General features: G+C 73.5%; 49 protein-coding genes, 2 pseudogenes and 3 riboswitches (1 of these 54 only partly in view). Of the genes and pseudogenes, 24 read left to right on the forward strand and 27 right to left on the reverse strand.

The features are described from left to right. The 4 genes from FB457_RS31165 to FB457_RS31180 all read left to right on the forward strand — a co-directional run. On the forward strand, positions 1-387 hold a 387-nt coding region (locus FB457_RS31165; RefSeq protein WP_486589206.1), incomplete at its 5' end, for a Rossmann-fold NAD(P)-binding domain-containing protein. Positions 388-441: 54 nt separating this feature from the next. Next, positions 442-1,875, forward strand: coding sequence for a polysaccharide pyruvyl transferase family protein (locus FB457_RS31170; RefSeq protein WP_047018210.1), 1,434 nt, complete (start codon positions 442-444; stop codon positions 1,873-1,875). Then, entirely contained in the window at positions 1,875-2,945 is a 1,071-nt protein-coding gene (locus FB457_RS31175; RefSeq protein WP_145784047.1) for a hypothetical protein, read from the forward strand. The genes FB457_RS31170 and FB457_RS31175 overlap by 1 nt, the downstream gene beginning before the upstream one ends. A 253-nt stretch (positions 2,946-3,198) precedes the next feature. Continuing rightward, positions 3,199-3,930, forward strand: a complete 732-nt coding sequence (locus FB457_RS31180; protein ID WP_047018213.1) for an MBL fold metallo-hydrolase — start codon at positions 3,199-3,201, stop codon at positions 3,928-3,930. A 10-nt stretch (positions 3,931-3,940) separates the two neighbouring features. On the opposite strand, the gene FB457_RS31185 is transcribed toward FB457_RS31180, so the two are convergent. The 8 genes and pseudogenes from FB457_RS31185 to FB457_RS31220 all read right to left on the reverse strand — a co-directional run. Next, positions 3,941-4,525 carry a TetR family transcriptional regulator gene (locus tag FB457_RS31185; protein WP_145784069.1) on the reverse strand — a complete coding sequence of 195 codons (585 nt, stop codon included), beginning with the start codon at positions 4,523-4,525 and terminating at the stop codon, positions 3,941-3,943. A gap of 41 nt (positions 4,526-4,566) precedes the next feature. Next, positions 4,567-5,850, reverse strand: a complete 1,284-nt coding sequence (locus FB457_RS31190) for a hypothetical protein (protein ID WP_047018214.1) — start codon at positions 5,848-5,850, stop codon at positions 4,567-4,569. After that, the gene (locus tag FB457_RS31195) at positions 5,850-6,323 is read right to left on the reverse strand and encodes a cupredoxin domain-containing protein (protein ID WP_047018215.1); all 474 of its coding nucleotides are present in this window, start codon (positions 6,321-6,323) and stop codon (positions 5,850-5,852) included. Before FB457_RS31195 ends, FB457_RS31190 begins: the two co-directional genes overlap by 1 nt. Next, positions 6,320-8,512: a right-handed parallel beta-helix repeat-containing protein gene (locus FB457_RS31200; protein WP_145784049.1), complete on the reverse strand. Its 2,193-nt coding sequence runs from the start codon at positions 8,510-8,512 to the stop codon at positions 6,320-6,322. The genes FB457_RS31195 and FB457_RS31200 overlap by 4 nt, the downstream gene beginning before the upstream one ends. A 110-nt stretch (positions 8,513-8,622) precedes the next feature. Further along, positions 8,623-9,525: a lysozyme gene (locus FB457_RS31205; protein WP_047018217.1), complete on the reverse strand. Its 903-nt coding sequence runs from the start codon at positions 9,523-9,525 to the stop codon at positions 8,623-8,625. A 514-nt stretch (positions 9,526-10,039) separates the two neighbouring features. After that, positions 10,040-11,896: an ABC transporter ATP-binding protein gene (locus FB457_RS31210; protein ID WP_047018218.1), complete on the reverse strand. Its 1,857-nt coding sequence runs from the start codon at positions 11,894-11,896 to the stop codon at positions 10,040-10,042. After that, a complete protein-coding gene (locus FB457_RS31215) occupies positions 11,893-13,878 on the reverse strand; it encodes an ABC transporter ATP-binding protein (RefSeq protein ID WP_145784051.1) in 1,986 nt (661 codons plus the stop codon). Before FB457_RS31215 ends, FB457_RS31210 begins: the two co-directional genes overlap by 4 nt. Before the next feature lie 167 nt (positions 13,879-14,045). Beyond that, positions 14,046-14,341 (reverse strand): annotated as a pseudogene (locus FB457_RS31220) (MFS transporter); the annotation flags it as partial. 343 nt (positions 14,342-14,684) lie between these two features. Between FB457_RS31220 and FB457_RS31225 the strand changes: the two are divergent. The 4 genes from FB457_RS31225 (at position 14,685) to FB457_RS31240 (ending at position 18,183) form a co-directional block, all read left to right on the forward strand. Beyond that, entirely contained in the window at positions 14,685-15,923 is a 1,239-nt protein-coding gene (locus FB457_RS31225; RefSeq protein ID WP_047018220.1) for a L,D-transpeptidase, read from the forward strand. 126 nt (positions 15,924-16,049) lie between these two features. Then, the gene (locus tag FB457_RS31230) at positions 16,050-16,817 is read left to right on the forward strand and encodes an enoyl-CoA hydratase/isomerase family protein (RefSeq protein ID WP_047018221.1); all 768 of its coding nucleotides are present in this window, start codon (positions 16,050-16,052) and stop codon (positions 16,815-16,817) included. Between the two features lie 294 nt (positions 16,818-17,111). After that, positions 17,112-17,687, forward strand: coding sequence for an ATP-binding protein (locus tag FB457_RS31235; RefSeq protein ID WP_047018222.1), 576 nt, complete (start codon positions 17,112-17,114; stop codon positions 17,685-17,687). A gap of 34 nt (positions 17,688-17,721) precedes the next feature. After that, on the forward strand, positions 17,722-18,183 hold the full coding sequence (locus tag FB457_RS31240) for a PaaI family thioesterase (RefSeq protein ID WP_047018223.1): 462 nt from the start codon (positions 17,722-17,724) through the stop codon (positions 18,181-18,183). 18 nt (positions 18,184-18,201) lie between these two features. Here the strand turns inward: FB457_RS31240 and FB457_RS31245 are convergent, their stop codons facing one another. Beyond that, complete coding sequence (locus FB457_RS31245) at positions 18,202-18,774, reverse strand: TIGR03086 family metal-binding protein (protein ID WP_145784052.1); 573 nt, start codon at positions 18,772-18,774, stop codon at positions 18,202-18,204. A 230-nt stretch (positions 18,775-19,004) separates the two neighbouring features. On the opposite strand from FB457_RS31245, the gene FB457_RS31250 reads away from it, so the two are divergent. After that, positions 19,005-20,816 (forward strand): sensor histidine kinase, encoded by a 1,812-nt coding sequence (locus tag FB457_RS31250; RefSeq protein ID WP_253911434.1) that lies wholly within the window; start codon positions 19,005-19,007, stop codon positions 20,814-20,816. Positions 20,817-20,858: 42 nt separating this feature from the next. Here the strand turns inward: FB457_RS31250 and FB457_RS31255 are convergent, their stop codons facing one another. Further along, positions 20,859-21,554, reverse strand: a complete 696-nt coding sequence (locus FB457_RS31255) for a response regulator (RefSeq protein WP_047018225.1) — start codon at positions 21,552-21,554, stop codon at positions 20,859-20,861. 211 nt (positions 21,555-21,765) lie between these two features. On the opposite strand from FB457_RS31255, the gene FB457_RS31260 reads away from it, so the two are divergent. The 3 genes from FB457_RS31260 to FB457_RS31270 all read left to right on the forward strand — a co-directional run bounded on the left by FB457_RS31260 (position 21,766) and on the right by FB457_RS31270 (position 23,907). Next, positions 21,766-22,389 (forward strand): Rv1733c family protein, encoded by a 624-nt coding sequence (locus FB457_RS31260; protein ID WP_047018226.1) that lies wholly within the window; start codon positions 21,766-21,768, stop codon positions 22,387-22,389. Positions 22,390-22,625: 236 nt separating this feature from the next. Beyond that, positions 22,626-23,333, forward strand: coding sequence for a chymotrypsin family serine protease (locus tag FB457_RS31265; RefSeq protein WP_145784054.1), 708 nt, complete (start codon positions 22,626-22,628; stop codon positions 23,331-23,333). An 88-nt stretch (positions 23,334-23,421) separates the two neighbouring features. After that, positions 23,422-23,907: a hypothetical protein gene (locus FB457_RS31270; protein ID WP_253911436.1), complete on the forward strand. Its 486-nt coding sequence runs from the start codon at positions 23,422-23,424 to the stop codon at positions 23,905-23,907. 99 nt (positions 23,908-24,006) lie between these two features. On the opposite strand, the gene FB457_RS31275 is transcribed toward FB457_RS31270, so the two are convergent. Then, positions 24,007-24,741: a GAF and ANTAR domain-containing protein gene (locus FB457_RS31275; protein ID WP_047018229.1), complete on the reverse strand. Its 735-nt coding sequence runs from the start codon at positions 24,739-24,741 to the stop codon at positions 24,007-24,009. A 445-nt stretch (positions 24,742-25,186) separates the two neighbouring features. Here FB457_RS31275 and FB457_RS31280 point away from each other — a divergent pair, with 445 nt between their 5' ends. Then, entirely contained in the window at positions 25,187-25,831 is a 645-nt protein-coding gene (locus tag FB457_RS31280) for a LysE family translocator (RefSeq protein ID WP_047018230.1), read from the forward strand. 33 nt (positions 25,832-25,864) lie between these two features. Here FB457_RS31280 and FB457_RS31285 read toward each other — a convergent pair whose 3' ends face one another. The 4 genes from FB457_RS31285 to FB457_RS31300 form a co-directional block, all read right to left on the reverse strand. Next, positions 25,865-26,935, reverse strand: coding sequence for a hypothetical protein (locus FB457_RS31285; RefSeq protein WP_047018231.1), 1,071 nt, complete (start codon positions 26,933-26,935; stop codon positions 25,865-25,867). A gap of 139 nt (positions 26,936-27,074) precedes the next feature. Continuing rightward, the gene (locus tag FB457_RS31290; RefSeq protein WP_047018232.1) at positions 27,075-28,097 is read right to left on the reverse strand and encodes a hemolysin family protein; all 1,023 of its coding nucleotides are present in this window, start codon (positions 28,095-28,097) and stop codon (positions 27,075-27,077) included. After that, positions 28,094-29,473, reverse strand: a complete 1,380-nt coding sequence (locus tag FB457_RS31295; protein WP_047018233.1) for a hemolysin family protein — start codon at positions 29,471-29,473, stop codon at positions 28,094-28,096. Before FB457_RS31295 ends, FB457_RS31290 begins: the two co-directional genes overlap by 4 nt. Before the next feature lie 222 nt (positions 29,474-29,695). Further along, a complete protein-coding gene (locus tag FB457_RS31300; protein WP_047018234.1) occupies positions 29,696-30,643 on the reverse strand; it encodes a LysR family transcriptional regulator in 948 nt (315 codons plus the stop codon). Between the two features lie 201 nt (positions 30,644-30,844). Here FB457_RS31300 and FB457_RS31305 point away from each other — a divergent pair, with 201 nt between their 5' ends. After that, on the forward strand, positions 30,845-31,474 hold the full coding sequence (locus tag FB457_RS31305) for a snapalysin family zinc-dependent metalloprotease (protein ID WP_047018235.1): 630 nt from the start codon (positions 30,845-30,847) through the stop codon (positions 31,472-31,474). Between the two features lie 196 nt (positions 31,475-31,670). Here the strand turns inward: FB457_RS31305 and FB457_RS31310 are convergent. The 10 genes and pseudogenes from FB457_RS31310 to gcvT all read right to left on the reverse strand — a co-directional run. Next, positions 31,671-32,226 (reverse strand): annotated as a pseudogene (locus tag FB457_RS31310) (chitinase); the annotation flags it as partial. Between the two features lie 17 nt (positions 32,227-32,243). Further along, positions 32,244-33,572, reverse strand: coding sequence for a DUF2252 domain-containing protein (locus tag FB457_RS31315; protein WP_047018237.1), 1,329 nt, complete (start codon positions 33,570-33,572; stop codon positions 32,244-32,246). Positions 33,573-33,754: 182 nt separating this feature from the next. Next, a complete protein-coding gene (locus FB457_RS31320; RefSeq protein ID WP_047018238.1) occupies positions 33,755-35,635 on the reverse strand; it encodes a sugar-binding protein in 1,881 nt (626 codons plus the stop codon). Between the two features lie 348 nt (positions 35,636-35,983). Then, positions 35,984-36,670 carry a hypothetical protein gene (locus FB457_RS31325; protein WP_486589207.1) on the reverse strand — a complete coding sequence of 229 codons (687 nt, stop codon included), beginning with the start codon at positions 36,668-36,670 and terminating at the stop codon, positions 35,984-35,986. A 298-nt stretch (positions 36,671-36,968) separates the two neighbouring features. Continuing rightward, positions 36,969-38,255 (reverse strand): alkaline phosphatase family protein, encoded by a 1,287-nt coding sequence (locus tag FB457_RS31330; RefSeq protein WP_047018239.1) that lies wholly within the window; start codon positions 38,253-38,255, stop codon positions 36,969-36,971. A gap of 147 nt (positions 38,256-38,402) precedes the next feature. After that, positions 38,403-39,155, reverse strand: a complete 753-nt coding sequence (locus tag FB457_RS31335; protein ID WP_047018240.1) for a transglycosylase SLT domain-containing protein — start codon at positions 39,153-39,155, stop codon at positions 38,403-38,405. Positions 39,156-39,158: 3 nt separating this feature from the next. After that, positions 39,159-39,319: riboswitch (cyclic di-AMP (ydaO/yuaA leader) on the reverse strand. Between the two features lie 514 nt (positions 39,320-39,833). Beyond that, entirely contained in the window at positions 39,834-41,231 is a 1,398-nt protein-coding gene (locus FB457_RS31340) for an L-serine ammonia-lyase (protein ID WP_047018241.1), read from the reverse strand. A 124-nt stretch (positions 41,232-41,355) separates the two neighbouring features. Beyond that, positions 41,356-42,639 (reverse strand): serine hydroxymethyltransferase, encoded by a 1,284-nt coding sequence (locus FB457_RS31345; RefSeq protein ID WP_145784056.1) that lies wholly within the window; start codon positions 42,637-42,639, stop codon positions 41,356-41,358. 56 nt (positions 42,640-42,695) lie between these two features. Continuing rightward, on the reverse strand, positions 42,696-43,070 hold the full coding sequence (gene gcvH / locus FB457_RS31350; protein ID WP_047018243.1) for a glycine cleavage system protein GcvH: 375 nt from the start codon (positions 43,068-43,070) through the stop codon (positions 42,696-42,698). A gap of 102 nt (positions 43,071-43,172) precedes the next feature. Next, positions 43,173-44,306: a glycine cleavage system aminomethyltransferase GcvT gene (gcvT, locus tag FB457_RS31355; RefSeq protein ID WP_047018244.1), complete on the reverse strand. Its 1,134-nt coding sequence runs from the start codon at positions 44,304-44,306 to the stop codon at positions 43,173-43,175. 30 nt (positions 44,307-44,336) lie between these two features. Continuing rightward, positions 44,337-44,454, reverse strand: a riboswitch (glycine riboswitch). Continuing rightward, a riboswitch (glycine riboswitch) is annotated at positions 44,455-44,553 on the reverse strand. A 164-nt stretch (positions 44,554-44,717) separates the two neighbouring features. Here gcvT and FB457_RS31360 point away from each other — a divergent pair. After that, positions 44,718-45,281 (forward strand): AAA family ATPase, encoded by a 564-nt coding sequence (locus tag FB457_RS31360; protein WP_253911437.1) that lies wholly within the window; start codon positions 44,718-44,720, stop codon positions 45,279-45,281. A gap of 47 nt (positions 45,282-45,328) precedes the next feature. Here the strand turns inward: FB457_RS31360 and FB457_RS31365 are convergent, their stop codons facing one another. Next, on the reverse strand, positions 45,329-45,928 hold the full coding sequence (locus FB457_RS31365) for a hypothetical protein (RefSeq protein ID WP_253911438.1): 600 nt from the start codon (positions 45,926-45,928) through the stop codon (positions 45,329-45,331). A gap of 131 nt (positions 45,929-46,059) precedes the next feature. On the opposite strand from FB457_RS31365, the gene FB457_RS31370 reads away from it, so the two are divergent. The 9 genes from FB457_RS31370 (at position 46,060) to FB457_RS31410 (ending at position 56,404) form a co-directional block, all read left to right on the forward strand. After that, positions 46,060-46,833 carry an enhanced serine sensitivity protein SseB gene (locus tag FB457_RS31370; RefSeq protein ID WP_047018247.1) on the forward strand — a complete coding sequence of 258 codons (774 nt, stop codon included), beginning with the start codon at positions 46,060-46,062 and terminating at the stop codon, positions 46,831-46,833. Positions 46,834-46,965: 132 nt separating this feature from the next. Beyond that, positions 46,966-47,766 carry an enhanced serine sensitivity protein SseB C-terminal domain-containing protein gene (locus FB457_RS31375; protein WP_145784058.1) on the forward strand — a complete coding sequence of 267 codons (801 nt, stop codon included), beginning with the start codon at positions 46,966-46,968 and terminating at the stop codon, positions 47,764-47,766. 370 nt (positions 47,767-48,136) lie between these two features. Continuing rightward, on the forward strand, positions 48,137-49,135 hold the full coding sequence (locus tag FB457_RS31380) for an ABC transporter permease (RefSeq protein WP_047018249.1): 999 nt from the start codon (positions 48,137-48,139) through the stop codon (positions 49,133-49,135). Positions 49,136-49,251: 116 nt separating this feature from the next. Beyond that, on the forward strand, positions 49,252-50,982 hold the full coding sequence (locus tag FB457_RS31385) for an ABC transporter substrate-binding protein (protein ID WP_047018250.1): 1,731 nt from the start codon (positions 49,252-49,254) through the stop codon (positions 50,980-50,982). A 75-nt stretch (positions 50,983-51,057) separates the two neighbouring features. Further along, on the forward strand, positions 51,058-52,065 hold the full coding sequence (locus FB457_RS31390; protein ID WP_047018251.1) for an ABC transporter permease: 1,008 nt from the start codon (positions 51,058-51,060) through the stop codon (positions 52,063-52,065). Beyond that, entirely contained in the window at positions 52,062-53,159 is a 1,098-nt protein-coding gene (locus tag FB457_RS31395; RefSeq protein WP_047018252.1) for an ABC transporter ATP-binding protein, read from the forward strand. The genes FB457_RS31390 and FB457_RS31395 overlap by 4 nt, the downstream gene beginning before the upstream one ends. Further along, positions 53,156-54,400, forward strand: a complete 1,245-nt coding sequence (locus FB457_RS31400; RefSeq protein WP_486589208.1) for an ABC transporter ATP-binding protein — start codon at positions 53,156-53,158, stop codon at positions 54,398-54,400. Before FB457_RS31395 ends, FB457_RS31400 begins: the two co-directional genes overlap by 4 nt. A gap of 27 nt (positions 54,401-54,427) precedes the next feature. Further along, positions 54,428-55,087, forward strand: coding sequence for a trimeric intracellular cation channel family protein (locus FB457_RS31405; RefSeq protein ID WP_173534888.1), 660 nt, complete (start codon positions 54,428-54,430; stop codon positions 55,085-55,087). Between the two features lie 126 nt (positions 55,088-55,213). Then, positions 55,214-56,404, forward strand: a complete 1,191-nt coding sequence (locus FB457_RS31410) for a cysteine desulfurase family protein (protein WP_047018254.1) — start codon at positions 55,214-55,216, stop codon at positions 56,402-56,404. Positions 56,405-56,504: 100 nt separating this feature from the next. On the opposite strand, the gene FB457_RS31415 is transcribed toward FB457_RS31410, so the two are convergent. Next, on the reverse strand, positions 56,505-56,622 hold the 3' end of the coding sequence (locus FB457_RS31415; protein ID WP_145784060.1) for an N-acetylmuramoyl-L-alanine amidase. It continues 644 nt past the right edge of the window; 118 of the gene's 762 nt are visible here — the last part of the coding sequence; its start codon lies beyond the right edge, outside the window; its stop codon occupies positions 56,505-56,507.

Raw genomic sequence — 56,622 nt, forward strand, 5'->3', positions numbered from 1 at the left:
GGCACCTTCCTCGGCCGCCGCATCGCCGTCCTGGGCGCCGCGTTCAAGCCCGACTCCGACGACGTGCGCGATTCCCCCGCGCTCAACGTCGCCGGGCAGATCCACCTCCAGGGCGGCCAGGTCACCGTCTACGACCCGAAGGGCATGGACAACGCCCGCCGGGAGTTCCCCACGCTGCGCTACGCGGACTCCGCCGAGGACGCGGCCGGCAGCGCCGATGTCGTGCTGCACCTCACCGAATGGAGCGAGTTCCGCAACCTCGACCCGCGCCGGCTCGCCCGCGCCGTAGCCACCGCGCACCTCATCGACGGCCGCAACACCCTGGACCCGGCGCCCTGGCGCGCCGCGGGCTGGACCTTCCGCGCCATCGGCCGTCCCGCGCTCTGAACCCCGTCCCGTACCACTCCGCAGCACCCCCACACGAACGGAACCGCCCCCACCATGAAGCACCTTCTCATCCGCTCAGGTAAGAGCCCCTTCCACGTCCCGACGACGACGGAGGTCATCCAGCAGGACCTCATCGGCACCAACTCCGGGAACCTGCTCTTCAGCGACGCCGTCCACAAACTGCTCCTCACCCCGGACACCGATGTCACGTCCAACGGCATCAAGACGGACTACTCCAAGGAGCGCGCCGCCCAGATCAACGAGGAGTACGACGCCTTCGTCGTCCCGCTCGCCAACGCCTTCCGGCCGTCGTTCGAGGCCTCCCTCAACCGGCTCACCAGGCTCATCGAGCAACTGACCATCCCCGTCGTCGTCATCGGCGTCGGTGCCCAGGTCGCCGCCGACTACGACACCGAGCGGCTCAAGGCCATCGAGCCGTCGGTGAAGAAGTTCATGAAGGCGGTCCTCAAGCGGTCCGCGTCGGTGGGCGTACGCGGCGAGCTGACCGCCGGCTACCTGAACGACCTCGGCTTCAAGGACGTCGACATCATCGGCTGCCCGTCGATGTTCCTCCACGGCGACACCTTCCCCGCGATCCGCCCGATCGACGCCGGCATCACCGACGCCTCCCGGATCGCGATCAACGTCTCGCCGGACGCCGCCCGCGTCGGCCCCATCGCGGAGATCGCGCAGCGCGCGTACGAGCGCTTCGACGACCTCGTGTACTACGCCCAGAACCTCACCGACGCGGAACTGCTGTTCTGGGGCGACACGTCGGTGGAGAAGGGGCTGAACCCCGAGCTGCCGACCGCCGGCGCGCACGGCCTGCTGCGCGACGACAAGACGCGGGTGCCCACCGACCCGTACGGCTGGATGGCCGAACTGCGCGAGCGCGACTTCGCCTTCGGCACCCGCATCCACGGCAACATCGCCGCGCTGCTCGCCGGCACCCCCGCCGTCGTGCTCGTGCACGACTCGCGCACCCTGGAACTCTGCCGCTACTTCGGCATTCCGCACGAGATGCTGGCCGACCAAGCCGCCGACATGGACCCGGCCAAGGTGTACGAGAACGCCGACTTCTCCGGGCTGCACACCGGCCACCAGGAGCGCTGGGACCGCTTCGTCGGCTTCCTCGACCGCAACGACCTGAAGAACACCTACACCCACGGCGACGGCGGCGCCGCCTTCGAGAAGCGCATGGCCGATCTCGACCTGCCGCCCTCGATCCGGATGTGGGACGGCTCCGACGACGGCGCGTACGCCTACCGCTTCGCGTGGCTGCACGAGCGGGCGGACATCGCCCGCAAGCGGCTGGACGGCGCGGTGCGCCGCGCCACGGAGCTGAAGGAGCGCAACGAGGAGCTGGCCGGCGAGGTCGAGCGGCTGGAGAAGCGGCTCTCCGGTCTCGAGCGGCGCGTCGCGGCCATGGACAAGCGGCCGATGGCGCGGCTCGGCGGGGTCTTCAAGGGCCGGGGCGGGCGAGGCTGATGGCTCAGCGGCAGGGCGCGCTCCCGCCGGGTACCCGGCTGGTGCACATCGGGCCGCACAAGACCGGCACCACGACGCTGCAGGGGGCGTTCCACCGCAGCCGGCGCGCGCTGGCCGCGCACGGCGTCCGGTACGCCGGCACCTCCCGGCAGCCCGCGCACGCCGCCGCCGCGATCGCCGGCGGTACCCCCGTGCACAGCCTGGAGGCGCCGAGCATGGCGCACTGGGAGAAGCTGTGCGCGGAGGTCGCGGGCGCGGGGCGGCGGCGCCGGGTCGTCGTCAGCAGCGAGCGCTTCGCCAACGCGGACGCCGCTGCGGTGCGCGCGGTGGTCGACGGGCTCGGCGGGGAGCGGGTGCACGTCGTCGTCACGCTGCGGCCGCTGGTGAAGATCCTGCCGTCGCAGTGGCAGGAGTACATCAAGTCCGGCCACCAGCACACGTACGACAAGTGGCTCGACGGCATGCTGCGCAGGCCGCCGTACCGGAAGCCGACGCCGTCGTTCTGGCGGCGGCACCGGCACGACGAACTGGTGGCGCGCTGGGCGGACGCCGTCGGCGCCGACCGGCTCACGGTGGTCGTCGTCGACCAGGCGGAACCGCTGGCGCACCTGCGCGCGTTCGAAGGGCTGCTGGGACTGCCGGACGGGCTGCTGGAGCCGGAGCAGGACGGGTTCACCAACCGCTCGCTCACCGCCGGGGAGGTGGAGGTGCTGCGCCTGGTGAACAGGGAGCTGGCCAGGGCCGAACGCCCGGCGCCGGAACGCAAGCTGGTACGCGAGGCCCTGGTGCGCTGCCTGCGCGGGGCGCACGTGCCGAAGGACCCCGCGGAGCGGATCGCCACGCCCGCGTGGGCGCGGCGGGCGGCGGCGGAGGTCAGCGCGGAGATGGTCGCGGGGATCAGGAAGTCGGGGGTCCGGGTGGTGGGGGACCTGGACACGCTGGTGCCGGAGCCGGCTGCCGGGGACTCCGCGGGGCCCGTGGAGTCCGCCGCCGCGGAGCCGTCGCTTCCGGTGGGTGCGGCGTACGCGGCGGTGACGGGGGCGCTGCTGGCGGCGGCGGAGGCTCCCTAAGGGCTGTCCCGTAACCCACGGCGGGCTCACGACGCCTGGCACGGCACCTCGCCGCGTTGTCGGGATCGACCGAATACGGCCCGGTATGCGGTCGACCCTCCGCCTTGCGATGCACCGCGCCAGACGCCGCTCGCTGATCCACCGCGGGTTACGGGACAGCCCTTAGCGCCGGGGCCCCGGGGGCGCGGCGGCCCGGCATATAGTCCGGGTCCCGGGCCTGTCGGCGCCGGAGCGGCGAGAGGGAGGCGGGCACATGGCGGGAGCGGTGCCGGGGCTGGTGCGGATCACGGACCGGGTGTGGTGGTGGCCGCACCACCCGGACCCGGACCGGGTGCAGGCGGGCGTCGGGGTGATCGCGGGCGACGACGGCTGCCTGCTCGTCGACGCCGGCCACAGCCCCGCGCTGGCACGCCGGATCCGCAACGCCCTCGGCGGCGCGGGCCTGCCGAAGGCGCGGGCCCTCGTCTACACCCACCACCACTGGGACCACGTCTGGGGCGCGCAGGAGTGGGCCGTGCCGGTGACCGCGCACGAGCTGACGGCTGAAGCGCTGCGCGCGGAGGCGGAGAAGCCGTGGTCGGAGGCGTACGTACGGGCCGGGATGGCCCGTGACCCGCGGCTGGTCCCGAGCTATACGGCGCGGCTGCGCGCCATGGCGGAGGACGGCTGGGACTCGTTGCGCATCGTGCCGCCCGCCGAGACGTTCACCGGCCGGCACGAGATCCGGCTCGGGGGCGTGACGGCCGAGCTGCGGCACGTCGGCGGGGGACACGCCGCGGACTCGACGGTGGTCGGGGTGCCGTCGGAGGGCGTGCTGTTCGTCGGCGACTGCTACTACCCGCCCCCGTACCACCTGCGGGCGGAAGGGGCGGGCCCGGACCTGGCGCTGGCGCGGGAGCTGGTGGGCGGGGAGTACCAGTGGTACGTGGAGAGCCACGAGGCACCGCGCCGCCGGAAGGAGGCGGAGGCGGCCCTGGGAGGCTGACCCCCGCTCCTCAGTCCAGGGTGCGCGACAGGTACGCGTGCAGCAGCGTCCGGGTCTCCGCCAGCAGCGCCGCGTCGCCCTCCGGGTCGGCGCGGAAGGCGAGTTGGAGCAGCGCGTCGGCCGCCTCGACCGCCACCAGGCACGACCGCTGGAGCGACGGCGTCACCGGCAGGGAGAGCCGCTCCGCGAGGATGTCGCAGAGCCGGGCCGCGACCGGGTCGTTGGCCTCGAAGTCCACCTGCGCGAAGCCCGGGACCGTCCGCATCATCGCGACGTACTCCGCCAGCATCGAGTCCAGGATGCGCCGCCAGCCGGCCTGCGCGGGCTCGGCGGCGAGCCGGCGGGTGACGCGGCCGGTGAAGTCGTCGAGGTTGCGGGCGGCGAGCGCGTCGGCGAGGGCGCGCTTGTTGGGGAAGAAGCGGTAGACGGAGCCGATGGGCACGCCCGCGCGGTCGGCGACGGCACTGGTCGTCAGCTCTTCGTAGCCGGTCTCGTCGAGGAGTTCCGCGCAGGCGTCGAGGATCCGGGCCAGCCGCTCGGCGCTGCGCTGCTGGACGGGGGTGCGGCGGAGGGAAGGGGGGCTCACGCCGTCCATGGTGCCGGACCGCTCCGCCGCCGCGCCGCCGGGCCGCACGGTCACGCGGCCAGCAGCAGGGTCAGGCCGCCGGCCGTGTAGCAGACCATCAGTGCGAGCAGCGGCAGTTGGCCCGCGACCGCGCGGGCCGGCGGGAAGAGGCGGACGGCGCGGTCGTGGGCGGCGACGACGCCCAGGACGTGGCCGGTGACGACGGCGGTGACCTGGAGCGCGGCGAGGCCGCCGGGGGAGAGCGGGGGGTCGTTCGGGGCCGGGTTGTCAGTGCCGGATGCGATCGTGACGGTACGTGGGCCTTCGGTGACGAAGAGCGTGAAGTAGTGGGCGACGAGGTAGCCGAGGGCGATCGGCAGGAGGGAGTGGGCGAAGGCGGACAGCGGGTGGGCGAGACGGCCGGAGACCAGGCGGACGGCCGCCGCGCAGCCGGCGTACAGGACGGCGACGAGGGCGACGGCGGTGAGCAGGCCGAGCGTGGCGGTGGCGGTGCGGCCGAGGGAGGAGGTCTGCAGGGTGTCGATCCAGGAGGGTGCGGCGGAGAAGCCGTCATAGGCGGTGGAGCCGAGGAGCACGCACAGGACCGCGGTCAGCCCCGGGAGCGCGGGGGTGGCGTCGAGCCCGGCGAGGGGGGAGCGCAGGACGAGCACGCCGTCGGCGGGGCGGCGGCCGACGGGGGCGAGCCGGGCGAGCAGCGCGCTGTACGCCTCGAAGGGGTCGCACTGCGCGAACCAGCGGTCACCGTAGACCGCCGCGCCGGTGAGCTGGACGGCGGCGTGGGCGGCGAGGAACGCCGACAGGGCGGTGGTGGCGGCCGGTTCGGGGGCGGCCAGCTCCAGCCAGGTGAACGCCAGCAGCCCGGCCGCGGCGGGCCGGTGGCCGAGCCGGGCGGGCAGCGGGCGGCCGGCGGCGGGGTCGCGGCCCAGGGCGCGGCAGGCCAGGGCGTGGAGCGTACGGAGCGGGTTGAGCAGGCGCCAGACGGGGCCGAGGAGGAGGGAGGCGGGGACGAGGCCGACCCAGAGGAGCACGTAGACCGCGCCGGGCGCGGGGTTGCGGGCGGGATCGTCGGGGCCGAGGAGCAGGTGGCCGGCGACGAACGCGGCGGCGGCGAGTCCGGCGCCCGCGGCGGTGCGGCGCAGCGCGGGCGCGGCGGCGAGGCGCCGCACGGCGCGGGGCAGTGGGCGGCCCGCGGTGGCGCCGGCGTAGCGGGGTTCCGGCCAGAGGAGGCCGAGCGCGAGGAAGGAGACGAGCAGCGCGGCGAAGCCGCCGGCGTAGGCGTAGAAGGCGGGGATCGGCAGGTCCTGGGTGCCGCCGACGCCGTGGGCGAGGCGCATCAGCGCACCATGAGCTGGGTGAGGACGAGACCGGAGCCGTGCGCCTCGACGTCGAACACCCCGGCGCGGTCCGCGGTGAACGCCAGCTCGGCGGGCCGGCCCGCGCGCAGTTCCGCGGTCTTGTCGTAGCCGTGGACGTGGAGTTCGTCGCCGGTGTCGCCGGTGACGAGGAGGGTCACGCGCTCGCCGAGTTCCACCTCGACGCGTCCGGGCGCGGGGACGACCTCGCCGTCCCGTACGGCGATCTCGACGACGGTGCCGGTGCCCGTCCCGGTGTCCGCGTCCGAGCCGTTGGCGCCGCGGTCGGGTACGTCGGTGGCGGGCGGCACGGATCCGGTGGCGACCTCGTGGCCGGTGCCGGGCTCGTGGTGGGTGTCGCCGCGCGAGCAGCCGGCGCCGGCGAGTGCCAGGAGCACGGCGGCGAGGAGGGCGAGACGGGCGGTGGGGGAGAGGGCGGGAGGCCGGCGGCTCATGCGGGGCCGGCCTCCGGTGCCGGGCCCGCGGGCCGGGGTCCGGCCGCCGGCCGGCCGGACCCGGGGTCCGCCGCGGGCGTCGCGTGCTCCGATCCCGGACCCGCCGGTTCCGCCGCCTTCTCCGCCGCCGGGTCCGCCGCCGGGTCCGCCTCCCGGTCCGGCGCCGGGTCCGGCGCGGGGACGCGCCTGGCCACCGCTATCACGGCCCAGATCACCCACACCAGCCCCAGCAGCGTCCGCAGCCACGCCGGGCTCAGCGGTATCCACGGGATGAGCAGCACCGACTTGTCGAAGGCGTCCAGCAGCGTCAGCACGCCCATCGCCACCGTCGCCCCCGTGAACCCGGGCCGCCCGCCCGGCAGCCGGGCCCGCAGCCGCAGCCCGGTCGCCGTCCACCACGCGCCCAGCAGCACCAGCGCGACGACCGGCACCCAGGTGTGCGCGTACGAACTCGCCGCCCCCACCACGTCGAGCGCCAGACCCGCCGCCCCCGCCACCGCGGCACCCCCGGCCACCGCGTCACGCCGCAGCAGCCGCCACCACAGCACCCCGCCGACCAGCCCCAGCACCACCGCCACGGCCAGCGCGATCTGCACCTCGATCCGCTCGATGCCCCGCGCCCCGTACCAGTCGCACCCCGCGGGCAGCTTCCGCGCCCGCACGTCGTACTCCGCGCACACCAGCAACTGCGCCAGCTTCACCGGCTCGCCGACGATCCGGTCGGAACCGCCGGAGACGTCGCCGGGCCGCGAGCCGCACTCCGGCAGCGTGCGCGGGTTGCTCGCCCCCGCGTCGCCCTGCCAGCAGTTGCCCTCGCCCTGCCCGTCCCACCACACGTCCGTCTTGTTGGGCCGCTCGTTGCCCGCGCGGTCGACGCCGAGGTGGTTCGCGGCGTAGCGGTTGTGGTGCGAGGTGTCGAGCTGCTTGCCGGGGGATCCTTCGCCGCGGATGAAGGCGGGCACGGCGTTGAGGTAGAACGCCGCGCGCTGGTGGCCGTAGATCCAGTTGTCCCGGTAGATGTTCCAGTTGCCGCCCGCGGTGATGATGCCGGTCCCGGGCGGCATGGATATCTGCGGGCAGACAACGCCCTGCTCGTAGCCGCGCTCCGCGGCCGGTTCGGCGCAGGTGCCGTCGGCGACGTACGGGTAGTAGTTCTGGTTGTTGTCGTGGATGAGGTTCCGCTCGAACCTGGCGTGGTTCTGCGGCAGTCCCGGATGGCCGGGGAAGGCGCTGTCCATGGAGGCGCCGCCCATGTTGTGGTCGAACTCGTTGTCGTGCACCCAGACCGAGTCGCCCGCGGTGCCGGAGTAGCCGACCATGTTGTGGTGGCTGCGGCAGCCGGTGATCTCGATGGCGTAGCGGGGGACGTCGTAACCGCGGCCGTCGTTGATGTCGGAGGCGCTGCCCGGGTAGATGCCGGAGTCGCCGTTGCCGTACGACTCGCAGTCGCGGTACAGGCCGTGGTCGGAGGCGAAGGTGAGGAAGCCGTACTCGTCGTTCCACCGGGTGAGCACGTCGTCGATGACGAAGCCGTCGGCGGCCAGCACGTACAGCGAGTTGAAGGTGGAGCGCTGGGCGGTGAAGTTGCGGAAGTAGACGCCGTCGGCGGAGTCCGCGCGGATGACGTTGAGCTTGCGGTACTGGCCGTCGATGACGACGTCGCCGCGGTCGGCGCCGGTGCCCTCGATCTGCAGGTCCCGCTTGCCCATGATGGCGACGAGGTTCTGGTTGTGCGGGCAGCGCTCCTGCTGCGCGTACGACAGGATCTGGTACCCGAAGTCGGACCGCGGCGCCTTCAGCCGGGCGCAGGACCCGGTGGGCTTCGGCCGGCTGGGCTCCTCCAGATAGACGCCCGGAAGTATGGCGATGGTCATACCGGGTGCGTCGACGGCGTCGACGGCTTCCTGCAGATGCTCGTAACCGCGGTCGCGGCAGCGCTCGTACAGCCGGAGGTTGCGCTCGCGGAGCGCGGCGGGGAAGTCCGCGATGCGGGCCTCGAAGTCCGCCCGGCCCGGTTTGCAGACCAGCAGGTCGGGCTCCTCGTCGCGGTAGGACGGCACGCTGCCGGTGCCGTCGGGGAACTCGACGGGGCGCTCCTCGTGCGCGGCGGCGGGGGCGGCGGTGACGAGCAAAGCGCCCAGCGCGACGAGCGGGAGAAGGGCCGTTCGGACCTTACGCGTCCACGACATGGCGGAAGAGTAGAGCAACTTTCATCTTTTGTGACCCCCGGGCGCGGGGGCCCGTGCGGAAGGGGCCGGCCGTAGCCCGGCCGGCCCCTTCGTCGCATGATCTCCCCGGGCTACGCGGTGTTGTTCGCCAGCGCCAGCAGCCGGTCCCGGCTGCCGTTGAACTTGTCGCGGTCGACGTTGCCGGAGATGCCGCTCACCCGGCCGGTGCTCGTGTACTGCCACACCGTCCAGAACGGGAACCCGTTCGGGATGCTCGGGCTGTGGGCGGACGTCCAGTGGGCGACCCACAGCGGGCTGCGCGTCGACATTCCGCTCCAGTTGCCGGTGCAGGTGTTCCACCAGCTCGGGCTGGTGTAGATGACGACGTCGCGCGTGGTCCGTGACTTGTACGTGTTGTAGAAGTCGAGGATCCAGTTGCGCATCGCGGTCTGCGAGAGCCCGTAGCACATCGCGCCCGACGGGTTGGACTCGATGTCCAGCACGCCGGGCAGCGTCAGGTTGTCACGGGACCAGGCGCCGCCGTTGGAGGCGAAGAAGTTGGCCTGGGTCGCGCCGCTGGAGGAGTTCGGCCGGGCGAAGTGGTACGCGCCCCGGATGACGCCGGCGCGGTACGCGGCCGGGTAGTTGGTGTTGAAGGACGGGTCCTTGTAGCTCGTGCCCTCCGTCGCCTTCATCCAGGCGAACTGGATGCCGGCGCTGCGCACCGACGACCAGTTGATACTGCCCTGCCAGTGCGAGACGTCGATCCCCTGTACGCCGCTGGTGTGGTCCATGGGGCTGATGTCGGGGGACGACTGCTCCGCGTCGACTCCCATGCCCATGTAGGCGTGGCCCAGCGGCACGGGGTTCTTCTTCTTGGCGTCGCTGTCGGCGGCCGGTGCGGACGCGGCCGAGGGGGCGGTGAGCCCCGCGACCAGGGCGAGGGAGGCGCCGAGGACGACGGCGGCGCCGGCGCGGGTGCGGCCGGCACGGCGGGTGAAGAGGCGGTGGGTGAGTGATGTGGGCAGGTGCATCGCGGCCTCCTGGCACTCGTGTGCTCTGTGGGGGTGGGGAGAGGCGGTGCTGGGGTGCTGCTTGTACGAACAGACCGGAATTCTGATGCGTACACGACAAGAGTGACGCACAGGAACGCCTGCCTGAGAAGGGGGGACCGCCACCCTTTATGGTCCAGTCCAGTGACGCGTGCGCTGAGCTGCGGTTACCGGAGCGGAAATCGTCAACTTTCATGGTGTGAAAGCCGAAACGAAGAATAGCATTTCGGTCACGGAGCGTGCCAGACTAGACACGCTGTGCACTTCTACGGTCATCCCCGCCACCCCCGCCCCCCGAACCCCACCCCCACCCACCCCGTTACCCCCACCACCCCACCGGTCGCGTCGGAATGCCGCCGATGCCGTAGCCGTCAACGTGCGGGCGTGATCGGTTTCGTACGTCCGCTGCCCTTTCGAGACGTCGACGGACCGCGCCCTGCCCGGCTGCGCGGCCTCTAGCGCAGGGCGCCTTCCTCCCCGCCGGCCCCGCCGGGGGTCAGAGGGTGCTGTCCTGCCAGGCCTGGTGGAGGGCCGCGAAGCGGCCGCGGTCGGCTATGAGGGTGGCCGGGGGGCCGTCTTCCACGATGCGGCCCTGGGACATCACCAGCACCCGGTCCGCGATCTCCACCGTCGACAGGCGGTGGGCGATGACCACCGCCGTGCGGCCGTGCAGGACCGTCTGCATCGCCTCCTGCACCGCCTGTTCGCCCGGGATGTCCAGCGACGACGTCGCCTCGTCCAGGATCACCACCGCCGGGTCCGCCAGCAGCGCGCGGGCGAACGCGACCAACTGGCGCTGGCCCGCCGAGATGCGGCCGCCGCGTTTGCGTACGTCCGTGTCGTAGCCGTCCGGGAGCGCCGTGATGAACTCGTGGGCGCCCAGCGCCTTCGCCGCCGCCTCGATCTCCTCGCGGGTCGCGTCCGGGCGGCCGATCGCGATGTTCTCCGCCACCGTGCCCGAGAACAGGAACGCCTCCTGCGTGACCATCACCACCCCGCGCCGCAGCTCCGCGTTCGCGATCTCCCGCAGGTCCACCCCGTCCAGCAGCACCCGGCCCGCGCTCGGGTCGTAGAACCGCGCCAGCAGCTTGGCCAGCGTCGACTTCCCCGCCCCCGTCGAGCCGACGACCGCGACCGTCTGCCCGGCCGGCACCGTCAGGTCGAAGCGGGGCAGCACCTCGCCGCCCGTACGGTACGAGAAGCCGACCCCCTCGAAGCGCACCTCCCGGCCCGGCAGCCCCTCCTGCCGCGCCGGCAGCGGCCGCGGCTCCGCCGGCTCCGCCACGCCGGGCCGTTGTGCCAGCAGCCCCGCGATCTTCTGCAGCGACGCCGCCGCCGACTGGTAGGAGTTGAGGAACATCCCGAGCCGGTCGATCGGGTCGTACAGCCGCCGCAGATAGAGCACCGCCGCGGCCAGCACCCCCAGCGCGAGGTCGTCCTCCGCCACCCGGTACGCGCCCCACAGCACGATCGCCGCCACGAAGACGTTCGCGGTCAGCCGGGAGCAGACGACGTAACGGGCCATCTCCAGGATGGAGTCGCCGTTGACCTGCTCATGGTGCCCGTTGAGCCGGTCGAAGTCCTCGTCGTTCGCGCGCTCCCGGCGGAACGCCTGGACGGGCCGGATGCCGTTCATCGTTTCGACGAACTTCACGATCACCTGAGCGATCGCCGTCGACCGCTTGGTGTAGATCTTGATCGAACGCCGCTGGAAGTTGCGGATCAGCAAGTACAGCGGCACGAACGACAGCAGCGCCGCCCCGCCGAGACCCAGGTCCAGCCAGAGCAGCAGCGCGGAGATGTACACGACCTGGAGCACGACGACGATCAGCTCCTGCAGCCCCTCGCTCAGCAGCTCGCGCAGCGACTCCACGTCGCTGGTGGAGCGGGAGATCAGCCGGCCCGAGGTGTAGCGGTCGTGGAAGTCGACGTCGAGGGCCTGCGCGTGGCGGAAGATGCGGCCGCGCAGGTCGAGCAGCACGTCCTGGTTGATGCGCGCGGCGGCCCGTACGAAGGTGTGCTGGAGCAGCCCGGACGCCAGTGCGCAGACCGCGTACGCGATGCCGACGGCGATCAGCGGGCCGTGGTCGTCACGCCGCAGCGCGGGCACGGCGTGGTCGATGGCGTACGCGACCAGCAGCGGACCGGCCTGCACCGCGGCCTGCTGGAGCAGGATCAGCACGGTCGCCGCGGCGACCCGGCGGCGGTGCGGGGCGAGCAGCGAGCCCAGCAGGGTGCGGGACGCGCCGTCGGGCGCGGGCAGCAGGTCCCGGTCGAACGGGTCGGTCCGCGGGCGCGGGCGGTCGTCGTCCGGCTCCTCGCCGCCGGGTCTCTCGGTGACCGTCGCCGTCATCGCCGCTCCCCCTCGTCGCCGTGCGCGGCCCCGGCCGCGCCGTCCGTCCGCTCCTCCGGTACGCCCGCCATCAGCGCGCGGTACTCCGCGCTGCCGTGCAGCAGTTCGTCGTGCGTGCCGACCGCCGCGATCCGGCCGCCGGAGAGCAGCGCCACCCGGTCGGCGAGCAGCACCGTCGACGGCCGGTGCGCGACCACCAGCGCCGTGGTCGTCGCCAGCACCCGCCGCAGGGCGGCCTCGACCAGCGCCTCGGTGTGCACGTCGAGCGCCGACAGCGGGTCGTCGAGCACCAGGAAGCGCGGCCTGCCCACGATCGCCCGCGCCAGCGCGAGGCGCTGCCGCTGGCCGCCGGAGAGGCTGAGCCCCTGCTCGCCGACTTCCGTGCGGTGGCCGTCCGGCAGCCGGTGCACGAAGTCGGCCTGCGCGATGTCCAACGCCCGCAGCAGGTCGTGCTCTTCGGCCTCGTACGAGCCCATCAGCACGTTCTCGCCCGCGGTCGCGGAGAAGAGCGTCGGCTCCTCGAACGCGACGGCGACCAGCGCCCGCAGCTCGTCGCGGGGGAGGGCGGTGATGTCGCGGGCGTCGAGGCTGATGCGGCCGGCGGTCGGTTCGTACAGCCGCGGGACGAGCGCCGTGAGCGTCGTCTTGCCGCAGCCGGTGGCGCCGACGAGGGCGAGGGTCTCGCCGGAGCGCACGTGCAGGTCGATGCCGTCGAGTACGGGCGCGGTGCCGGGGCCGGCGTCGGGGTGGCGGAAGACGACGCCGGTGAAGCGGATGCCGTCCGCGGCTTCCGGCGGGGGCCCGGTGCGCTGTGCGGGCACGGCGGGCACGGCGGGCACGGCGGGCACGGCGGGGGCGGCGGGGACCGGTGGGCCGGCCGGTGCCGCGGCGGCCTTGCGGTCCGCCGCGTCGGCCTCCGGCTCGTCCAGCACCTCGAAGTAGCGGTCCGCCGCGGTCGCCGCCTCGTTGCACATCGCCAGCAGGAACCCGATCGACTCCACCGGCCAGCGAAGCGCCATCGCCGTCGACAGGAACGCCACCAGCGTCCCCGCCGACAGATCGCCGTCCGCGACCTGCACCGTGCCCAGCACCAGCGCCGCGCCGATCGCCAGCTCCGGCAGCGTCATGATCAGCGCCCAGATCCCGGCCAGCAGCCGCGCCTTGTGCAGCTCGGTGCCGCGCAGCTCGTGGGTGAGCCGGCGGAACGCCTGCGCCTGGCTGCGGTGCCGGCCGAAGCCCTTGACGATGCGGATGCCGAGCACCGCCTCCTCGACCACCGTCGTCAGGTCGCCGACCTGGTCCTGCGCCCGGCGGGCGGCGCCGAAGAAGCGCCGCTCGAACGCCGAGCAGAGCGCGACCAGCGGGATCACCGGCGCCAGCAGCACCAGCCCGAGCGTCCACTCCTGCGCCAGCAGGACCGCGCAGCCGACCGCGATGGTCGTGCCGTTGACGACCAGGAACGTCAGCGGGAAGGCCAGGAACATCCGGATGAGCTGGAGGTCCGTCGTGCCGCGGGAGAGCAGTTGGCCGGAGGCCCAGCGGTCGTGGAAGGACACCGGCAGCCGCTGCAGGTGCCGGTACAGGCTCGCCCGCATCGCCGCCTCCACGCCGGCCAGCGGGCGCGCCACCAGCCAGCGGCGGAAGCCGAACAGCGCCGCCTCCGCGACGCCGAGCGCGAGGATCAGCAGGCCGCCCAGCCACACGCCCGCCGAGTCGCGGTCGGCCACCGGGCCGTCCACGAGCCACTTGAGCACCAGCGGGATCACGAGGCCGATACAGGACGCGACGATCGCCACCCCGGCCGCCGAGAACAGCCGCACCCGCACCGGGCGGACGTACGGCCACAGGCGCAGCAGCGAGCGCACCGCGGAGCGGTCCTCCTCGCCGCCCGCGGGTGGTCCCGCGAGGCCGGGGCCGGTACCGGCGGCGGTCGGGGAGTCGGCGGGCTCGGGCTCTTCGGTGCGTATGTCGGCTGCAGGCATCGCTCCCGAGCCTACGTAAGGGCAGGCTAACCGCTCACCCTGTTTTCCCTTCTCCTGACCTGTCGGTCATGCGCGCATCGGTCCGCCGGGCCCGCTTTGACGGGATCTTTGCGTACGCCGTCCACCCTGCGCAGGTTGCGTGTCGCCGGTACGGCGAGCAGCGTGCACGCCGTCAGCACCGCCAGCGCGCCCGCCGCCGCGGGGCCGGCGAGCGTCATCACCGACTCGGCCGTACGGATCGAGGCGTTGGCGCCCTGCACGTCGTCGGCGATCCGCGGGACACCCCGCCGAGGATGACGAACACGGCGAAGCACGCCGTCGTCGACGCCATCGCCAGGCCGACCGCCCCGGCGCCGTAGCCGTGCATGACCAGCCCGGCGGCGAGTGCCACGGGCGCCATCATGTCGCCGAGCCCGGCGATGCCGCGGGCGACGGAGAAGGGGCCGAACTCGCGGCTGCGCAGGGGCCGTCGCGGCGGCTCCGGCAGCGCCGGCGGGCCGCCGCGCGGCGGGGCGGGGGTCCCCGGCGGGCGGGCGCGCCGCGCCGGGGTCCCGTGGGCAGGGGGACGAGGGTGCGGAAGACGCGGAAGAGGAGGTCATCGGGTTGCAGTGTCACCCGGCGGCTCCGGGGGCGCCACCGGATCACCGCACCGCAAGCGCCTGCACAGCGCCCACCAGTTGGGACCGAACGGTGACAATCGCGCGGCGTCACATCTCCATGGCTGGGGATACCTTGAACGCAAAGGCGCGCATGTGACCACGCGCGGGGGACTTCTGGCTCGGTGTGGCCGAGGGGAGAATACGGCGTTGAAGGTGGAGCGGATACGAAGGGGACGTACCCGGCACAGCCTGGCGGCGCTGCTGACCGGCGCCGTGCTCGTCGTGGTGACGGCGTGCGGCGGCTCCGGCGGCGGGGACGGCGACGGGGGCAAGGGCGGTTCCGGGGGTCCCGGCTCGGGCGGCGAGGAACAGAAGGTCTCGCAGGCGGTCGTCGAGATCACGCCGAAGGACGGCGCCGACGCGGTCGGCACCCAGGGCGACCTGAAGGTGACCGCGGACAAGGGCAAGCTCGTCTCCGTGACGGTGGCGGACGAGAAGGGCACCGAGGTCGAGGGCGAGATCTCGGAGAACGGCGCCGAGTGGAAGCCGTCCGGCCACCTGCGCACCCAGACCAAGTACAAGGTGCACGCCGTCGCGAAGGACTCCGAGGGGCTGGAGTCCGCCAAGGACACCACCTTCACCACCGTCGTGCCGGAGAACACCTTCATCGGCCACTTCACGCCCGAGGACGGCAGCACCGTCGGCGTCGGCATGCCGGTGTCCCTCAACTTCAACCAGCCGATCTCGAACATGGAGGAGGTCGAGGAGGCCATCGAGGTCACCGCCGACCCCGACGTGGAGATCGAGGGCCACTGGTTCGGCAACCAGCGGCTCGACTTCCGCCCCGAGGAGTACTGGGAGCCCGGCACGGAGGTGACCCTCAGCCTGCGCCTCGACGGCGTCGAGGGCGCGGACGGCGTCTACGGCGAGCAGCACAAGGACGTCGGCTTCGAGATCGGCCGCCGCCAGGTGAGCACGGTTGACGCCGACAGCAAGAAGATGAAGGTCGAGCGGAACGGCAAGACCATCAAGACCATCCCGGTGACCACGGGCGCGCCGTCCACGCCGACCTGGAACGGCAAGATGGTGATCACCGAGCAGCTGGAGGTCACCAGGATGGACGGCGACACGGTCGGCTTCGGCGGCGAGTACGACATCAAGGACGTACCGCACGCGCAGCGCCTCTCCACCTCCGGCACCTTCATCCACGGCAACTACTGGTCGGGACAGGCCACGTTCGGCTCGGCCAACGCCAGCCACGGCTGCATCGGCCTGTACGACGCCCGCGGCGGCGGCGACAAGTCGACGCCCGGCTCCTGGTTCTTCCGCAACTCCCTCATCGGCGACGTGGTCGAGGTGAAGAACGCCAAGGACGAGGTCATCGCCCCGGACAACGGCCTGAACGGCTGGAACATGTCCTGGGAGGAGTGGACCGCACCGCAGTGACGGCAGAGAAGTGACGCAAGACGGCAGTCCCTCCGCCGGCTGATCCGGACGGACGGCACGCGGGGCCCGGTGTGTGAGCAAGCGCACCGGGCCCCGTTGCGTTAATGAGCGCTAACGTGTGGTGGCATGACTGCATACCTGGAGGTCGCCGAGGGCGTCGGTACGCTGCGCCTGGACCGCCCGCCCATGAACGCCCTGGACATCGCCGTCCAGGACCGTATCCGCGAACTCGCCGCCGAGGCGGCCGGCCGCGATGACGTGCGCGCCCTGGTGGTGTGGGGCGGCGAGAAGGTCTTCGCCGCCGGCGCCGACATCAAGGAGATGCAGGCGATGGACCACGCGGCCATGGTCGCGCGGAGCCGCGGTCTGCAGGAGTCGTTCACGGCGCTGGCGCGGGTGCCGAAGCCGGTGGTCGCGGCGGTGAACGGGTATGCCCTGGGCGGCGGCTGCGAGCTGGCGCTCTGCGCCGACATCCGGATCGCGGGCGAGGGCGCGAAGCTGGGGCAGCCGGAGATCCTCCTCGGGCTCATCCCGGGCGCGGGCGGCACGCAACGGCTCGCCCGGCTGGTCGGGCCCTCGCGGGCCAAGGACCTGATCTTCACGGGCCGGATGGTCAAGGCCGCGGAGGCGCTGACGATCGGCCTGGTGGACCGGGTGGTGCCGGACGCCGAGGTGTACGAGCAGGCGCACGCCTGGGCGGCGCGGCTCGCCAGAGGGCCCGCGATGGCGCTGCGGGCGGCGAAGGAGTCGGTGGACCACGGCCTGGAGACGGACCTGGAGACGGGGCTCGCGCTGGAGCGGAGCTGGTTCGCGGGGCTGTTCGCGACGGAGGACCGGGAGACCGGGATGCGCAGCTTCGTGGAGAAGGGGCCGGGGAAGGCGGAGTTCCGCTGAGCCGGTCCGCGGGCGCCCAGCGGGCGGGTTCCGCCGCCCCGGGCGCCAGGCGACGCTCCGTGACCACTACCCCCGCCCGGGGGTAGTGGGCGCCGGAAGCAAGACTTCGGTGATTCAGGGGTTTTGGGGCCCCGCGACCACCGGTCACCGGGGAGTTTACGCAGTTCAGCGTGGTACGGGCGGGACGAAGTAGCTCCGGCATATGCCTGTGCGTGCTCACGGAATGTAGGCTTCCGCGGGACTTGTTGGCGCGGAAATGCTCCCAAAGACGTCCGCCCGCGCCATCATGAGGCCATGGCGGGCCTTGAGGACATCCAGCAACTCCACCGGGACGAGCCGGCGCATCCGGAGGCCCCCGCCGGACGGCGGTCCCGCAGGAAGCTGCTGCGGCCGCTGCCCTCGCCCGCCTACCGGCGCTTCCCCGCCGCGGCCCCCGCCGGCGGTGCCGCCGGCCCCGACCCGATGGAGCGCTGGGGCAACCCCGCCGTCGGTGAGGTGCGGCTGCCGTCGCGGCCCGAGTCAGCCGGGACCGCCCGCCGGCTGGCCGAGGCGGTCGTCGTCCGGCACTGGGGGATGTCGCCCGGCTTCGCCGAGCACGCCGTGCTGCTGGTCTCCGAACTCGTCGGCAACGCCGTACGGCACACCGGGGCGCGCACGTTCGGGCTGCGAATGTCGCGCCCGCGCGGCCGGATCCGCATCGAGGTGCGCGACCCCTCGCGGGCGCTGCCGTGCCTGATGCCCGTACGCGACATGGACACCAGCGGCCGCGGGCTGTTCCTCATCGACCAGGTCGCCGACCGCTGGGGCGTGGACCTGCTGCCCCGCGGCAAGTGCACCTGGGTCGAACTGCGCGAACCCGAGCGCGACTAGGGGCGCGGCCCCACAGCCGTTACCGTGGGGTCACATGACGGACCTCGGGATCGACTTCGCGCAGAAGGTGCTCGACGAGCAGCCGTTCAGCCGGCTGCTCGGCGCCCGGATCACCGCGTTCGCGGACGGCGCCGCGACGCTGGAGGTGGACATCCGCGACGACCTGCGCCAGCAGTTCGGCTACGCGCACGGCGGACTGCTCGCCTACGCCGCCGACAACGCGCTGACGTTCGCCGCCGGCACGGTCCTCGGTCCCGCGGTCCTCACCGGCGGCTTCTCCGTCCAGTACCTGCGCCCGGCGCGGGACGGCACCCTGCGGGCCGAGGCGTACGTGGTGCACGCGGGCCGGCGCCAGGCCGTCTGCCGCTGCGACATCTACGCGGTCGGCCCTGACACCCCGGACAGCGGGGCCGCCGGGGACGGCGAGCGCGGACCCGAGCTGTGCGCGGTGGCGCAGGGCACGATCCTCACGGCCCCGCAGCGCACGGACGCGTAGCCACGAAGCCCCTCGGGCTCAGGGGCGGCGCCCGGTGAGCCCCAGCAGCCGCGTCTGCGCGTCCGCGTCCGGCGGCACCGGCACCGGGGCGGCGAAGAGCCCGCTGGCCGCCAGCATCCGGGCCTGCGGTTCCACCTGGGCCAGCGCGAACTCCGCCAGCTCCGCGGGGAGTACGTCGTCCGCGCCGATGCCCCGGGCCAGATCCCAGGAGTGCACGATCGCGTCCACGGCCATCTCCGTGCAGTACGACTCCGCGGAGCTGTCCCCGTAGCTCAGGTGCACCGTGCGGGAAAGGGCGAGCGGCTCCGCGAAGGCGGCGCGGGCCTCGGCGGAGGCGCCGTCCCAGACCTCCACCGGATCGTCGCCGATCTGGTCGCCCTCGTATTCGTCGCCGACCCCCTCGACCCGGTCACCGGCGAGCAGCGGCGGCACCCACAGCTGCTCGACCGTCATGTGGTTGACGAGATCCCGCACACTCCACTCCGTACACGGCGTGGCCGCACCCCACTGGTCGGGACCGACCTGGTGGACGTGCCGGGTGAACTGATCGAGCGCGGCGGCGTGCAGGGCCAGGGTCTCGTTCTCTGCCATATGCCCACGGTAAGGCCGCACCCGGGCGGTCCGCCCGCCGAGCGGGGGCCCCCGCCGCCCGGCCCGGCGGCCGGGAGCCTCCCCGGTGTCCACACTCCGTGAGGCTTTCCGCAGTCCCGTGCCGCCTCGTGCATTCGGGTGACCGGGAAAGGCTCCCGGAGCGTGACGACGTGGCTACCGTGGTGCGGGGAGGTGCTGTCTGACCGCCCTGGGTCCTGTGGGGGGATGCGATGGCGACAAGCGGACACGGCGGCGGGCACCTGCCCCGCCTCCAGCTCGACCAGCTCCTGGACGAGTTGCAACTGCGCATCGACGAGGTGCGCGGCACCCGCGACCGGGTGCACAGCCTGCTGGAGGCGGTGCTCACGGTCGGCAGGGAGCTGGACCTGAGCCAGGTCCTGCGGCGGATCGTGGAGGCGGCGGTGGTGCTCGTGGACGCCGAGTACGGTGCGCTCGGCGTCATCGAACACGGCGAGCGGCTGGCGCAGTTCGTCCCCGTGGGGATCTCCGTCGAGGAGTACGAGGAGATCGGCCCGCTGCCGCAGGGGCACGGCGTGCTCGGCGAGCTGATCCGGCACCCCGAGGCGCTGCGCATCCAGGAGCTCCAGGACCACCCGTCCTCGTACGGCCTCCCGCCCAACCACCCGCCGATGCACTCCTTCCTCGGCGTGCCGATCCGGGTCCGCGACGAGGTCTTCGGCAACCTCTACCTCACCGAGAAGCGCGGCGCCAAGGAGTTCGACGGCGAGGACGAGGCCGTGCTGTCGACGCTCGCCGTGGCCGCGGGCGTGGCGATCGAGAACGCCCGGCTGTACGAGGAGGCCCGCCGCCGGCAGCGGTGGATCGAGGCCAGCGGCGAGGTGACCAACACCCTGCTCTCCGGCGCCCAGGAGGAGGAGGTGCTGGGCCTGATGCTCGACCGGGCCCGCAGCATCCTCAAGGCCGACCTCGGCACCGTCGCGCTGCCCGCAGAGGGCGCCGACGAGCTGCGTATCATCCTCGCCCAGGGCACCGCGGCCGACGCGCTCGCCGGGCGCACGCTGCCCATGAAGGGCACGCTGTCCGGCGCCGCCTTCACCCGGGTGGAGCTGGCGATCAGCGACGACGTGACGAAGGACCCCCGGGTACGGGACGGCGGACTGCCGGAGAACGGCATCGGCCCGGCGGTCGCCGTACCGCTGGGCACCAGCGACGGGCTGCGCGGCGTGCTGCTCGTCGGCCGGGAGGCGGGCGGCGAGCGCTTCGGCCCGGAGGAGACCGACGCCCTGGTGGGCTTCGCCGGTCAGGCGGCGGTGGCCATGGAGCTGGCCCAGCGGCGCCGGGATGCCGAGCAGCTCGCGCTCTTCGAGGACCGCGACCGCATCGCCCGGGACCTGCACGACCTGGCCATCCAGCGGCTGTTCGCCACCGGCATGACGCTGCAGAGCGCGGTGCGCTTCGTGACCCACGAGGAGGGCACCGAGCGGCTGCTGCGCGCCGTGGACGACCTGGACGAGACCATCAAGATCATCCGGACCACGATTTTCGGCCTGCGCAGACACGAGCACGGGACGGCCGCGCAGGGCCTGCGGCTGCGCGTCCTCAGCCAGGTCAAGGACTCGGTCGCCACGCTCGGGTTCACGCCGGTGCTGCGCACCGAGGGGCTGCTCGACACCGACGTGCCGGCGCCGGTGGCCGACCACCTCGTGGCGGTGCTCGGGGAGGCGCTGTCCAACGCCGCCCGGCACGCGGGCGCGTCGTCGGTCGAGATCACGGTGATCGCCGGGCAGGGCCTGGTCGCGCTCACGGTGACGGACAACGGGCGCGGCCTGCCGGACGGCGGGCGGCGCAGCGGGCTCGCGAACATCGCGGAGCGGGCCAGGCAGCTCGGCGGCGAGCTGATGCTCGACCCGCCGGCCGGCGGTGGTACGCGCCTGGTGTGGCGGGTGCCGCTGGACCACCGGGCGGCGCAGGAGCGGGGCGGCCCGGGGGAGCAGGCGGACGGGCCGGAGGGCGGCGGGGGCGGCACGGACGGGAGCGGGCAGGACCCCGGCCGGGGGTGAGCGGCGCGGCGCGCGGGCCGCGGCGGGCGCGTACGGCGGGCGTCACGCGCCCGGCGGGCGGTGGGCCCTGCTGGCGAGCACCGCCGCCTGTATGCGGCGCTCCACGCCCAGCTTGGCGAGCAGCCGGGAGATGTGGTTCTTCACCGTCTTCTCGGACAGGTAGAGCCGCTGGCCGATCTGCCGGTTCGTCAGGCCCTCGCCGATCAGCTCCAGCACGTCGAGTTCGCGCGGCGAGAGACCGGCGAGCACCTCGTTCTCCGGCGCGGAGGGGACGTCGTCGCGGCGCAGGTTCGTCATCAGCCGGGCGGTGGTGGCGGGGTCGAGCATGGACTGCCCCGAGGCCACGGTCCGTACCGCGGAGACCAGGTCGCCGCCCTTGATCTGCTTGAGCACGTACCCCGAGGCGCCCGCCATGATCGCGTCCAGCAGGGCATCGTCGTCGTCGAAGGACGTGAGCATCAAGCACGCCAGCTCGGGCATCCGCGAGCGCAGCTCGCGGCAGACTCCGATCCCGTCGCCGTCCGGCAGCCGGACGTCCAGCACGGCGACGTCGGGCCGCAGCGCGGGTCCGCGGGCGAGCGCCTGGGCGAACGTGCCCGCCTCGCCGGTCACTTCGATGCCGGGCTCGGCCTCCAGCAGGTCGCGCAGGCCGCGCCGGACCACCTCGTGGTCGTCGACGAGGAAGACCCTGATGGGGCGGGCCGCCGAGAATTTCCTTTCCACTGTCACGTCGGGCACCTTTCCGCTCCTGCTCGGCTGGCTCGATCGTCCTCGGCCGCCGTGCCCCGGGGGTAGGGCCGAACGGGCCCATGACCGGCATGCCGGGGGCACCCGGATGCTACGACCCGCGGGCCGGCGTCCGCCCGGTTCTCGCCGAACCGGGGCCGAAGTGCGACAGTCGGTGCGAGAGCCTTTACCCGGGCGCGAGGGAAGCGGATGGGGGGTGCCGATGGCCGCGGGAGCGGGCATGGGGCGCGAGGAGGACCGCCCGGTACGCAGAGTGTGGAGCCGGCGCAACCCCTTCAGACGGCGTACGGACGTGCTGGAGGGCTGGGTGACGTTCGGCGCCGTCGCGGTGTTCGCCCTCGGCGGCACGGCGGCCGCCTGGGCGTCCGCGGCCGCCGTCCACGAGGAGTTGAGCAGCCGCAGCGCGGAGCGGCAGCGTACGACGGCCGTGCTGCTGGAGGACGCGCCGCCGCTGACGATGCTCCGGGGCGACGCGTGGGCGGGCGGCGAGGTGGCCACCAAGGTGCGCTGGCGGGACGCGGACGGGCGGGCGCACACCGGACGTACCCGGGTGTCCGCCGGGCTGCGCAGGGGCGCCGAGGCGGAGATCTGGACGGATGCTTCCGGCCGGCACGCCGTGGACCCGCCGCCGCCCCCGGGCGACACCGGCGTGCAGAGCGCCGTGGCCGCCGGCGGGGCGGCCGGAGTGGTGGGGTGCCTGGTGTTCGGGTCCAGGACGGTGGTGCGGGTACGGCTCGACCGCAGGCGTGCCGAGGAGTGGGAGCGCGACTGGGCGCGGGTGGAGCCGTACTGGCGGCAGGGGAGCGCGGGGCCCTCCGAGCGGTAGCCGGCGGACGCCGCGAACCGGCCGGCCCCTGCGGAAGGGACGGCGAAGACGAAGGCGAGCCGATGCGGCGCGGGCTTCCGCGCCGCATCGGCTCTCACCCCCCACGCCACGGCTCGCCGAGGCGGGACCAGCATGCCCCGGGTGATACGCACCCGGGTAGGGCCGAACGGCTCTGCTGTACGGGGCAGTCGGCCCTGCGCGACAATGCGTTCGCCGACCCCACGACGGGAGGATCCGTGAACTTACGTCGCGCTCCGCTCACCCCGCACACCGTCCCCCTGAGGCTCACCCCGGCGGCGGCCGTCCTGGCCGCCGTGCTCCTCGCCGTGCTCACCGCCCTTGCCCCGCCCGCCGCCGGGGCGCAGGACCAGGCCGTCCGCGGCGGCGACGTGCTCTACAGCAGCACCGGGCCGTCCTGCCCGGTCGGCTTCAACGCGGGCCGCGGCGGGGAGCGTTACGCCCTGATGCAGGGCCGCTGCGCAGCCGCCGCGGGGCCGGTCTGGTACGCCGACGCCGCCAGGACGGTGGAGGTCGGCAGGACCGAGGCGGTGAACTTCCCCGGCGGCGACTTCGCCCTGATCCGTTACACCAACCCGGACTTCGGCTATCCCAGCGAGGTGTCGGCCGGAATCGGCGTGATCGGGATCACCGGCGCCGCCCAGCCCTCCGTCGGGCGGCAGGTCTGCCACGCCGGCCGGACCACCGGGGTGCACTGCGGCACGGTCGTCTCGGTCAACGACACCGTCAGCTACCCCGAGGGCACGGTCTCCGGCCTCTTCCGCTCCCACGTCTGCGTCGAGCCGGGCGACGGCGCCGGGCCCGCCTGGTCCGGCGGCACCGCGCTCGGTCTCATCGTGTCCGGCGGCTCGTGCACCTCCGGCGGGGCGACGTTCTACCAGCCGGTGGTCCCCGCGCTCCAGGCGTACGGGCTCACCCTGCCCTGAGCCGGGGGGCGGGCGCCCGCGCCCCGAGCCGGGGCGAACGGCCGCCGCGCGGCGGGGCGTTGTCAGTGGGCTCGGATAGAACTGATGTATGAATGCTACGGATGCCCGACGCCAGCACTACGCCTTCGCCCACGCCGTGCTCCGCGACCTCGCCCTGACCGCACCGGAGCGCCTGCTCGCCGCCGCGCTCGACGGCTCGCTCGACGCCGAGCTGCGGGCGCTGTGGCGGCAGGCGGGGGCGGGGCTGCCCCCTGGGGAGCAGTCGGACGACCGGCCCGTGGGCCGGCTCGTCCGGCACGACTCCGTCCTCGTCACGCTGCCGCCCGCGGTGGCGCCGCCGGAGGCGCACTTCGTGCTGGTGACGGCGCCGCCGGGGGCGCCGGTGCGCTATGCCACGCTGGAGGCGTCGCCCGGCCCCGCGGGGCGGCCCGCGGCGATGCTGTGCATGTGGGCGATGACGGCGGAAGGCCCGGCGCACGCGAGCACGCTGCAGTTCCTGCCGCCGCGCGAGGACCGGTTCCTGGACGCCGCGATGGAACTGCCCAGCGTGCCCCCCACGTTCGCCCTGTCCTGACCGGCCGCCCACCCCGCCGCCCGCCGGCCGCGCGCGCCGGTCACGCGCGCCCCTGCGCGCGTGCCGACCGACCGGAACCGGCCGTCCCACGGGCCGGATTCAGCCGTCCCGCGGCGCCGGGTCGAGCCCTTCCTCGACCACCTCGCGGGCCACCTCGGCCAGCGGCCTGCGGCTGTTGCGGGCGTGCCCGCGCAGCAGGCGGAACGCCTCGTCGACGGCGATGCTCCGGCGCTGGGCGAGCGCGCCCTTGGCCTGCTCGATGACGATGCGGGAGTTGAGCGCGGTCTGCAACTGCGCCGCGACCGCCGTCTGCCCGGCCAGCGCGCGCTGCTGGAGGATGCCGAGGGCGGCCACGCCGGCGAGCGCCTGGCCCAGCCGCAGTTGCGCGGCGTGCAGGGTGCCGGGCCGGTCCCGGTAGAGATTGAGTGCGCCGACCGTCGTGCCCCGCGCCTGCATCGGTGCGGAGGCGACGAGGGCGAAGCCCATCTCCAGCGCCCGGCCGGTGAAGCGGGGCCAGTCCGCGCGGGCCCGCGCGTGCGCGAGGGGGACGGCGGGCATGGGTCTCGCGGTGCGGAAGCAGTCCACGGCGGGGCCCTCGCCCCACTCCGCCTCCGCCTCCTCCAGAGCGTGCGCGCGCTCGTCGGAGGCCGACGCGGTGAACGCGCCACCGTCGTCGGCGGCGAGGACGACGCCCGCGGCGCTGACGTCGACCAGCTCGGCGCAGTGCAGCGCCAGCCTGCGCGCGTGCTGCTCGACGTCGAAATCGCTGTCGAGGGTGTCGGCCAGGTCCGCGAACGCGGCGGCCAGACCTTCCTCTCGCGACTCCTCGGGCATGGGGTCGTCACCTCGTTTCACGGCTCCTGTGCCGGCCGGATGTGCGGCCGGACGTGCCGCCGGAGGTCACGCGCGACCCGCTGCCCGCATCCGGGTACGTGGGGCTGAACTCGGGAGTGCTTCCCGGTCGGGCGTGGGCGCGCACCGGGGACCTGCTCCCAGTGAGGGGCGGTTCGCTCGTGCTCCGGCGACGGCCCACCGGGGTCCGGGGTGGTCGTGGCAGACCACATTAGACGGCTGGGGCACGGGGGGCGAAGCTACCCCGCGGAGGCGGGCGTTCAGCGGGCGTTCCGCGGTCGTACGGGACCGCGGATGGCATATGCCGCGGCGGTTCGGGCGCCTCCCGGCCGCCGCGTACGAGGGGCGGGCGACGCTCCCGCGACGGGCCGTCCCGCCATCCGGAATTCGGTCGCCCTCCCGGCGGCGCGGTGCGAGTATCGCCGCCATGGTCGACCTGTCCCTCCTCGCCGCCTTCGTCGTGGCGATCTTCGTGCTCTCCATCACCCCGGGCCCCGACATGATGTTCATCGTGGCCATGGGCGGGCGCGGCGGCTCCGGCATGGGCGTGATGGCCGCGGCCGGCGTGGCCTGCGGCATGCTCGTGCACGCCTGCGCCGCCGCCCTCGGGCTCTCCGCCCTCTTCGGCGCGCTGCCGGTGCTCTACCACGTGCTCCGCTGGCTCGGCGCCGCCTACCTCCTCTACCTCGCGATCCGCGCCTTCCGGGACCGTTCCGTCCCCGGCGACGAGGACGACGCGGCGGCCGACGGCAGGCGCGGCGGGCCGCGGCCGCGCCGCGCGTTCTGGCAGGGAATGATCACCAACCTGCTGAACCCCAAGGTCATCATGTTCAACATCGCGTTCCTGCCGCAGTTCGTGGACCCCGGCCGCGGCCATCTGCCGCTGCAGTTGCTCCTCCTCGGCATCACCGGCGTCGTCGTCGGTTTCTGCGTCGACGGCTCGGTCGGCCTGCTCTCCGGCCGGCTGTCGCGGGCGCTGCGCCGCAGCCGCCGGCTGGCGCGCGGGCTCAACATCTTCAGCGGCACGGTCTTCGCGGGCCTGGCCGTACGGCTGGCGGCCACACCCCGCTGAGCCCGCACCCGGGAGCCCCGGGCCCGGGCGCCGTCACGCCGGGGCGAGGCCCGCCCGGGGCGCGGGTTCGGGGCCCAGCAGCGCCCAGCTCCGCGCGTCGCCCCACGCCGAGTCCGGGGCGACGTACGGGCGCAGCAGCTCGTCGAGTTCGGGGTCGGCGAGGCCGGCCAGCGCGTCGGAGGCCCGCTTGCGGGCGATCCCCGCGAGGAAGTCGGCGAGCTGCACCCGCGGATCGGTCTCGGCGTCGACGAAGCGCAGCCCGCGCAGGTGCGCCCGGGGCGGCCGGCACACCTCGTACAGCCGCGCCACCCGCTCATCGGTGAACGCTGTCTGCCGGTCGTGCACGACGGTCACCGGCGCCCCGTCCCGCCCCCAGTACGCGACCGCGGCGGCCAGCGCCGGCAGCAGCGAGTCCAGCGCGGGCACGGTCCGCGGGTCTTCGAGGAGCGCGGCACGCAGCGCCTCGGTCCTCGGCCGCGCCTGCCGTACGAGCCCCAGCAGCCGCCCGGCCTCGCCCGGCGCCCCGGCGCGGTGCAGCTCGCCGGCCAGCCCGAAGAAGCCGTCCGCCGAGGTCTCCGCGCCCCGGCGGGTGTTGATCCACATCAGCTCGTTGAACGCGGCGAGGAACGCGCGCCAGCGCTCGCCGCCGTAGAGGCGCGGGCCCGCGCGGTACAGCTCGCCCGCGGGGCCGCGCGCATGCGCGCCGCGCAGCATCGCCGCCGCGTCCGCCGGGTCCGTCCCCGACACCAGCAGGTCCACGATCCGGGCGACGGCGAAGAACGACTTCTCCGTCAGGTGCACGCGGGCGCGGCCGGGGAGCGGCCCGCCGGGGCCGAGGAACCACAGCAGCGTGCCGCGGTGCTTCTCGCGCTGGAGGTGGTTCGCCTTGTAGACGGTGGCGGGGGAGCGGATGCGGTCCCGCAGCTCGCGGATGCACTCCGCCGCGTCCGCGGCCGGGACCGTCACACCGGCGTGGGCGAAGACGTCGGTGATGCCGCCGACGAGGTTCTCGCCTTCGTAGCCGGACTCGTCGCAGAAGAGCTCGACGCCGGGTGCCGGGGGTACGGGGGCGTCCGCGGGCGCGCCGGACGGCCGACCGTGCATGAGCCGCCTCCCGCCGTCGCCGAGAGCGCGACGGTACCGCGCCGGGTCCCGGCGCACGAGGGGTTTTCCCTCGCGGCGCCGCCGCCCGCCGGCCCGTACCCCCGGCGGGAGCCGGTGGCCGGGGCCGGCGGGCGGGCGCTCACGCCGCGGCCGGCGCGGGGCCCACCAGCTCCGACAGGACGTCCTCCATGGTGACGAAGCCCAGTACCCGCCCCTGGTCGCCGGTGACGGCCGCCAGATGGCTGTCGGCGGCGCGCAGCGCGGTGAGCGTGTCGTCCAGCGGGGTGTCGATGGCCACCCGCGTCATCGGGTGCAGCGCCGTACGCGGGAACGGCGCGTCCCGCTCCGTCACCCCGAGGGTGTCCTTGATGTGCAGGTAGCCCAGGAGCGCGCCGCCCCGGTCGGTGACCGGGAAGCGGGAGAAGCCCGCCTCGGCGGCCAGCCGCTCCAGGCGGGCCGGCGTGACGGTGTCCTCGACGGTCGTCATGGTGCCCGCGGGCACCAGGATCTCGCCGACCGGCCGGGTGCCCAGCTCCAGCGCGTCCCGCAGCCGCTCGCCGTCGGCCGGCTCCAGCAGCCCCGCCTGGCTGGCGTCGGTGACCATCCGGGCGAGCTGGTCGTCGGTGAAGACCGCGGCCACCTCGTCCCTCGGCTCCACCCGCAGCAGCTTCAGCAGCCCGTTCGCGAAGGCGTTGATGCCGAAGACCACCGGGCGCAGCGCCCGGGTGACCGCGACCAGCGGCGGGCCCAGCAGCAGCACCGTGGGCACGGGGGCGGCCAGCGCGATGTTCTTCGGGACCATCTCGCCGACGAGCATGTGCAGGTACGTCGCCACGGTCAGCGCGATCACGAACGCGATCGGGTGCACCGCGGCGGACGGCACGTGCGCCGCCTCGAAGCCGGGCTCCAGCAGGTGCGCGATGGCCGGTTCCGCGACCGCGCCCAGCACCAGCGAGGAGACGGTGATGCCGAGCTGGGCCGTGGCCATCATCGCGGAGAGGTGTTCGAGGCCGTAGAGCGTGATGCGGGCGCGCTTGTGCCCGCGGCGGGCCTGCGGCTCGATCTGGCTGCGCCGTACGGAGATCATCGCGAACTCCGCGCCGACGAAGAAGGCGTTCGTGACCAGCGTCAGGGCGCCGATCCACAGTTGCAGCGCGGTCACCGGCGCACCTCCTCGGCGGGCCGGCGCTGGTCGGGCGCGGCGGTCGGGCGCGGCGGCGCGGCGCGGGCCGCGGACTCGGCGGGTGCGGTGATCCGGACCCGGTCGGCGCGGTGGTGCTCGACGGCCAGGACGTCCAGCCGCCAGCCGGCGAGGTGCACCGCGTCGCCCTTGGCGGGGATGCGGGCCAGCAGCGTGGCGATCAGCCCCGCGACCGTCTCGTACGGGCCTTCGGGGGCCTCCAGGCCCAGCTCCGCGAGCTGGTCCAGGCGGACGCTGCCGTCCGCGTCCCAGGTGGGCCTGGAGTCCGCGCCGACGCCCGCCGGCTGCAGGTCGGGCAGCTCGACCGGGTCGTGCTCGTCGCGGACCTCGCCGACGACCTCCTCCACGATGTCCTCCATCGTGGCCACGCCCGCGGTGCCGCCGTACTCGTCGATGACCACGGCCATCGTGCGCCGCTCGCGCAACTGTTCCAGCAGCCGGTCGGCGGGCAGCGTCTCGGGCACCAGCAGCGGCTCGGTGGCCAGCTCGGTGACCGGCGTCGCGGCCCGGGTGCGGGGTTCGAGCGCGAGGACGTCGCGGATGTGCACCGTGCCGACGACCTCGTCCAGGCTGTGGGCGTAGACGGGGAAGCGGGACAGTCCGGTGGCGTGCGCGAGGTTCGCGGCGTCGAGGGCGGTGGCGCCGGACTCCAGCGCCTTGACGTCGACGCGGGGCGTCATGACGTTCTCCGCGGTCAGCTCGTGGAGGTGCAGGGTGCGGACGAACAGCTCGGCGGAGTCCGGCTCCAGCGCGCCGCCCTCGGCGGAGTGCCGGGCCAGCGAGACCAGCTCGTCGGGGGTACGGGCCGAGGCCAGCTCCTCGGCGGGCTCCAGCCCCACGCGGCGCACGACGCGGTTCGCGGTGCTGTTCAGATGGCGGATGAACGGGCCGAAGGCGGCCGTGAAGCCGCGCTGCGGCCCGGCCACGGTCTTCGCCACGGCCAGCGGCCGGGCGATCGCCCAGTTCTTCGGCACCAGCTCGCCGATCACCATGAGGACCACCGTGGACAGGGCCACGCCCAGCAGCGTCGCGACCGGCGCGGCCGTGCCGCCCAGGCCCGTCGCCGCCAGCGGGCCGCGCAGCAGCGTGGCCAGCGAGGGCTCGGCCAGCATGCCGATGACCAGCGAGGTCACGGTGATGCCGAGCTGGGCGCCGGAGAGCTGGAAGGTGAGCCGGCGGACGGCCTTCAGGGCGCCTTCCGCGCCCCGCTCGCCCGCGGCGGCGGCCCGCTCCAGGTCGCCGCGCTCGACGGTGGTGAGGGAGAACTCGGCCGCCACGAAGATGGCGCAGGCCAGGGTGAGCGCCAGGGCGGCGAGCAGCAGAAGGATCTCGGTCACCGTGCCACCCCCGCCCCGTCGCTCGTTCTCCGGCGGGCTGTGGCACGGCTGGTACTGGGAGGTTCGCCCATTGCGGGACCGCTGCTCCTTCGTCATCGTCGGCGGGGCGCCGGGGGTGTCTCCTGTCGAGTGTCCCCGACACCAGGGTAAAGGGATAGTAAACCGGCTTCCGCGCCCGTGGCCAGGCGCGGAAGCCGGCGCCCGGGGCGCGCGGGCGGGGCGTCAGGTGAGCAGCAGCGGGTTGTCGTTCCGGTGCAGCCAGCGCAGATACGTCTCGGTGGATCTGGCCGCCTCGCGGTAGGCGTCCTCCAGCGCGGTGTAGACGGCGTGGAACTCGCCGTCGGTGGTCGACGCCGCCCGGGCGGCGAGCAGCAGCCGCACGGTCAGCGGGTCGCCTCGCAGCGGCCTGATCGCCATGCCGGGGCGCGGCGTCGAGGTGGGCTGGCACGGGGTGACGGCGACCCCGGCCCGTACCAGGTCGGCGCCCGTCAGGTAGTCGCCCTGGATGACCCGCAGCTCGAGACCGGCGCTGGCGAACATCCGGCGGATGCCGTGCCACTCGCCGTCCACGTGCGGGTCGACGACCCACGGGTGCCCGCAGAGGTCGGCGAGCGCCACGTCCTCGCCCGCGGCCGCGGGGTGCGCCGCGGGCAGCGCGACGAACTGCGGCTCGCGCCAGAGCAGCGTGCGCTGGCCGACGCCGTCGGGTACGCGCAGCGGGCAGCCGGTGACCTCGTGCACGAACGCGACGTCGAGGTGGCCGTCGGCGACCATCCGCAGCAGCGAGTTCGGCGACGGGTCGACGCGGATGGAGACGTCCGTGTCCGGGAACCGTCCGTGCAGCCGGCAGAGCCAGCCGGCCACCGCCCGGTTCGCGGTGCTGCCCAGCCGCAGCCGGGGCCCGCTCTCCAGCGCGCGGGCCTCCTCGCGCGCCTCGCTGACCAGGGTGGACATCTCGGCGATGATCGGCCGCGCGCGGGCGGTCACGGAGCGGCCGAGCGGGGTCGGGCGGCAGCCCGAGCGGTCGCGGACGAACAGCGGGCCGCCCACGGCCCGTTCGATGCGGTTCAGCTGCGCCGTCAGGGCGGGCTGGGAGACTCCGAGCCACCTGGCCGCCCCGTGCACACTTCCGGCGTCGGAGATCGCGCACAGCGCGCGCAGATGCCTCAACTCCAGCTCCACGCGGGGAGCATAGCCGCAATCTTTTGTCAGGGGCACTACACCTATGCGCCGTTCCGCCCCGCCGGCGGGCACCGCCGGAGGGTGGGATCGCACGCCGCTATCACCGGATGAGATCTGCCCCCGGCCGCCTCTTCGCCCGCAGACTCCTCACCGACCGACCGACCAATCGTTCGTGAGGAGAAACCCCCCATGAAGCTCTCCGGAAGACTGGTCTCCACCGCCTTGGGCCTCGGCCTGGCGCTCACCGGCCTGGCCGCCTCCCCGGCACCCGCGGCCGACCACCACGACCGGCAGACGACGCAGGCCACCGCCTCCGCGGCGTACGTCGGGCAGGACAAGGAACAGCAGAAGGAGAACCGGGCCTTCTTCGAGATGATCCGGGAGAAGGCGCGCGAGAAGCAGGCGGCGGAACCCGGCTACCAGGCCATCACCATCACGTACAACGACGCCGGCGCGCCCAACTACCAGGGCGACATAGCCCAGAGCACCCAGATCTGGAACAACGCCACCAACAACATCACGCTCGCCGAGACCTCCGGCTCCGGTGACTTCACCTACCGCCAGGGCAACGACCCGCGCGGCAGCCACGCCGTGACCGACGGCCGCGGCCACGGCTACGTCTTCCTGGACCTGCGCCAGACGCAGCAGTACTACTCGCTGCGCGTCGTCACCCACGAGACCGGCCACATCCTCGGCCTGCCCGACAACTACAGCGGCCCGTGCAGCGAACTGATGTCCGGCGGCGGCCCCGGCACCTCCTGCCGCAACGCCTACCCGAATGCGGACGAAGCCGCCCGCGTGGACCGCAACTTCGGCTGAGCCGGACCCGGTTCCGGGCCCTGCCCGGAGCCGGCCGCCGGCCGGGCCCGGTCCCGGCCCCACACGGGACCGGCGGGCCGCCGCCCGCGGGCCGAGTGCCCGGCGGCCCGACCGCGCCCGCCCCGCGAAACCGCGGGGCGGGCGCGGCGCGCGTCCGGCCGCCCGGGGCCGGCGCACGTCCCGGGCCACGGGCCTCCTACGGCCAGTAGGCGTCGAAGTTCCGGGAGAACTCCCAGTTGTTGTACCGGTCCCAGTTGATCGACCAGGTCATCAGCCCGCATGCCGGGCCAGGTGCCGTGGGTCTTGTACGAGCCGCAGTTGCTGCCCTTCGTCAGGCAGTCCAGCGTCTTGTTCACCTCGGCGGTCGGCACGTGCCCGTTGCCCGCCTGGGTGCTGGCCGGCATCCCGATGGCTACCTGGTCCGGGCGGAGCGCGGGGAAGAACCGCTCGGCGTTGCCCGCGACCGGGAAGCCGGTGAGCAGCATGTCCGTCATCGCGATGTGGAAGTCGGCGCCGCCCATGGTGTGGTACTGGTTGTCCAGGCCCATGATCGGGCCGGAGTTGTAGTCCTGGACGTGCAGCAGCGTCAGCGAGTCGCGCAGCGCGTGGATCACCGGCAGGTACGCGCCGCAGCGCGGGTCCTGGCCGCCCCACTGCCCGGTGCCGTAGAACTGGTAGCCCATCTGCACGAAGAACGTCTCCGGCGCCATGGTGAGCACGAAGCGCTCGCCGTACTTCGCCTTGAGCGTCCGTGGAGGAGGGGCCTCCCTCAGAGGCCGGAGATCCGGCCGTTGCGGAAGAGGTCGACGAAGATCTGGTGGTCCGCCCGCGCCCGTGCCCCGTAGTCGTGCGCGAAGTCGACCAGCATCTCCGTGAACCCGTCGGCGTCCGCCGAGATCGCCCCGTCGATCGCCTGCTCCGTCGAGAACGGCACCAGCGAGTGCCCGCTCTCCGCCACGTCCGCCGCCGCGTGCATGGTGGCGGTGGCCCGGCCCAGGTCGCCCACGACGGCCGCGGCCTGCTCCGGGTCGTCGATGTCCGACCAGTCCAGGTCCACCGCGTACGGCGACACCTCCGCGACCAGCTGCCCCGCCCCGTCCAGCTCGGTCCAGCCCAGCCACGGGTCGGAGGCGGCCTGCAGCGCGCGCTGCGAGATGACCGTGCGGTGGCCCTCGTGATGGAAGTAGCCGCGGATCGCCGGGTCGGTGACGTGCCGCGCGACCGCCGGGGTCTGGCCGCGCTTCATGTAGATGACGATGTCGTTCTCCAGGGCGTCGCTGTGCCCTTCGAGGAGGATGTTGTACGACGGCAGCCCCGCGCTGCCGATCCCGATGCCCCTGCGGCCCACCACGTCCTTCACCCGGTACGCGTCCGGACGGCGCTCCCGGCCGCCGGAGGGCAGCGTCTCCAGATAGCCCTCGAACGCGTCGAGTACCCGGGCGCGGGTGGCCGCGTCCAGCTCGATGGCGCCGCCGCCGGAGGTGAAACGGCGCTCGAAGTCCCGCACCTCCGTCATCGACTCCAGCAGCCCGAAGCGGGTGTGCGCGCGGGCGGTGCGCAGCGCGCCGAGGAGCGGCCCGGTGGCGGTGTCGAGGGTGAAGGGCGGCACCTCGTCGTCCTTGGCCCCGGCGGCGAGGGCGCGGATGCGCTCGCGGTAGGCGTCGGCGTAGGCGCGGACGAGGCCGGTGATCTGCCCGTCGCTGAGCGCCTTGGTGTAGCCGATGAGCGCCAGGGAGCCGGCGAGTCGCTTGACGTCCCAGGTGAACGGGCCGACGAACGCCTCGTCGAAGTCGTTGACATTGAAGACGAGCCGGCCGTTGGCGTCCATGTACGTGCCGAAGTTCTCGGCGTGCAGATCACCGTGGATCCAGACCCGGCTCGTCTGCTCGGTGAGGAACGGATCGCCGCGCTCGCCGGCCTCCAGGTCGTGGTAGTAGAGGGCGGCGGTCCCGCGGTAGAAGGCGAACGCCGAGGCCGCCATCTTGCGGAACTTCAGCCGGAAGGCGGCGGGATCGGCCGCGAGCAGCTCGCCGAATGCGGAGTCGAAGACGGCGAGTATCTCCTCGCCGCGCTGAGCGTCCCTGGTGTCCGTGACCATGCGGCTCACGATACCGGCGGGGGACCTCCACGACCGGGGCGCACGGGGCGCCCGGGGAGCGCGGTCCGCGCCCCGCCGGGGCGGGCGGGGCGCGGAGCGTACGCCCGGCGGGCGCGCGTTCGGGGCGCGCGCCCGCCGGGTGCTTCGGCGGGCCGGAACCCGCCGTGGCGTGCCCTGCCGCGTCAGCCGCGGGGGCGCGGGCCGACCGCGAGCGGGACGCCCGTGCGCTGCGACTGCGCCACCGACGCCGGCGAGTCCTCGCTGCGTGCCGCGTCCTTCGGGATCTCCGGCTCGGCCGGCTCCGTGGGCCGGTCCGCCGGCGGGGTGTAGCCCTCCAGCGTCGCGGTGCCCCAGACGTACGGGTCGGCCTGGGCGCTGCCGAACGGCGACCACGCCAGCCGGGTCTGACCCGTCTTGTCCTCGGTGTCCGAGTCGTACACCAGGACGTTGAGCGTGAACTTCTCCGGGTCCGCCGCGGCCGGCAGGTCGGCCAGCGCGATCTTCGCCTCGATCGTGTAGCCCTGGTACGGGTCCGAGACCAGCGAGACCACCCGCATGCCGGGCGCCGTGGTGGCCGCCGGGCCCTGCCGGTTGTCGCCGTCGCGCTCGGCCGCCGCACCGCCGCCGTTCGCGGTGTACGGGAAGATGCCCGTCTTGAACGTGGTCGAGGTGTCGTCTGCCGTGCCGCGCGGGTCGAGGGTGATCTCGACCGCGTCCGTACGCCAGTGGCGCTTGGCGTCGCTCTCTTCGAGCGCGGTGCCCCTGCGGTCGTCGGTGACCTTGACGAACACGTACAGGTCGTCCCCGTGCCGCGACAGCTTCGCCGTGGCCGAGACGTCCTCCGCGCCGGTCTTCTCGCCCTGCCAGTGCACCAGCGGCAGTTCGGGGCCCGGGTACTCGCCGGGGCGCTCCACACCGTCGAGTACGGGGGCAGTGGCGACCTCGGGGATCGTCGTGGCGGGCGCCTCGGGGTAGTCCGGCTGCGCGTCGTTGGCCAGCCAGGGCAGGCCGACGCGCTCCGTCCAGTCGCGGAACTCCGCGTACACCGGGCGCAGTTCGTTCTGGGGCCGCACCTTCGACTTCACGGCCTTGCCGTTCGCCGCCAGCACCGTGAACCAGTCCGAGCCGAGCTGCTCGGGGTCGGTCGGCATCTGCGCCGGCCTCGCGGCCCAGCCCTGCGTGACGTACTTGCGGGCGGCGTCCCGCTCCACCTGCGCCCAGCTCGTGCCGTGCTCCTCGCTGCGCACGCCGGAAAAGACGCCGAAGACCGGCAGCCCGCTGGCGCGGTCCGTCCGCCGCTGCTTCGGGGCGTCCGGGCCGAGCAGGCTGCCGAAGCCGTAGTTCTGCGCGAGCAGCAGCCGCGCCCGGTGCGGGCGGTAGCCCTCCTGGGTGATCTGCGAGCGGAACGCGCGCGGGTCGCCGGCGAGGAAGAACGCCTCGATCGCCAGCCGCGCGGACAACTGGTGGCCGCCGTGCTGGTTGAAGGGGCGCGGGTCCATCGTCACGACCGTGTCGGGCGTGGTGGCGCGGATCAGCCGGACGATGCGCTCCAGCGTGTCGTCCGCGTCCCAGATCGCGGCCGTCAGCGGGCCGGACAGCGTGTACCAGAAGTCCGGCTTGTCCAGGTAATAGACGTTGTCGATGCCGGCGAAGCCGACCGCCTCGCGCTCCTCGTCCTCCCGGATCAGCCCGAGCGGCGGACCCTCCTCCGGGCCGACCGCGTTGCCGCCGCCCTCGCCGCGGGTGACGGTGAGCACGCCGGTGCTCAGCCCGTGCTGCTCCCGCCACTGCCCGAAGGTCGAGAGGTTGCCTGCCTCGTCGTCCGGGTGCGCGCCGACGAAGAGCACGTCGTTGTGGGCGCGGTCCCGCCGGCCGCCCGGCGCCCGGCGCGGGCGCGGCACGCTCCACTCGTCCGCCCACGCGGACGGCGCGGTCGCGCCCAGCGCCGTACCGACGATGCCGGACACCAGCGCGGCCGAGACGACCCGCCTGCTCGGCCCCGACCCATCCCCGTCCTGCGCCCGAACGGGCTCCGTTCTGTCCCCCTGCGCCGAGTTCGTCACCGATGGCCTCCCCTTGACGTACGTGGTGAGTCCCGCTTGATGAGGCTCACAACCGCCCTTTCTAAGCCAGACCGGGAGCCGGGGCAAGGGGTTTGTCAGGACATCTTGTCAACTGGATGTCAGGGGACTCCTCCCCACGCGTCCCGCGGCATTCCCAACTGCCCGCGCGGGAACGGGAGTACGAGACACATCGCACCGTGTGGGGCAGAGTGCGGATCGTCTGCACCGATGCCGGGGCGTCATGCCCGGGCCTCATCGCGAGGAAGCCGTGACCGCCACGGGCGCGTCGGCCGCAAGCGGCAGTCGCGCGCGGCCGGACGGGTAGCGGTCCCGGCACGTCCGAGGCGATCAGCGCAGCGCCGGTACGGTGCCGCCCGCTGCCCAGTCGACGCCCACCCCGCGCAGCCCGCCGCACCACCCGCCGGCGATCTCCGCGAGCCGGGCGGGGCCCGGCGGGGTGCGGCCGCGGCCGATCGCGTACCGGGCGAGGGCCGGCCCGGTCTCGAACGGCGGCGGCCAGGCGTGCGCGTCGGCCGCGCCGGCCTCCGCCAGCGCCGTGAGCAGTGCCGGCAGCCGCCCCCGTACGCGCCCCAGGGTCTCCTCGAACTCGCCTGTACTGCCGCGGCGTACGGTCAGGACCGCCCACGCCGCGTGCCGCCGGTGCAGCGGCGGCGGCGCCAGCAGCTCCGGCCAGGGGTCCGCGCCGGTCTCCGCCGCCTGCTCCAGGAAGGTCCAGGCGCGGTACAGCTCGTCGGCCAGCAGGTCGCGGAAGCCGGCGGTCACCTGCCCGGTGCAGGTGCGGACCGGCTCCGTGGGGGTGAGGACCGCCACCGGCGCCTGCGGTGCGGCGGCCGCGGCGTCGAGGGCGACCGGAATCCGCCAGTCCCAGGCGGCCCAGGTGCCGAAGAAGTCTGTCGGCAGTCCGGCGCGGCCGGGTCCTCGGCCTCGCGTACGGTACGGGCCGCCAGCACCGACCAGGCCAGCCCCGGCAGTCCGCCGAACGGCGCCGAGTCGAGGCCGCGGGCCCTCGCCCACGCCTTCACCCCGGTGGCCAGCCGGGCGAAGGCGGGGCGCCGGGCGGCGACCGCGGCGTTGCGACGCCTGGCACGCACGCTCGCTGCGTTGTCGGGGTCGGCCGAAGAGGCCCGCTATGCGGTCGGCCCTCCGCCTTGCGATCGCACGCACCAGACGCCTGGGGGTACCGCCCACGCGCGCTTGCGCGCTGTGGGGGAGCCCGCCCAGAGGGCGGACGGCGCTATGTGCCAGACAGGGCCCAGAAGCGCCCGGCGGCGCCGCTCCAGCGAATAACCCGGCTGCCCGGGCGGGGCCCGGGTCAGGGGAGCAGGGACTCCCGCAGCACCCGGCCCTCCGACTGCGCGGGCGGGGCGACACCGAGGATCGCCGACATGGTCGCCGCGAGGTCGACGTGGCGCGGATCGCGCGGCGCACGGCCGCGCCGGATCCGGTGGCCGGCCAGGATGAGCGGGACCGCGGTCTCCGCGCGGCTTCCGTGGCGGCCGTCGAAGCCCTCGGCCGGCGGGGTGAAGGAGAGCGCGTACGGCGCCGCCAGTTCGAGCACCAACTGGCCGTACTGGGGCGCCATCCGCAGCGCCGCCTGGTCCGCCTTGGTCAGCACCGCCGCGACGCCTTCGGCGTCCGCGAGCGCCGCGCGGGCCCGCTCGATCGCGGCGGCGTCGGCGGCCCCCGCGCCGAGGAGGTGCACGGAGGCGATGCTGCCGCCGGAGACCAGGACGGCATCGGTCTCCGGCGCCGGCCGGCCGCCGGACCCGATCACCTCGGGCGTGAAGCCCGCGGTGGCGAGGGCGGCGACCGCCTGCGCCGCCATCGGCGTCTTCCAGCCCGTCATGCCGTGGTCGCCGGTGACCACCCAGGTCGTCCGGCCGTAGAGGCCGAGGTCCTTGACCGTCCGGATCAGCCGCCCGATCCCGGCGTCGGTCTCGCGCAGGGTGTCGAGCATCCGGGGGTCGTCGGGCCCGAACGCGTGCCCGTCGCCGTCGAGGTCGCTGGAGTAGACCGCCAGGAAGTCCGGTCGCCGGGTGAGGGTCACCGCGGTGCCGCCGCTGTCGACGGGCCGCCCGGTGAGCATCGCGACCGCGTCGTCGACGCGCGCGCCGATGCGCCCGCCGGGCTGGGTGTAGAGGCCGTCGGGATCGCCGTACGAGGTGCCCTTGTCCTGGAGGATGAACCACTGCGCGGACCCGATCCGGATGCCCTGCGGCCGCCACGCCTGGGCGAGGCCCTCGACCGCGCTGTCGCGGCTCTGGCCGCGGGCGACGCCGGCCGCCTCGTCGTAGTAGTAGGCGGCGTTGCGGGTGCGGTCCGGGTGGGCGCCGCAGGAGACGGCCGTCCACGACTGGTTGGTGATGCTGGCCATCACGCCGGTGCTGGTGGTCAGCGAGCCGGCCCGTACCAGCGACGTCAGGTGGGGCATCGGCGCACGGCCGTCGAGGTAGTCGATGCCGAAGCCGTCGAGGGCGACGAAGATCAGCAGGCCGCGCGTGCGGGCGGCGTGCGCGGGCACGGCGGCGAGCGGCGACGCGAGCGCGCCGGCCACGGCGCCGGCGAGGACACCGCGTCGGGAGAGAGAGGTGGCGGACATGGGGCGACCGTAGAAGCGAAACGCTCCCGGCCGGCGAGCACGGGGTGAACGGGCCGCGAATTCCCGCGTCCGTGCCGTCCGGACGCGCCGCGGGCCTCACCGCCGGAGCGGAGGGCGCCGGTGGGGACACCGGCGCTCTCCGGTGGGTCAGTACGGCCCGTAGACGTTGTCGATCGAGCCGTACCTGTCGGCCGCGTAGTTGCACGCGGCGGTGATGTTGGCGACCGGGTCGAAGCTGTCGGTCGAGGTGCCGGGTACGTGGTAGGCATCGAAGGTGGGAGCGATGACCTGGAGCAGGCCCTTGGAGGGCGTGCCGTTCACGGCGTTGATATCCCAGTTGTTGATGGCCTGCGGGTCGCCAGCGGACTCCCGCATGATGTTGCGGTAAATGCCGTCGTAGGTTCCCGGGATGCCGTGCTCGGCCATGATGTCGAGCGACTCCCGGATCCAGCCGTCGAGGTTGTCCGGGTAGCTCGTGACGGACGCGCTCGTGGTCTTCAGGCCGGACTCGGATTCCTTCGGCTCGCTCGTGTCGGCCTTGGCGCCGAGGGAGAGTTCAAGGCCGGGGAGGATGAAGTGCGGGTTGTCGCCGACGGCCTCGCGGTTGTCCTTGTACAGCTTCTTCCAGCCGCCGCGTACGCCTTCCTTGTCGGCGATCTTCGCCAGGGAATCTCCGGCGACCACGGCATAGGTGGCCGCTGCCGCGCCGGTGGTCGCCGCGGCGGGGGCCTCGGCGCGTACGCCGGTCTGGGGGGCGGAAGCGGGGACGGAGCCGGCGGCGGATGCCGAGGACGCGCCGATCAGCGGGGCGGCGATCGCGACGCCGCTGACGCCGGCGAAAGTGATGCCGCGGCCGATCAGACGCAGCTTGGGACGGCGGTGCTTACCTCTTGCGGGCATGGGTCTTTCTCCTCCTGCGCCTGCGAGGTGAGCTGTCGGGTTCGGGCTGGAGATGCCCGGCCGCACCGCGGTGCGACTTCACCCCAAGCCGTTCCGGAATCCGGGCCGGCGACTTACCTATGGGTCCCCCGCTCCTGCCGTGTGTCATTAGGGAACGGTTTCCGGATGGCGGCAGGATTCGGCGTCCACCCGGCTGGCGGAGACTTAAGCATGTCTTTCCGGTCCGGACAAGCTGCGGAACTCGTCCGGCCAATACGGGACCGGCTCACGGGCCGGATGGGCGCCGCCGCGGAAAGCGGAGAGGGCCGCAACTCGCTTTCGGAACACGGAAACTGTGAATTCCCCCCGCCGGTGCCCGCGGCCGAACGTGATTCGCGTCACCGGACGGAGGGGGCCAGTCGGTCAGAGGCGGGGGGGGGGGGGGCGATCGGGGGCGAATCCTTCAAATAGTACGTATCGCCCGTCGGGGAATATCCGACAAGTCCGTTTGTTCTTGGCCGTCCGGTGACGCGTATGAGCGGCGGGAATTCACGAATTCATCGCGGAGAACCCGTTCGCCCGTGAGGGCGAAGGGGCGTCAACTGCCCAAGGGGAAAGGACGTTTTCCGGATCGCCGCCGGATTGCGGGCGGAAAAGGGGGAGTTGGCGGCGCCGCCGGAAAGGCACTCGCCAACTCCCTCAGCACTCCACCACGTTGACCGCGAGGCCGCCGCGGGCCGTCTCCTTGTACTTGACCTTCATGTCCGCACCCGTCTCCTTCATCGTCTTGATGGCCTTGTCGAGGGAGACGAAGTGCTGGCCGTCGCCGCGCAGTGCCATGCGGGCCGCCGTGATGGCCTTGACCGCCGCCATGCCGTTGCGTTCGATGCACGGGATCTGGACCAGGCCGCCGATCGGGTCGCAGGTCAGGCCCAGGTTGTGCTCGATGCCGATCTCGGCGGCGTTCTCGACCTGTTCCGGGGTGCCGCCGAGGATCTCGGCGAGGCCGCCCGCGGCCATGGAGCAGGCGGAGCCCACCTCCCCCTGGCAGCCGACCTCCGCGCCGGAGATGGAGGCGTTCTCCTTGAAGAGCATGCCGATCGCGCCGGCCGCGAGGAGGAAGCGGACCGCGGTGTCTTCCTCCCCGGCGCGGCTGTCCCTGCCCGGTACGAAGTCCGCCGCGTAGTGGAGGACCGCGGGGATGATGCCCGCCGCGCCGTTGGTGGGGGCGGTGACGACGCGGCCGCCGGCGGCGTTCTCCTCGTTGACCGCCATCGCGTAGAGGGTGACCCACTCCATCGCGTGCGCCGCCGGGTCCCCCGCCGCGCGGAGCTGGCGGGCCTCGCCGGCGGCGCGGCGGCGGACCTTCAGGCCGCCGGGGAGGATGCCCTCCCGGCTGGTCCCGCGGGCGACGCAGTCGCGCATGACCCGCCAGATCTCCAGCAGCCCGGCGCGGATCTCCGCCTCGGTGCGCCAGGCGCGCTCGTTCTCCAGCATCAGCGAGGAGAGCGACAGGCCGGTCTCGCGGGTGCGGCGCAGCATCTCGTCCGCGGTACGGAACGGGTGCTTCAGCACGGTGTCGTCGAGCTTGATCCGGTCCTCGCCGACCGCCTCCTCGTCGACGACGAAGCCGCCGCCCACCGAGTAGTAGGTCTTCGCCAGCAGCGTCCCGCCGTCCGCGTCGTACGCGGCCAGCGTCATGCCGTTCGCGTGGTACGGCAGCGAGCGGCGCCGGTGCAGGACGAGGTCGGCGGAGGCGTCGAAGGGGATCTCGTGGTCGCGCCCTATCTCGGCGCCCAGCAGGTGCAGCCGCCCGGTGGCGCGGATGCGCTCCACCTCGCCCTCGGCCCACTCGATGTCGACGGTGCGCGGCGAGTGGCCCTCCAGGCCGAGGAGCACGGCCTTGGGGGTGCCGTGGCCGTGGCCGGTGGCGCCCAGGGAGCCGAAGAGTTCGGCGCGTACGGCGGCGGTGTGGGCCAGCAGGCCCTCGTTCTTCAGCCGGCGCGCGAACATCCGGGAGGCCCGCATCGGGCCGACCGTGTGCGAGCTCGACGGGCCGATGCCGATCGAGAAGAGGTCGAAGACGGAGATGGCCACTCGGGACTCCCTTGTCCTTGCGTGGGGCGTGCGCGTGCGTGGTGCGGGTGGTGACGGGTTGCGCGTACGGCCCCGGGCCCGGCCGCCCGCCGCGTCGAAGCGGCGGGCCGCCGGGCCGTACGGGCTACAGGCCGGGGTACAGCGGGTGCTTCTGCGCCAGGGCCGTGACCCGGGCGGCGAGTGCGGCCGTCTTCGGATCGTCGGAACCCCAGCGGGTGAGGGGTGCTTTGAGGGCTTCCGCGATGACGTCGGCGACCTCCTCGAAGTCCGCGGCGGTGAAGCCGCGGGTGGCCAGCGCGGGCGAGCCGATGCGCAGGCCGGAGGTGATCATGGGCGGGCGGGGGTCGTCCGGGACCGCGTTGCGGTTGACGGTGATGCCGATCTCGTGGAGCCGGTCCTCGGCCTGCTGGCCGTCCAGCTCGGACGCGCGCAGGTCGACCAGGACCAGGTGGACGTCCGTACCGCCGGAGAGCACCGAGACGCCGGCCGCGCGGGCGTCGTCCCGCAGCAGCCGCTCGGCCAGGATCCGGGCGCCGTCCAGCGTGCGCCGCTGCCGCTCGCGGAACTCCTCGGACGCGGCGATCTTGAAGGACACCGCCTTGGCCGCGATCACGTGCTCCAGCGGGCCGCCCTGCTGGCCGGGGAAGACCGCCGAGTTGATCTTCTTGGCGAGGGCCTGGCGGGAGAGGACGACCCCGCCGCGCGGGCCGCCGAGGGTCTTGTGCGTCGTGGTGGTGACGATGTCCGCGTACGGCACGGGGTTGGGGTGCAGGCCCGCGGCCACGAGACCGGCGAAGTGCGCCATGTCGACCATCAGCAGCGCGTCGACCTCGTCGGCGATCCGGCGGAAGCCGGCGAAGTCGAGCTGCCGCGGGTACGCCGACCAGCCGGCGATGATCAGCTTCGGCCGCCGCTCCTTGGCCAGCCGCTCGACCTCGGCCATGTCGACCTGGCCGGTCTCGGCGTCGACGTGGTAGGCGGCGACGTCGTACAGCTTGCCGGAGAAATTGATCTTCATGCCGTGGGTCAGGTGCCCGCCGTGGGCCAGGTCCAGGCCCAGGATCGTGTCGCCCGGCTTGAGCACCGCGAACATCGCCGCCGCGTTCGCCGACGCGCCCGAGTGCGGCTGGACGTTCGCCGCCTCGGCGCCGAAGAGCGCCTTGACCCGCTCGCGGGCCAGCTCCTCGGCGACGTCGACGTACTCGCAGCCGCCGTAGTAGCGGCGGCCGGGATAGCCCTCGGCGTACTTGTTGGTGAGGACCGAGCCCTGCGCCTCCAGCACGGCGACCGGGGCGAAGTTCTCCGAGGCGATCATTTCGAGGGTGGACTGCTGGCGCTTGAGTTCGGCGTCCACGGCGGCGGCGACCTCGGGGTCGACCTCGTGGAGCGAGCCGTTCAGAAGGGACATGGGACCTTCCGGGGAAAGAAGAGGGACGCGGTCGGGCGGGGCTGCGGCGGCGGAGCTCAGCCCGCGGTGAACTCGGTGTACTCGGCGGCGGACATCAGGTCGGCGGCCTCGGCCGAGACGCGCACCCGGAAGAGCCAGCCGTCCTCGAACGGGCCGGAGTTCACCAGCGCCGGGTCGTCCACGACGTCCTGGTTGGTCTCGGTGACCTCCCCGGTCACCGGCGCGTAGAGGTCGGAGACGGACTTCGTCGACTCCAGCTCGCCGCAGGGCTCGCCCGCGGTGACCGCGGCGCCCACGTCCGGCAACTGGACGAAGACGACATCGCCCAGCGCGTTCGCGGCGTGGGCGGTGATGCCGACGGTGGCGACGCCGTCGGCGGTCGCGACCCACTCGTGTTCCTTGCTGTAGCGCAGGTGCTCAGGGTTGCTCATAAGGCGATTCTCCAGGATCGGGACGTCAGAGGCGTAAAGGGGCGCTGGTGGCGCGGTCGGGGGACTGCCGCGGGAAGGGGCCGGTGGCTCTCGCGGAGCCGGTCAGGGGCGCTTGTAGAACGGCAGGGCGACGACCTCGTACGGCTCGTGGCTGCCGCGGATGTCGACGCCCACGCCGGTGGCCGCCGAGGGCCCGGGACCGGCGTGCGCGGCGTCCACGTACGCCATCGCGATCGGCTTGCCCAGGGTGGGGGAGGGGGCGCCGGAGGTGACCTCGCCGATGCGCCGGCCGCCGGCCACCACCTCGTACCCGGCGCGCGGCACCCGCCGGCCCTCGGCGACCAGGCCGACCAGCACCCGCGGCGGCTCCGCCGCGGCGCGCCCGGCGGCCTCTTCGAGCGCCTCGCGCCCGACGAAGTCGCCGGGCTTGTCGAGCTTGACGACCCGGCCGAGCCCGGCGTCGAAGGGCGTGAGCGCGGTCGTCAGCTCGTGCCCGTAGAGCGGCATGCCGGCCTCCAGACGCAGGGTGTCGCGGCAGGAGAGCCCGCACGGCACCAGGCCGTCGTCCGCGCCCGCCGCGGTGAGCGCCGCCCAGACGGCGGCCGCGTCCGCGGGGCGTACGAAGAGCTCGAAGCCGTCCTCGCCGGTGTAGCCGGTACGGGCGATGAGCGCGTCCGCGCCGGCGACGGTGCCGGGCAGGCCCGCGTAGTACTTCAGGCCGGCCAGGTCCGCGTCGGTGACCCGGCCCAGGATCTCCTGCGACCTGGGGCCCTGCACGGCGATCAGGGCGTACGCGTCCCGGTCGTCCCGCACCCCGGCGCCCGGGAAGCCGGCGGCCCGTTCGGCGAGGGCGTCCAGGACGACCTGGGCGTTGGCGGCGTTCGCGACGATCATGTACTCCTCGTCGGCGAGCCGGTAGACGATCAGGTCGTCGAGGATGCCGCCGTCCTCGCGGCAGATCATCGTGTACCGGGCGCGGCCCGGGCGCACCGCGGAGAGCCGGCCCACCAGGGCGTAGTCCAGCAGGTCCGCGGCCTGCGGGCCGGTGACGGCGATCTCGCCCATGTGGGAGAGGTCGAAGAGGCCGGCGCGGGTGCGCACCGCGACGTGCTCCTCGCGCTCGCTGCCGTAGCGCAGCGGCATGTCCCAGCCGGCGAAGTCGGTCATGGTGGCGCCGAGGGCGCGGTGCGTGGCGTCGAGCGCGGTACGGCGCGGTGCAGGGCTCTCAGTGGTCATCGTCAGGCTCCCGGACAGGGGGTGGTCGTGTCCTCCCCATCTGTCATCGGAACCTGAGAGGTTCGCCACGACCCCGCGGGAGCGTGGCTTGCACCTTGGGTGGGGCGGCGCCGGCGCTCGGCCGGGCACGCCCGCTTTTCAGATCTGCCTCGCCCGCGCGGTGACTGGTGCCTGAGAGATTCAAGGGAGGACTTGCTCCTTCGGCGCCCGGTGCGACGAGGCACCGGGACTCTCCCGCGCGGGTTCGAACGGCCGGTATGCAGTTGGCGGGGGCCATCATTGCACGCGCCCCCGACCGCGGGACAGGGGAAGAAGTGGGAGGCCGCCTTCCGTTGCGTCCTTGTCGAGTCCCGCCGCTGTTGCGAGGCTTGTGGACGGCAAGAGGCGGCGGTGCGGGGCGTGGGAGGCAGCGTGACGGTGGAGCAGGCGGCCTCCAGAGAACGGCTTCGATATCCGGAGGGGGACATCGTCGTGATCTCCGGGCTGCCGGGCAGCGGCAAGAGCACGCTCATGCGCCGCACGCAGCCGCCCGCCGCGGTCCGGCTGATCGACTCGCAGTACGTGCGCGAGCGCTGGGCGCGCAAGCTGGGCAGGCGGCTGCCGTACGCCCTCTACCGGCCGTTAGTCCGCATCGACCACTACGCGCGACTGCGCCTGGCGGTCCGCGCGGGCGGCAGCCTCGTCGTGCACGACTGCGGCACGCTGCCGTGGGTGCGCTGGTGGCTGACCAGGCAGGCCAGGCGGCACGGGCGCGGGATGCACGTCGTGGTGCTCGACGTGCCGGCGGCCGTGGCGCGGGAGCGGCAGGCGCGGCGCGGGCGCGCGGTCTCGCGGTACGCCTTCGCCCGCCACCGGTGGGCGCACCGCAGGCTGCTGGACTGGGCGAGCGCCGGGCAGCCGGCGGAGGGCTGCCACTCGGTGCTGGTACTGGACGGCGAGGCGACCGGGACGCTGCGCTCGATCAGCTTCGGCTGAGCCCGGGCGGGCGGCTGCGCGCCGGGACCGGCCCCGCGCCGGGACCGCTACGCGCCGGAGCGCGCCGGCAGCTTCGGCGGTACCGCCGCGTTCGGCGGCGTCTGCGGCACCTGCCCCGCCGGCACCAGCCCGCTGGCCGCCGTCGCCGAGAGGACCCGTACCAGCGCCGTCACGGTCACCGGGGACCGCTCGGCCACCGCCGCCCGGTCGCCCGCCCGGCCGGCCCGTACCAGGCGGGCCAGCTCCTCCCGCAGCGAGCCGACGGCCTGCGCCAGGGCGGTCGTCTCCCGCGCCTTCATCGACTTCACCGTGCCCTTGGTCCCCGCCGCCGCGCCCACCGCGTCCAGGTGCGCGCGCACGTCGGGCAGCGTGCGCGGGTTCTGCCGGCCGCCGTCGGCGACCGCCTGCCGGACCTGCTCGACGGTCCTGGCCGTGGCGGCGGTGAGCTGCCCGAGCTCCCCCAGCAGGTGCAGCGTCGAGGGGTCGACGTCGGTGAGGGCCGGGGCGGAGGCCGCGGTCCTGCCGCCGGGGTGCCCGCCCCCGGCTCCGTCCCCGGCGGCGGGCCCGGCCATGCCGAGCACGAGGGCGCCGCCGGCGACGGCGGGGACGACGGTGGCGGCGAGGCCGGCCATTCGGTTCGTACGCATGGAAAACGGGCTCCCTGTCGCGAGGTCATGAGGGTGAGGGGACTCCACCGTGGGCAGGTGCGGGCTTCGCCCGCGAGCGCTCGCAGCCGTTAGGGTGCCGACGTTCATCCCCCGAGAGTTGGCTGGTCCCGATGAGCTTCGACTACCGCTCCCCGCAGCCCCCCGCCACGGGCGGCTTCCCCGGCAACGAGCTGGAGGAGGTGCTCGCCGCCTCGCTCGGCAACCCGCAGGCCGCCCCGCGGCTGCTGGAGGTGCTGGGCCGCAGCAGCCTCTGGGTGCCGCTGCCCGCGGGCGGCGGGCCCGACAGCCCCTCGCTCCCCGTGCCGACGACCGAGATAGGCGGCGCGCCGTACGTGCCGGTGTTCTCCTCGCAGGAGGAGTTCCTGCGGGTCAGCGGCTCCCACATGTCGTTCACCGTCGCGCCCGCCCGCGAGTTCGCCCGCGGGCTGCCGCCGCAGGTCGGCATCGCGGTCAACCCCGGCGGCACGGTCGGCGTGCCGCTGCCGCCCGCGGCGGTCGCGGAGCTGTGCCGGGACCGCGGGGCGGCGCGGCTGCCGGGGGAGGCGCGCGGCGGCCGGGTGCGGCTGTTCACGCCGGACTGGCAGGACGACCCGGTGGACTTCCTGGCGGTCGCGCGGGAGGAGTTCGAGCGGATCGGGGTGGTACGCAGCGCGCGCCGGGGGCTCGCGAGCGTCGAGGGCGGTGCGGTGCAGCTCTACATCGGGGTGGAGCTGCTGGACACGTACGACGAGAGCAGGCAGGCGACGGTGGAGGCGCTGGGCCGCGCGCTGGGCGCGCAGCCGGTGCCGTGGAAGGTCCAACTGGTCTTCCTCGACGCCGCGGTGGACCCGGTGATCACCTGGATGCGGGCCAAGGTCGAGCCGTTCTACATCCGGGTCGGCTGACGCGGTCAGGCTCTAAGCTGGTTTGATGACCTTTCCGGGCGTACACGCGTGCCCGGGAGCGGCGGGAGCCGAGACGAAGGGTTGGGGCCCAGGGTGAACGGGGGCGCGAGCGGGCGGGCGCCGGGAGCGGGTGTGGACCAGTTGGTCCGCGAGGTGGCTCCCGGCAGGTACGACGCGTACGAGGCGCTGCTCGCCGCGCTGGCCGCCGGGCAGGTGTGGATGCTGCTCTGGCAGGGCCGCCCCGACTCGCCCGACGCGCAGTACGGCAGCATGCAGATCGAGGGCCACGCCTACGCGCCCTGCTTCAGCTCCGACCGCGAGCTGGCCGCCAGCGGCTGGGCCGGCGCCCACGAGCCCGTCGCCGGGGCGGAGATCGCCGCCGCGCTCTACCCCGACCGCTGGGGCCTCTGGCTCGACCCGCACGCCGCGGGCGGCGGCGTCGGCGTCCCCTGGCTCGACCTGCGCCGGGTGGCCACGGGCCTGGACCGGCTGCCCGCGGGCCCGCTGCGGATCGCGGAACCGGTCGTGGACGTCGCGCAGTTCTACGCCCTGCTGGGCCAGACCGCCCACCGCACCCCCGCCGTGCGCACGCTCTGCCGCGCCTGGGTGCAGCCGGTGCTCGGCGAGCCGTACCTCGCCATCGGCATCGACCTGTACGACACGGGCGCGCAGTCCGTCGCCGCGGCGCAGTCGATGATGCAGGAGTCCGTGGCCGCCGTGCCCCCGGGCCTGGCGGTCTCCACGGTGGCGCTGGCCGACGACCACGACCCGGTCGCGATGTGGATGCGGGCGAACTCCCGGCCGTTCTTCGACCGCGGCGCCTACGGCGGCGGCCCGGCCGCCCCGCCCGCCGGCTACGGCTACCCGCCGCCGCACTCCGCGGGCGGCGCCCCGCAGTCCGGCTGGCAGCCGGGACCCGCCCCGCAGTTCTGAGCCGCCGGCCCCGCAGGACCCTCCCGTCCGACTCCGTTATATCCGTACTATCCCGATATCGGGCCGGTGAAGATCCGCTCAGCGGCGGTCGGATGTCCGGATAACGGTTATCCACTGCTTCGCATCACGTTTGCGCATCCATTCCCCTTGGGGTCTGGCGAGTGATCGCAGGCGCATTGAAGACTCCCCCCGCAGGAAGCTGTCGTTCCCCTGTGCGACGGCAGCGCTTCACGATCACCCGGTACGGGCACCAGGCACGACGGCACCACGGATCACGGCACCACGGCATGACTTGCACCAGCGAAGCGATTGAGCCGCTACCGCGGCAGACGACGGCGGGACGCCGCCGCTCGAGAGGGGTCCCCACAACATGACGGCACCTATCGAGACCACCGGCGCCACCGAGGCGACGCCGGAAGCTCTCGTCGAGGGCGTGGACAAGAGCCGGATCGAGGGCCGTTCGCTCGGGCGTATCGCCTGGATGCGGCTGAAGCGCGACCGCGTCGCCATGGCCGGCGGCGTCGTCGTGGTGCTCCTCATCCTGATCGCCGCGCTCTCCCGGCCGATCCAGTCGGTCTTCGGGCTCGACCCCAACAAGCTCAACCAGGACCTCGTCGACCCCTCCCTGGCCACGCCGTACGGCTCCTTCGGCGGCATGAGCTGGGACCACCCGCTGGGCGTGGAGCCGCGGCTCGGCCGCGACATCGCCACCCGGATCCTGGAGGGCTCCTGGGTCTCGCTGCTCGTCGCCTTCGGCGCGACGCTGGTCGCCGTCGTGATCGGCACCGTCCTCGGCGTGATCGCCGGCTACTACGGCAAGTGGGCGGACACGATCATCAGCCGGACCATGGACACGTTCCTGGCCTTCCCGGTGCTGCTCTTCGCCATCTCCATCTCCGCCGCGCTGCAGGGCGGCGCGTTCGGGCTGAAGGGGCTGCAACTCCACATCGGCGTGCTGATCTTCGTCATCGGCTTCTTCAGTTGGCCGTACATCGGCCGCATCGTCCGCGGACAGACGCTCAGCCTCCGCGAACGCGAGTTCGTGGAGGCCGCGAAGAGCCTGGGCGCGCGCGGCCCCTTCATCCTCTTCCGGGAGCTGCTGCCGAACCTGGTGGGGCCGATCCTCGTCTACTCCACCCTGCTGATCCCGACCAACATCCTCTTCGAGGCGGCGCTCAGCTTCCTCGGCGTGGGCATCCAGCCGCCGCAGGCCTCCTGGGGCGGCATGCTGAGCAGCGCGATCGACTACTACCAGGTCGATCCGATGTTCATGGTCGTACCGGGCGTGGCGATCTTCCTGTCCGTGCTGGCCTTCAACCTCTTGGGCGACGGGCTCAGGGACGCACTCGATCCCAAGGGCCGCCGATGACACCGATGACCCCAAGAAGCAGCCTGGGCGCGGCACCCGCCGTTCCCGCTCTCGTCCCATCACTCCGAACCAGGGGGCAACGCCTCACCATGAAACTCAGGTCGAAATCAGCCGCCATGCTCGCGGTTGCCGTCTCGGTCGCGCTGACCGTCTCCGCCTGCGGCGGTGGCGGCAACGACGACTCCTCGGACGGCGAGGGCGGCGGCGCCGCCGCGAACGCGGCGATCGATAAGGTCCTCAACGCCTCCGACAAGAAGGGCGGCACCCTCGTCTACGAGTCCGCCGACGTGCCGGACTCGATGGACCCGGGCAACACGTACTACGGCTACGTGTGGAACTTCAGCCGCCTGTACGCGCGCTCCCTCATGACGTACGCCCCCGGCCCGGGCGCGCAGGCCGCGGAGCCGGTGCCGGACCTCGCCGAGGGTCCCGGTGAGGCCACCGACGGCGGCAAGACCTGGACGTACAAGATCAAGAAGGGCGTCAAGTACGAGGACGGCACCGAGATCACGGCCGGCGACGTCAAGTACGCCGTCGAGCGGAGCAACTACGCCCGCGACGTGCTCTCCCTCGGCCCGAACTACTTCGCCCAGTACCTGAAGAACCCGGACGACTACAAGGGTCCGTACAAGGACAAGAGCGAAGAGGGCATCTCGTCCATCGAGACCCCGGACGACCACACGATCGTCTTCAAGCTCGACCAGGCGTTCCAGGAGTTCGACTACCTGGTGGCCATGACCCAGACGGCGCCGGTGCCGCGGGACAAGGACAACGGCTCGGACTACCAGAAGAACATCGTCTCCTCCGGCTCGTACAAGTTCGAGAGCTTCGACCTGGACAAGTCCGCCACCCTGGTCCGCAACGACCAGTGGGACCCCAAGACGGACAAGATCCGCAAGCAGCTCCCGGACAAGATCGAGATCCGGTTCAAGGTCAACGCCGAGACCATCGACAAGAACATCGAGGCCGGCAAGACCCACATCATGTTCGACGCCCTCGGCGTCACCGGTCAGACCCAGTCCCAGCTCCTGCGGGACAAGTCCAACATGATCGACAACCCGACCGGTGGCCGGCTCACCTACCTGGCCATGAACACCCAGCTCGCGCCCTTCGACGACGTCAACTGCCGCAAGGCCGTGGAGTTCGCCGTCGACAAGGACTCCTCGATGCGCGCGCTCGGCGGTGAGCCCAAGGGTGACATCGCCACCACCGCGCTGCCCCCGGACGTCCCGAGCCACGAGGCGTACGACGACCCGTACGCCACCGAGGGCAACAAGGGCGACGTCGAGAAGGCCAAGGCCGCGCTGAAGGAGTGCGGCAAGCCCGACGGGTTCGACACCGTGCTGACCGCACGCACCGAGCGGCAGGACGAGATCGACAACGCCACCGCGATCCAGGCGGCCCTGAAGAAGGTCGGCATCAACGCCGAGATCCAGAAGTTCCCCGGCGGCAAGTACTTCACCGACTTCGCGGGCTCCCGCAAGTGGACCGAGGACAACAACGCCGGTCTGTACATGATGCAGTGGGGTTCCGACTGGCCCAGCGGCTACGGCTTCCTGCAGCAGATCGCCAACGGCGGCGCGCTCGGCGAGTCCGGCAACACGAACATCTCGTACCTGGACGACCCGGAGATCAACAAGCTCCTGGACGACTCGATCGCGAACCCCGACAAGGCGGCCCGCGCCAAGGCGTACGCCGAGGTGGACAAGAAGATGCTGGAGACGGCGGCCATCGTGCCCCTCTCCTACTTCAAGGTCCTGCACCAGCGTTCGGACCAGCTCACCAACCTGGTGGTCTCGCAGGCGTTCAGCGGTCAGTACGACTACCTGAACCTCGGCCTGAAGTAGCATCCCCACCGGCTGCGCGGGCGGTGCCCTCACCGGCACCGCCCGCGCCGCCCGGACCGTGGAAGGCACGCCCTCGTGTTCGCGTATCTCATCCGGCGGCTGATGGCCGCAGTGGTGCTGCTGTTCGTCGTGAGCGCCATCACCTACGCCATCTTCTTCGTCCTGCCGCGGCTCGCCGGCAGCACCCCCGACCAGCTCGCCGCGCAGTACATCGGCAAGAGCCCGGACCCCAAGACCATCGACGCGGTCAAGAAGAACCTCGGCCTCGACGATCCCGTCTACGTCCAGTACTGGGACTTCATCCGCGGCATCTTCGCCGGCCGGGAGTTCAACTTCGGCCCCGACCCGTCGCAGTGCAACGCGCCCTGCCTCGGCTACTCCTTCCGCAAGCACGTGGAGGTCTGGCCGGAGATGATGGACCGGCTGCCGGTCACCGCCTCGCTGGCCATCGGTGCCGCCGTGCTGTGGCTGATCTCCGGGGTGACGACGGGCGTGATCTCGGCGCTGCGCCCGGGGTCGATCTTCGACCGTGCGGCCATGGGCATCGCCCTGGCGGGCGTCTCGCTGCCGATGTTCTTCACCGGCACCGTCGCGCTGGCGCTATTCGTCTACCACTGGCAGATCTTCCCGAACGAGTACACACCGCTCACCGACAATCCGGTGCGCTGGTTCCAGGGGCTGATGCTGCCCTGGTTCTCCCTGGCGTTCCTCTATTCCGCGCTCTATGCGAGACTCACGCGCGCCGGGATGCTGGAGACCATGGGCGAGGACTACATCCGCACCGCCCGCGCGAAGGGCCTGAAGGAGCCGGTGGTGATCGCCCGGCACGGACTGCGCTCCGCGCTGACGCCCATCGTGACCATCTTCGGCATGGACTTCGCGCTGCTGCTCGGCGGGGCGGTGATCACCGAGACGGTGTTCTCCTTCAACGGGGTCGGCTCCTGGGCGGTGCAGTCCATCAACGAGAACGACCTGCCGCCGATCCTCGGCGTGACGTTGTTCGCCGCCTTCTTCATCGTGATCTGCAATCTGGTGGTCGACTTCGTGTACGCCGCCATCGACCCGAGGGTGAGGGTCTCGTGACCGGTCTGACGAAGACGGGCGCCGTCGGCGAGCCGGTACCGGCCGCCGCCGACGCGTCGGCGTTCCTGGACATCCGGGACCTCAAGGTCCACTTCCCGACCGACGACGGCGTGGTGAAGTCCGTCGACGGGCTCTCCTTCCAACTGGAGAAGGGCAAGACCCTCGGCATCGTGGGCGAGTCGGGCTCCGGCAAGTCCGTCACCTCGCTGGCGGTCATGGGCCTGCACACCGCCGGGCAGTACGGCAAGCGCCGGCGGGCGCAGATCTCCGGCGAGATCTGGCTCAACGGGCAGGAACTGCTCTCCGCGGAGCCCGACGCGGTGCGCCGGTTGCGCGGCCGGGAGATGTCGATGATCTTCCAGGACCCGCTCTCCGCGCTGCACCCGTACTACAAGATCGGGTACCAGATCGTGGAGGCGTACCGGGTCCACCACGACGTCGACAAGAAGACCGCGCGCAAGCGGGCCATCGAGATGCTCGACCGGGTCGGCATCCCGCAGCCCGACAAGCGCGTCGACGACTATCCGCACCAGTTCTCCGGCGGCATGCGCCAGCGCGCGATGATCGCGATGGCGCTGGTGAACAACCCCGAACTGCTCATCGCCGACGAGCCGACGACCGCGCTCGACGTCACCGTGCAGGCGCAGATCCTCGACCTGATCCGGGATCTGCAGAAGGAGTTCGGCTCCGCGGTCATCATCATCACCCACGACCTCGGCGTGGTCGCGGAACTGGCCGACGACATCGTGGTGATGTACGGCGGCCGGTGCGTGGAGCGGGGCTCGGCCGAGCAGATCTTCGACCGGCCGCAGCACCCGTACACCTGGGGCCTGCTCGGCTCCATGCCGCGCATCGACCGCGAGGCCACGGACCGGCTCATCCCGGTCAAGGGCAGCCCGCCGAGCCTCATCAACGTGCCCAGCGGGTGCGCGTTCCACCCCCGCTGCCCGTACGCGGACGTGCCCGCGGACAACGCCAGCCGCACCGTACGGCCCGAGCTGCGCGAAGTCGGCACCGGCCACTTCGCCGCCTGCCACCTGCGGCAGGAAGACCGGGAGCGCATCTACACCGAAGAGATTGCGCCGAAGCTGTGAAGGACGAGGCTGTGCCCGAGAAGAAGGACGGCAAGGCGAGCCCCCCCGCCGGCCACGCCCCCTCCCCCGCCGGCTACGCCCCTACTGGCGGGGATACCCCCATTGGCGGGGGTGCCCCCACAGCGGGGGACGGGAAGGAGACCGGCGCCGCGGCGGCCGGCCCGGCCGACGCCGGCGGGGCGAAGGCGACCGCGACCGTTCCGGGCGCGCGGCTGCGCAAGAAGCCCGCCGCCGGCACCGAGCCGCTGCTGAAGGTCTCCGGGCTGACCAAGCACTTCCCCATCCGCAAGGGCCTGATGCAGCGCCAGGTCGGTGCGGTGCAGGCCGTGGACGGCATCGACTTCGACGTGCTGCCCGGCGAGACCCTGGGCGTCGTCGGGGAGTCCGGCTGCGGCAAGTCCACCATGGGCCGGCTGATCACCCGGCTGCTGGAGCCCACCGGCGGCACCGTCGAGTTCCAGGGCCGGGACATCACGCACCTGAGCACGGGCCAGATGCGCCCGCTCCGCCGCGACGTGCAGATGATCTTCCAGGACCCGTACTCCTCGCTGAACCCGCGGCACACCGTCGGCACCATCGTCGGCGCCCCCTTCAAGCTGCAGAAGGTGCGGCCGGAGGGCGGGGTGAAGAAGGAGGTCCAGGGGATCCTGGAGCGGGTCGGGCTCAACCCCGAGCACTACAACCGCTACCCGCACGAGTTCTCCGGCGGCCAGCGGCAGCGCATCGGCATCGCCCGCGCGCTCGCCCTGCAGCCCAAGCTGATCGTGGCGGACGAGCCGGTCTCGGCGCTGGACGTGTCGATCCAGGCGCAGGTGGTCAACCTCCTGGACGACCTCCAGCAGGAGTTCGGCCTCACCTACGTGATCATCGCCCACGACCTGTCCGTCGTCCGGCACGTCTCGGACCGGATCGCGGTCATGTACCTGGGCAAGATCGTCGAACTGGCCGACCGCACCAGCCTGTACCAGGAACCGCTGCACCCGTACACCAAGGCGCTGATGTCCGCGGTGCCGGTGCCGGACACCAAGCGCCGGCAGCAGCGCGAGCGGATCCTGCTCAACGGCGACGTGCCCTCGCCGATCTCGCCGCCGCTCGGCTGCCGCTTCCACACCCGCTGCTGGAAGGCCACCCAGGTCTGCAAGACCAAGGAGCCGCCGCTGCTTGAGCTGAAGCCCGGCCGGCGCACCGCCTGCTGGCACCCGGAGAACGCGCCCGACCAGGCGCCCGAGGACAAGAAGTAGGACGTGCCGGAGTAAATCGGGGGCGTGGTGTCCGACGACTTGTTCACCCCGTCCCTGCAGCACTGGCTGGATCTCGCGGGGATCTTCGTCTTCGGGATCTCCGGCGCGCTGCTCGCGGTGCGGAAGAACTTCGACGTCTTCGGCATCGCGGTGCTCGCGCTGGCCACCGGGCTCGGCGGCGGGCTGCTGCGGGACCTGGTGATCGGCGCGGTCCCGCCGGCCGCGTTCACCGAGCCGGGGTATCTGTTCACGCCGCTGGTCGCCGCGCTGCTGGTCGTCTTCCTCCACCCCGAGGTGGAGCGGATCACCAGCGCGGTCATGGTCTTCGACGCGGCCGGACTGGGGCTGTTCTGCGTCACCGGCACGCTCAAGGCGTACGAGTACGGGCTCGGCCTCACCTCCGCCGCCGTCCTCGGCCTCACCAGCGCGGCCGGCGGCGGCGTGGTGCGCGACCTGCTCGCCGGGGAGGTGCCGTCGCTGCTGCGCTGGGACCGGGAGATGTACGCGGTGCCGGCGCTGGTCGGCGCGGTGGCCACCGCGCTGCTGATCCGCTTCGGGCAGGTCGGGCCCGCGACGGCGACGGCCGCGGCGGCGGTGGCGTTCGTGCTGCGGCTGCTGGCGCTGCGCTTCCGCTGGCGGGCCCCGCGCGCCTGGCAGCGGCGCAGCAGGGCGGCGGGGGAGGGCTGAGGGCGGGCCGGGGGGCGGGCTGCCGTCCGGCGGGTGCGGTACGGGGACGGGTGCCGGAGCCGGGGCCCGTACGGCCGGAAGGCGGCGTTCGGCGGGCGGGGCGGGCGCCGTAGAATCGGGACCATCATGGACCAGGCCGTCTACCTCGACCACGCCGCCACCACCCCGATGCTCCCCGAGGCGGTGCGGGCCATGACCGAACGCCTCACCGCCACCGGTAACGCCTCCTCGCTGCACGCCGCGGGCCGGCGGGCCCGGCGCACCGTCGAGGAGTCCCGGGAGCGGCTGGCCGCCGCCTTCGGCGCCCGGCCCAGCGAGGTGGTCTTCACCTCCGGCGGCACCGAGGCGGACAACCTCGCGGTCAAGGGCCTGTACTGGTCGCGGCGGGCCGAGGACCCCGCCCGCACCCGGGTGCTCGCCAGCCCGGTCGAGCACCACGCGGTGCTGGACGCCGTGCACTGGCTGCAGAAGCACGAGGGCGCCACCGTCGACTGGCTGCCCGTCGACACCTACGGCCGGGTGCACCCCGACGGGCTGCGCGCCGCGCTGGAGCGCGGCCCCGGCGGGGGCGCGGGCGACGTGGCGCTGGTGACGGCGATGTGGGCCAACAACGAGATCGGCACGGTCCTGCGGGTCGCGGAACTCGCCGCCGTGGCCCGCGAGTACGGCGTGCCGATGCACTCCGACGCGGTGCAGGCCGCGGGCCAGGCGGAGATCGGTTTCGGGGCGAGCGGGCTGGCCGCGCTGACGCTCACCGGGCACAAGATCGGCGGCCCGTACGGCATCGGGGCGCTGCTCCTCGGCCGCGGGTACGCGCCGGAGCCGCTGCTGCACGGCGGCGGGCAGGAGCGCGAGGTGCGCTCCGGCACGCTGGACGTCCCGGCGGTCGCGGCGTTCGCGGTGGCCGCGGAGCTGGCCGCGGAGCGGCGCGCGGAGTTCGCCGCCGAGGTGGGCGCGCTGCGCGACGCCCTGGTGGCGGCGGTACGGGCCGCGGTGCCCGATGCGGTGCTCAACGGCGACCCGGACCCGGCCGGGCGGCTGCCCGCCAACGCGCACTTCTCCTTCCCCGGCTGCGAGGGCGACTCCCTGCTGCTGCTCCTGGACGCCCAGGGCATCGCCTGCTCCACCGGCTCCGCCTGCACCGCGGGGGTGGCGCAGCCCAGCCACGTGCTGCTCGCCGCGGGGGCGGACCCGGACCTGGCGCGGGGCACGCTGCGGTTCTCGCTGGGGCACACGTCGACGGAGGCGGACGTGGCGGCGCTGGCGGCGGCGATCGGGCCCGCGGTGGAACGGGCGCGGGCGGCGGGGCTGACCTGACCCGGCCGGCCTGATCCGGCCTGGCCCGCGGCGGCGCGGCGCGGCGCGGGGGCGGTGCGGCCCGTAGCGGATGCGCGGCCCTGAGCGCGCGCCGCCGGGGTCAGGAGTCGCGCGCCGGGCGGGCGCTCGCCCTGCGTTCCGCCGCGGCGTGCGCCCTGCGCACCAGGCGCATGTACCGCGGCCAGTCCCAGTGCGGCCCGGGGTCGGTGTGGTCGGCC

This window comes from Streptomyces sp. CNZ287, assembly GCF_007827615.1.

What these genes read in the sequence shown, in the direction of transcription:
- FB457_RS31170 (WP_047018210.1), top strand. Translation starts at nt 442, where the DNA reads ATGAAGCACCTTCTCATCCGCTCAGGTAAGAGCCCCTTCCACGTCCCG.
- FB457_RS31175 (WP_145784047.1), top strand. Translation starts at nt 1,875, where the DNA reads ATGGCTCAGCGGCAGGGCGCGCTCCCGCCGGGTACCCGGCTGGTGCAC.
- FB457_RS31180 (WP_047018213.1), top strand. Translation starts at nt 3,199, where the DNA reads ATGGCGGGAGCGGTGCCGGGGCTGGTGCGGATCACGGACCGGGTGTGG.
- FB457_RS31185 (WP_145784069.1), bottom strand. Translation starts at nt 4,525, where the DNA reads ATGGACGGCGTGAGCCCCCCTTCCCTCCGCCGCACCCCCGTCCAGCAG.
- FB457_RS31190 (WP_047018214.1), bottom strand. Translation starts at nt 5,850, where the DNA reads ATGCGCCTCGCCCACGGCGTCGGCGGCACCCAGGACCTGCCGATCCCC.
- FB457_RS31195 (WP_047018215.1), bottom strand. Translation starts at nt 6,323, where the DNA reads ATGAGCCGCCGGCCTCCCGCCCTCTCCCCCACCGCCCGTCTCGCCCTC.
- FB457_RS31200 (WP_145784049.1), bottom strand. Translation starts at nt 8,512, where the DNA reads ATGTCGTGGACGCGTAAGGTCCGAACGGCCCTTCTCCCGCTCGTCGCG.
- FB457_RS31205 (WP_047018217.1), bottom strand. Translation starts at nt 9,525, where the DNA reads ATGCACCTGCCCACATCACTCACCCACCGCCTCTTCACCCGCCGTGCC.
- FB457_RS31210 (WP_047018218.1), bottom strand. Translation starts at nt 11,896, where the DNA reads ATGACGGCGACGGTCACCGAGAGACCCGGCGGCGAGGAGCCGGACGAC.
- FB457_RS31215 (WP_145784051.1), bottom strand. Translation starts at nt 13,878, where the DNA reads ATGCCTGCAGCCGACATACGCACCGAAGAGCCCGAGCCCGCCGACTCC.
- FB457_RS31230 (WP_047018221.1), top strand. Translation starts at nt 16,050, where the DNA reads ATGACTGCATACCTGGAGGTCGCCGAGGGCGTCGGTACGCTGCGCCTG.
- FB457_RS31235 (WP_047018222.1), top strand. Translation starts at nt 17,112, where the DNA reads ATGGCGGGCCTTGAGGACATCCAGCAACTCCACCGGGACGAGCCGGCG.
- FB457_RS31240 (WP_047018223.1), top strand. Translation starts at nt 17,722, where the DNA reads ATGACGGACCTCGGGATCGACTTCGCGCAGAAGGTGCTCGACGAGCAG.
- FB457_RS31245 (WP_145784052.1), bottom strand. Translation starts at nt 18,774, where the DNA reads ATGGCAGAGAACGAGACCCTGGCCCTGCACGCCGCCGCGCTCGATCAG.
- FB457_RS31250 (WP_253911434.1), top strand. Translation starts at nt 19,005, where the DNA reads ATGGCGACAAGCGGACACGGCGGCGGGCACCTGCCCCGCCTCCAGCTC.
- FB457_RS31260 (WP_047018226.1), top strand. Translation starts at nt 21,766, where the DNA reads ATGGCCGCGGGAGCGGGCATGGGGCGCGAGGAGGACCGCCCGGTACGC.
- FB457_RS31270 (WP_253911436.1), top strand. Translation starts at nt 23,422, where the DNA reads ATGAATGCTACGGATGCCCGACGCCAGCACTACGCCTTCGCCCACGCC.
- FB457_RS31275 (WP_047018229.1), bottom strand. Translation starts at nt 24,741, where the DNA reads ATGCCCGAGGAGTCGCGAGAGGAAGGTCTGGCCGCCGCGTTCGCGGAC.
- FB457_RS31280 (WP_047018230.1), top strand. Translation starts at nt 25,187, where the DNA reads ATGGTCGACCTGTCCCTCCTCGCCGCCTTCGTCGTGGCGATCTTCGTG.
- FB457_RS31285 (WP_047018231.1), bottom strand. Translation starts at nt 26,935, where the DNA reads ATGCACGGTCGGCCGTCCGGCGCGCCCGCGGACGCCCCCGTACCCCCG.
- FB457_RS31305 (WP_047018235.1), top strand. Translation starts at nt 30,845, where the DNA reads ATGAAGCTCTCCGGAAGACTGGTCTCCACCGCCTTGGGCCTCGGCCTG.
- FB457_RS31315 (WP_047018237.1), bottom strand. Translation starts at nt 33,572, where the DNA reads ATGGTCACGGACACCAGGGACGCTCAGCGCGGCGAGGAGATACTCGCC.
- FB457_RS31330 (WP_047018239.1), bottom strand. Translation starts at nt 38,255, where the DNA reads ATGTCCGCCACCTCTCTCTCCCGACGCGGTGTCCTCGCCGGCGCCGTG.
- FB457_RS31335 (WP_047018240.1), bottom strand. Translation starts at nt 39,155, where the DNA reads ATGCCCGCAAGAGGTAAGCACCGCCGTCCCAAGCTGCGTCTGATCGGC.
- FB457_RS31345 (WP_145784056.1), bottom strand. Translation starts at nt 42,639, where the DNA reads ATGTCCCTTCTGAACGGCTCGCTCCACGAGGTCGACCCCGAGGTCGCC.
- gcvH (WP_047018243.1), bottom strand. Translation starts at nt 43,070, where the DNA reads ATGAGCAACCCTGAGCACCTGCGCTACAGCAAGGAACACGAGTGGGTC.
- gcvT (WP_047018244.1), bottom strand. Translation starts at nt 44,306, where the DNA reads ATGACCACTGAGAGCCCTGCACCGCGCCGTACCGCGCTCGACGCCACG.
- FB457_RS31365 (WP_253911438.1), bottom strand. Translation starts at nt 45,928, where the DNA reads ATGCGTACGAACCGAATGGCCGGCCTCGCCGCCACCGTCGTCCCCGCC.
- FB457_RS31370 (WP_047018247.1), top strand. Translation starts at nt 46,060, where the DNA reads ATGAGCTTCGACTACCGCTCCCCGCAGCCCCCCGCCACGGGCGGCTTC.
- FB457_RS31380 (WP_047018249.1), top strand. Translation starts at nt 48,137, where the DNA reads ATGACGGCACCTATCGAGACCACCGGCGCCACCGAGGCGACGCCGGAA.
- FB457_RS31385 (WP_047018250.1), top strand. Translation starts at nt 49,252, where the DNA reads ATGCTCGCGGTTGCCGTCTCGGTCGCGCTGACCGTCTCCGCCTGCGGC.
- FB457_RS31410 (WP_047018254.1), top strand. Translation starts at nt 55,214, where the DNA reads ATGGACCAGGCCGTCTACCTCGACCACGCCGCCACCACCCCGATGCTC.